Origin of the sequence: Paenibacillus antri, assembly GCF_005765165.1 — a bacterium.
GTDB classification, from domain to species: domain Bacteria; phylum Bacillota; class Bacilli; order Paenibacillales; family YIM-B00363; genus Paenibacillus_AE; species Paenibacillus_AE antri.
The window spans coordinates 1-56,543 of the sequence record NZ_VCIW01000003.1; the positions used below are offsets into that span (position 1 = coordinate 1).

At 62.2% G+C, this 56,543-nt stretch carries 51 protein-coding genes, 1 pseudogene and 1 other annotated feature (1 of these 53 running past the window's edge); of the genes and pseudogenes, 31 read left to right on the top strand and 21 right to left on the bottom strand.

All coding sequences use genetic code 11. From position 1 onward, the window contains the following. Together FE782_RS05655 and uxaC are read left to right on the top strand one after the other, a co-directional pair. Positions 1-159 (top strand): annotated as a pseudogene (locus FE782_RS05655) (NADP-dependent phosphogluconate dehydrogenase); the annotation flags it as partial. A 15-nt stretch (positions 160-174) separates the two neighbouring features. After that, on the top strand, positions 175-1,587 hold the full coding sequence (gene uxaC, locus FE782_RS05660) for a glucuronate isomerase (protein ID WP_138193101.1): 1,413 nt from the start codon (positions 175-177) through the stop codon (positions 1,585-1,587). A gap of 106 nt (positions 1,588-1,693) precedes the next feature. Here uxaC and FE782_RS05665 read toward each other — a convergent pair whose 3' ends face one another. Next, positions 1,694-2,218: a hypothetical protein gene (locus FE782_RS05665; protein ID WP_138193102.1), complete on the bottom strand. Its 525-nt coding sequence runs from the start codon at positions 2,216-2,218 to the stop codon at positions 1,694-1,696. A 260-nt stretch (positions 2,219-2,478) separates the two neighbouring features. Further along, positions 2,479-3,048 carry a CBO0543 family protein gene (locus tag FE782_RS05670; protein ID WP_238392360.1) on the bottom strand — a complete coding sequence of 190 codons (570 nt, stop codon included), beginning with the start codon at positions 3,046-3,048 and terminating at the stop codon, positions 2,479-2,481. A 190-nt stretch (positions 3,049-3,238) separates the two neighbouring features. Between FE782_RS05670 and FE782_RS05675 the strand changes: the two genes are divergently transcribed. Then, positions 3,239-3,556: a hypothetical protein gene (locus FE782_RS05675; protein ID WP_138193104.1), complete on the top strand. Its 318-nt coding sequence runs from the start codon at positions 3,239-3,241 to the stop codon at positions 3,554-3,556. A 65-nt stretch (positions 3,557-3,621) separates the two neighbouring features. Here FE782_RS05675 and betC read toward each other — a convergent pair whose 3' ends face one another. Further along, positions 3,622-5,097: a choline-sulfatase gene (betC, locus tag FE782_RS05680; RefSeq protein WP_138193105.1), complete on the bottom strand. Its 1,476-nt coding sequence runs from the start codon at positions 5,095-5,097 to the stop codon at positions 3,622-3,624. Between the two features lie 160 nt (positions 5,098-5,257). Continuing rightward, entirely contained in the window at positions 5,258-6,490 is a 1,233-nt protein-coding gene (locus FE782_RS05685; protein WP_238392377.1) for an MFS transporter, read from the bottom strand. 254 nt (positions 6,491-6,744) lie between these two features. Between FE782_RS05685 and FE782_RS05690 the strand changes: the two genes are divergently transcribed. Further along, entirely contained in the window at positions 6,745-7,269 is a 525-nt protein-coding gene (locus FE782_RS05690; protein WP_138193107.1) for an RDD family protein, read from the top strand. 21 nt (positions 7,270-7,290) lie between these two features. Here the strand turns inward: FE782_RS05690 and FE782_RS05695 are convergent, their stop codons facing one another. After that, the gene (locus FE782_RS05695; RefSeq protein ID WP_138193108.1) at positions 7,291-8,247 is read right to left on the bottom strand and encodes a C40 family peptidase; all 957 of its coding nucleotides are present in this window, start codon (positions 8,245-8,247) and stop codon (positions 7,291-7,293) included. Between the two features lie 145 nt (positions 8,248-8,392). On the opposite strand from FE782_RS05695, the gene FE782_RS05700 reads away from it, so the two are divergent. After that, entirely contained in the window at positions 8,393-10,159 is a 1,767-nt protein-coding gene (locus FE782_RS05700) for a glycerophosphodiester phosphodiesterase family protein (protein WP_138193109.1), read from the top strand. A 67-nt stretch (positions 10,160-10,226) separates the two neighbouring features. Further along, positions 10,227-10,468 (top strand) — a binding site (T-box leader). Between the two features lie 60 nt (positions 10,469-10,528). Beyond that, on the top strand, positions 10,529-11,818 hold the full coding sequence (tyrS, locus tag FE782_RS05705; RefSeq protein WP_138193110.1) for a tyrosine--tRNA ligase: 1,290 nt from the start codon (positions 10,529-10,531) through the stop codon (positions 11,816-11,818). A gap of 54 nt (positions 11,819-11,872) precedes the next feature. Here the strand turns inward: tyrS and FE782_RS05710 are convergent, their stop codons facing one another. After that, positions 11,873-13,564, bottom strand: a complete 1,692-nt coding sequence (locus tag FE782_RS05710) for a M3 family oligoendopeptidase (protein WP_138193111.1) — start codon at positions 13,562-13,564, stop codon at positions 11,873-11,875. 79 nt (positions 13,565-13,643) lie between these two features. Beyond that, positions 13,644-14,438, bottom strand: coding sequence for a helix-turn-helix domain-containing protein (locus FE782_RS05715; RefSeq protein ID WP_138193112.1), 795 nt, complete (start codon positions 14,436-14,438; stop codon positions 13,644-13,646). 103 nt (positions 14,439-14,541) lie between these two features. On the opposite strand from FE782_RS05715, the gene FE782_RS05720 reads away from it, so the two are divergent. Next, entirely contained in the window at positions 14,542-15,333 is a 792-nt protein-coding gene (locus tag FE782_RS05720) for a phytanoyl-CoA dioxygenase family protein (RefSeq protein WP_238392361.1), read from the top strand. Positions 15,334-15,424: 91 nt separating this feature from the next. After that, on the top strand, positions 15,425-15,622 hold the full coding sequence (locus FE782_RS05725) for a hypothetical protein (protein ID WP_138193113.1): 198 nt from the start codon (positions 15,425-15,427) through the stop codon (positions 15,620-15,622). 6 nt (positions 15,623-15,628) lie between these two features. Here FE782_RS05725 and yxiS read toward each other — a convergent pair whose 3' ends face one another. Further along, positions 15,629-15,925: a protein YxiS gene (gene yxiS, locus FE782_RS05730; protein WP_138193114.1), complete on the bottom strand. Its 297-nt coding sequence runs from the start codon at positions 15,923-15,925 to the stop codon at positions 15,629-15,631. Positions 15,926-15,993: 68 nt separating this feature from the next. Between yxiS and infC the strand changes: the two genes are divergently transcribed. The 6 genes from infC to FE782_RS05760 all read left to right on the top strand — a co-directional run bounded on the left by infC (position 15,994) and on the right by FE782_RS05760 (position 21,073). Next, positions 15,994-16,476: a translation initiation factor IF-3 gene (infC, locus tag FE782_RS05735; RefSeq protein ID WP_138193115.1), complete on the top strand. Its 483-nt coding sequence runs from the start codon at positions 15,994-15,996 to the stop codon at positions 16,474-16,476. Positions 16,477-16,510: 34 nt separating this feature from the next. After that, positions 16,511-16,942 (top strand): DUF6157 family protein, encoded by a 432-nt coding sequence (locus tag FE782_RS05740; protein WP_138193116.1) that lies wholly within the window; start codon positions 16,511-16,513, stop codon positions 16,940-16,942. Further along, positions 16,942-17,907 carry an AAA family ATPase gene (locus FE782_RS05745; protein ID WP_138193117.1) on the top strand — a complete coding sequence of 322 codons (966 nt, stop codon included), beginning with the start codon at positions 16,942-16,944 and terminating at the stop codon, positions 17,905-17,907. The genes FE782_RS05740 and FE782_RS05745 overlap by 1 nt, the downstream gene beginning before the upstream one ends. 6 nt (positions 17,908-17,913) lie before the next feature. Then, a complete protein-coding gene (locus FE782_RS05750; RefSeq protein WP_138193118.1) occupies positions 17,914-19,005 on the top strand; it encodes a DUF58 domain-containing protein in 1,092 nt (363 codons plus the stop codon). After that, entirely contained in the window at positions 19,002-20,330 is a 1,329-nt protein-coding gene (locus tag FE782_RS05755; protein ID WP_138193119.1) for a DUF4129 domain-containing protein, read from the top strand. Before FE782_RS05750 ends, FE782_RS05755 begins: the two co-directional genes overlap by 4 nt. Positions 20,331-20,644: 314 nt before the next feature. Next, positions 20,645-21,073, top strand: a complete 429-nt coding sequence (locus tag FE782_RS05760; RefSeq protein ID WP_138193120.1) for an SRPBCC family protein — start codon at positions 20,645-20,647, stop codon at positions 21,071-21,073. A 71-nt stretch (positions 21,074-21,144) separates the two neighbouring features. On the opposite strand, the gene FE782_RS05765 is transcribed toward FE782_RS05760, so the two are convergent. Continuing rightward, positions 21,145-22,899: a methyl-accepting chemotaxis protein gene (locus FE782_RS05765; protein ID WP_138193121.1), complete on the bottom strand. Its 1,755-nt coding sequence runs from the start codon at positions 22,897-22,899 to the stop codon at positions 21,145-21,147. A gap of 127 nt (positions 22,900-23,026) precedes the next feature. Between FE782_RS05765 and FE782_RS05770 the strand changes: the two genes are divergently transcribed. From FE782_RS05770 to FE782_RS05785, 4 genes are read left to right on the top strand one after another with little or no spacing between them, the layout of a single operon-like run. Beyond that, positions 23,027-24,106 carry a LacI family DNA-binding transcriptional regulator gene (locus FE782_RS05770; protein ID WP_238392362.1) on the top strand — a complete coding sequence of 360 codons (1,080 nt, stop codon included), beginning with the start codon at positions 23,027-23,029 and terminating at the stop codon, positions 24,104-24,106. A gap of 31 nt (positions 24,107-24,137) precedes the next feature. Further along, positions 24,138-25,298 carry a Gfo/Idh/MocA family protein gene (locus FE782_RS05775; protein ID WP_138193122.1) on the top strand — a complete coding sequence of 387 codons (1,161 nt, stop codon included), beginning with the start codon at positions 24,138-24,140 and terminating at the stop codon, positions 25,296-25,298. Positions 25,299-25,342: 44 nt separating this feature from the next. Then, positions 25,343-26,071: a ThuA domain-containing protein gene (locus tag FE782_RS05780; RefSeq protein WP_138193123.1), complete on the top strand. Its 729-nt coding sequence runs from the start codon at positions 25,343-25,345 to the stop codon at positions 26,069-26,071. A gap of 19 nt (positions 26,072-26,090) precedes the next feature. Continuing rightward, the gene (locus FE782_RS05785) at positions 26,091-27,170 is read left to right on the top strand and encodes a Gfo/Idh/MocA family protein (protein WP_138193124.1); all 1,080 of its coding nucleotides are present in this window, start codon (positions 26,091-26,093) and stop codon (positions 27,168-27,170) included. A 72-nt stretch (positions 27,171-27,242) separates the two neighbouring features. Here the strand turns inward: FE782_RS05785 and FE782_RS05790 are convergent, their stop codons facing one another. Both FE782_RS05790 and FE782_RS05795 read right to left on the bottom strand, forming a co-directional pair. Beyond that, positions 27,243-28,478 (bottom strand): MFS transporter, encoded by a 1,236-nt coding sequence (locus FE782_RS05790; RefSeq protein ID WP_138193125.1) that lies wholly within the window; start codon positions 28,476-28,478, stop codon positions 27,243-27,245. Positions 28,479-28,657: 179 nt separating this feature from the next. Further along, positions 28,658-30,610 (bottom strand): glycoside hydrolase family 127 protein, encoded by a 1,953-nt coding sequence (locus tag FE782_RS05795; RefSeq protein WP_138193126.1) that lies wholly within the window; start codon positions 30,608-30,610, stop codon positions 28,658-28,660. A gap of 136 nt (positions 30,611-30,746) precedes the next feature. Between FE782_RS05795 and FE782_RS05800 the strand changes: the two genes are divergently transcribed. From FE782_RS05800 to FE782_RS05810, 3 genes are all read left to right on the top strand, one after another. Beyond that, positions 30,747-31,640 carry a helix-turn-helix transcriptional regulator gene (locus FE782_RS05800; RefSeq protein ID WP_138193127.1) on the top strand — a complete coding sequence of 298 codons (894 nt, stop codon included), beginning with the start codon at positions 30,747-30,749 and terminating at the stop codon, positions 31,638-31,640. A 117-nt stretch (positions 31,641-31,757) separates the two neighbouring features. Continuing rightward, positions 31,758-33,062 carry a hypothetical protein gene (locus FE782_RS05805; protein ID WP_138193128.1) on the top strand — a complete coding sequence of 435 codons (1,305 nt, stop codon included), beginning with the start codon at positions 31,758-31,760 and terminating at the stop codon, positions 33,060-33,062. A gap of 131 nt (positions 33,063-33,193) precedes the next feature. After that, the gene (locus tag FE782_RS05810; RefSeq protein ID WP_138193129.1) at positions 33,194-34,039 is read left to right on the top strand and encodes an undecaprenyl-diphosphate phosphatase; all 846 of its coding nucleotides are present in this window, start codon (positions 33,194-33,196) and stop codon (positions 34,037-34,039) included. 137 nt (positions 34,040-34,176) lie between these two features. Here FE782_RS05810 and FE782_RS05815 read toward each other — a convergent pair whose 3' ends face one another. From FE782_RS05815 to FE782_RS05825, 3 genes are all read right to left on the bottom strand, one after another. After that, entirely contained in the window at positions 34,177-34,710 is a 534-nt protein-coding gene (locus FE782_RS05815; RefSeq protein WP_138193130.1) for a hypothetical protein, read from the bottom strand. 93 nt (positions 34,711-34,803) lie between these two features. Then, entirely contained in the window at positions 34,804-36,042 is a 1,239-nt protein-coding gene (locus FE782_RS05820) for an MFS transporter (protein ID WP_138193131.1), read from the bottom strand. Positions 36,043-36,148: 106 nt separating this feature from the next. Beyond that, on the bottom strand, positions 36,149-37,285 hold the full coding sequence (locus FE782_RS05825; protein ID WP_138193132.1) for a winged helix-turn-helix domain-containing protein: 1,137 nt from the start codon (positions 37,283-37,285) through the stop codon (positions 36,149-36,151). A gap of 121 nt (positions 37,286-37,406) precedes the next feature. Here FE782_RS05825 and spoVB point away from each other — a divergent pair, with 121 nt between their 5' ends. Next, positions 37,407-38,963 carry a stage V sporulation protein B gene (gene spoVB / locus FE782_RS05830; RefSeq protein ID WP_138193133.1) on the top strand — a complete coding sequence of 519 codons (1,557 nt, stop codon included), beginning with the start codon at positions 37,407-37,409 and terminating at the stop codon, positions 38,961-38,963. An 80-nt stretch (positions 38,964-39,043) separates the two neighbouring features. On the opposite strand, the gene FE782_RS05835 is transcribed toward spoVB, so the two are convergent. The 5 genes from FE782_RS05835 to FE782_RS05855 all read right to left on the bottom strand — a co-directional run bounded on the left by FE782_RS05835 (position 39,044) and on the right by FE782_RS05855 (position 45,637). After that, entirely contained in the window at positions 39,044-40,405 is a 1,362-nt protein-coding gene (locus FE782_RS05835; RefSeq protein ID WP_138193134.1) for an MATE family efflux transporter, read from the bottom strand. 147 nt (positions 40,406-40,552) lie between these two features. Beyond that, positions 40,553-42,043: an L-arabinose isomerase gene (gene araA / locus FE782_RS05840; protein WP_138193135.1), complete on the bottom strand. Its 1,491-nt coding sequence runs from the start codon at positions 42,041-42,043 to the stop codon at positions 40,553-40,555. Between the two features lie 31 nt (positions 42,044-42,074). Further along, complete coding sequence (locus FE782_RS05845; protein WP_138193136.1) at positions 42,075-43,751, bottom strand: ribulokinase; 1,677 nt, start codon at positions 43,749-43,751, stop codon at positions 42,075-42,077. Positions 43,752-43,757: 6 nt separating this feature from the next. Next, positions 43,758-44,462, bottom strand: coding sequence for an L-ribulose-5-phosphate 4-epimerase (araD, locus tag FE782_RS05850; RefSeq protein WP_138193137.1), 705 nt, complete (start codon positions 44,460-44,462; stop codon positions 43,758-43,760). Between the two features lie 71 nt (positions 44,463-44,533). Continuing rightward, complete coding sequence (locus tag FE782_RS05855; protein ID WP_138193138.1) at positions 44,534-45,637, bottom strand: GntR family transcriptional regulator; 1,104 nt, start codon at positions 45,635-45,637, stop codon at positions 44,534-44,536. 172 nt (positions 45,638-45,809) lie between these two features. Between FE782_RS05855 and FE782_RS05860 the strand changes: the two genes are divergently transcribed. The 3 genes from FE782_RS05860 (at position 45,810) to FE782_RS05870 (ending at position 48,886) form a co-directional block, all read left to right on the top strand. Further along, a complete protein-coding gene (locus tag FE782_RS05860) occupies positions 45,810-46,748 on the top strand; it encodes a TRM11 family SAM-dependent methyltransferase (RefSeq protein WP_138193139.1) in 939 nt (312 codons plus the stop codon). Next, on the top strand, positions 46,745-47,818 hold the full coding sequence (locus tag FE782_RS05865) for an AbrB family transcriptional regulator (protein ID WP_138193140.1): 1,074 nt from the start codon (positions 46,745-46,747) through the stop codon (positions 47,816-47,818). Before FE782_RS05860 ends, FE782_RS05865 begins: the two co-directional genes overlap by 4 nt. Positions 47,819-47,953: 135 nt before the next feature. Next, positions 47,954-48,886, top strand: coding sequence for a manganese-dependent inorganic pyrophosphatase (locus FE782_RS05870; RefSeq protein ID WP_138193141.1), 933 nt, complete (start codon positions 47,954-47,956; stop codon positions 48,884-48,886). A gap of 326 nt (positions 48,887-49,212) precedes the next feature. Here FE782_RS05870 and FE782_RS05875 read toward each other — a convergent pair whose 3' ends face one another. After that, positions 49,213-50,013, bottom strand: coding sequence for a divergent polysaccharide deacetylase family protein (locus tag FE782_RS05875; RefSeq protein ID WP_138193142.1), 801 nt, complete (start codon positions 50,011-50,013; stop codon positions 49,213-49,215). A 156-nt stretch (positions 50,014-50,169) separates the two neighbouring features. On the opposite strand from FE782_RS05875, the gene FE782_RS05880 reads away from it, so the two are divergent. The 3 genes from FE782_RS05880 (at position 50,170) to FE782_RS05890 (ending at position 53,534) form a co-directional block, all read left to right on the top strand. Continuing rightward, positions 50,170-51,876, top strand: coding sequence for an ABC transporter permease family protein (locus tag FE782_RS05880; protein ID WP_138193143.1), 1,707 nt, complete (start codon positions 50,170-50,172; stop codon positions 51,874-51,876). A 65-nt stretch (positions 51,877-51,941) separates the two neighbouring features. Then, positions 51,942-52,775 carry an amidohydrolase family protein gene (locus FE782_RS05885; protein WP_238392363.1) on the top strand — a complete coding sequence of 278 codons (834 nt, stop codon included), beginning with the start codon at positions 51,942-51,944 and terminating at the stop codon, positions 52,773-52,775. An 18-nt stretch (positions 52,776-52,793) separates the two neighbouring features. Beyond that, positions 52,794-53,534 carry a class I SAM-dependent methyltransferase gene (locus tag FE782_RS05890; RefSeq protein WP_138193145.1) on the top strand — a complete coding sequence of 247 codons (741 nt, stop codon included), beginning with the start codon at positions 52,794-52,796 and terminating at the stop codon, positions 53,532-53,534. 7 nt (positions 53,535-53,541) lie between these two features. Here FE782_RS05890 and FE782_RS05895 read toward each other — a convergent pair whose 3' ends face one another. Beyond that, entirely contained in the window at positions 53,542-54,555 is a 1,014-nt protein-coding gene (locus tag FE782_RS05895) for a LacI family DNA-binding transcriptional regulator (protein WP_138193146.1), read from the bottom strand. A 129-nt stretch (positions 54,556-54,684) separates the two neighbouring features. Between FE782_RS05895 and FE782_RS05900 the strand changes: the two genes are divergently transcribed. The 3 genes in view from FE782_RS05900 to FE782_RS05910 are tightly spaced (at most 17 nt apart) and all read left to right on the top strand, a layout consistent with a single transcriptional unit that may run on beyond the window. Beyond that, a complete protein-coding gene (locus FE782_RS05900; protein WP_138193147.1) occupies positions 54,685-55,011 on the top strand; it encodes a UxaA family hydrolase in 327 nt (108 codons plus the stop codon). Then, a complete protein-coding gene (locus FE782_RS05905) occupies positions 55,008-56,180 on the top strand; it encodes a UxaA family hydrolase (protein ID WP_138193148.1) in 1,173 nt (390 codons plus the stop codon). The genes FE782_RS05900 and FE782_RS05905 overlap by 4 nt, the downstream gene beginning before the upstream one ends. Positions 56,181-56,197: 17 nt before the next feature. Next, positions 56,198-56,543 carry the start of an SDR family NAD(P)-dependent oxidoreductase gene (locus tag FE782_RS05910; protein ID WP_138193149.1) on the top strand. The gene runs 452 nt beyond the window's last position, so 346 of the gene's 798 nt are visible here — the first part of the coding sequence; its start codon is at positions 56,198-56,200; its stop codon lies beyond the right edge, outside the window.

Genomic DNA, 56,543 nt, shown 5'->3' on the forward strand with positions numbered 1-56,543 from the left:
ACGCCGTCGTTCTCGTCGGCGCTGGCGTACTACGATTCGTACCGGACGGAGCGGCTGCCGGCGAACCTGCTGCAGGCGCAGCGCGACTACTTCGGGGCGCACACGTTCGAGCGCGTGGACAAGGACGGGACGTTCCACTTCGAGTGGATGGCCGAATAAGGGGAGGTACGGGAGATGGCGAAGCCTTTTCTGGATAACAACTTCATGCTGCACAACCCGACGGCGGAGGCGCTGTATCACGAATACGCGGCGTCGATGCCGATCATCGATTACCACTGCCACTTGAGCCCGCAGGAAATTTGGGAAAACAAGCGATATAAGAACATCACCGAGCTATGGCTGTACGGCGATCATTATAAGTGGCGCGCGATGCGAGCGAACGGCTACGACGAATCGTTCGTTACGGGCGATGCGAGCGATTACGATAAGTTCCTCGCGTATGCGAAGACGGTGCCGATGACGCTCGGCAACCCGCTGTACCACTGGACGCACCTCGAGCTGAAGCGCTACTTCGGCGTCGACGAGCTGCTGAACGAGAAGACGGCCCCGGCGATTTGGGAGAAGGTGAACGCCCTCCTCGCGGGCGAAGGCTATCGCGCGCGCGATTATATCGTGAAGTCGGACGTGAAGGTTGTCTGCACGACGGACGATCCGATCGATTCCCTCGAATACCATCGGTTGATCAAGGCCGACCCGACGTTCGACGTCGCGGTGTTCCCGGCGTTCCGTCCGGATAAGGCGTTCGGCATCGATAAGCCGACGTACGTCGACTACGTCGGCAAGCTGTCGGCCGCGAGCGGCATCGACATTCGATCGTACGACGATCTTCTGGCGGCGCTCGAATCCCGCATCGACTTTTTCCATGCGAACGATTGCCGCGTCTCCGACCACGGACTCGATTACTTGCCGTATGCGACGGCGACGAAGGAGGACGCTTCGGCGATCTTCGCGAAGGCGATGGCGGGCCAGCCGGTTTCGTTCCAAGAGGAGCAGCAGTTCAAGACGGTTACGTTGGTGTTCCTGGGCAAGCAATACGCGGCGCGCGGCTGGGTCATGCAGTATCATATCAACGCGCTTCGCAACAACAACACGCGCATGTTCGAGGCGCTCGGGCCGGATACCGGCTTCGACTCCATCAACGATTCGCAACTTGCTGCACCGCTTTCCCGACTGCTCGACGCGATTCATAGCGACGGCGGCTTGCCGAAGACGATTCTGTATTCGCTCAATCCGGTGCAGAACCATATTATCGGGACGATGATCGGCAACTTCCAAGGCGGCGGCGTCGCGGGCAAAATTCAGTTCGGCTCCGGCTGGTGGTTCAACGATACGAAGGAAGGCATGATCGCCCAGATGAAGGCGCTCGCGGAGCTCGGATTGCTCAGCCGCTTCGTCGGCATGCTGACCGATTCGCGCAGCTTCTTGTCGTACACGCGGCATGAATATTTCCGCCGCATCCTGTGCAATTTGCTCGGCGAGTGGGTCGAGGCGGGCGAGTTCCCGGACGATCGCGAGCTGCTCGGCGAGATCGTGCAGAACATCTGCTACAACAACGCGAAGAACTACTTCCCGTTCCCGACGGCCTAATCGGATTGCATAACCAACAAAAAAACGGCGCCGCGGAGGAATCCGCGGGACGCCGTTTTTTTTCTGGGGGACGCTTACGTTCGCGTTCGAACCGGCTGCGCCGCGGTTATTTCGCTCCCTGCTTTCCGCGGAACGGATTGCGGAATCCGACCTCCATCGCGCGAGGCGGGAATCGATCTTTCGCGAAGATGCCTTCCTGCCACTTCTGATACGCGAAGATGATCAAGGAGATGCCCACCATCAGCAAGAACACATGGACGTCGTTCAAACGGACGAGACGATAGACGCGGCCTTCGAACAAATCGTCGAAGACGAACGCCTGCAGCGCGTCGACGGCGACGTTCGTAGCCAGATACAACCAGAAGTTTCGGTACGTGAAAAAGAAGATCCATATCGTTCCGACGGCGAAGATGCCGTAGACGAAAGACACGTTCGTGATATACCCCCAAGGCACGATCCACTCAAGCATCTTCCACCAGTCCAACGCGTGAGCGATTTCGAACACGACGGTCACGATCAAGACGGTGAACACGGTGACGGGCATATACCGCTTGATGACGTCCTTCTTCAGGAAAAACAAGGAAAACCAAGGAACGATGAACGCGATCCAGAGCAGGAATTTATCGGTCATGGCAAATACCCTTCTTGTAGCGTCATAGGTTTTTGCGATATAGGTTTTCCATGGAATGTAAGTTTCATTCGCGGAAGGAAAGATCGCATGACCGACGGCCTTCCTGCTGCGTACTCGGGTTTATCGCTCGGTCAAGCAGACAATCCGCGTCGGCCCAGTCGGCATGATCCCAGTCGCCGCCGGGTGCTTGGAGCCGGCGGACGCCCGCCGGAGGGCCGACCGAGCAGGACGTCGCGCCCTTCTCACGAGTCTCGATGCGCCTACGGTCCGGAGCTCTTCTGCGCGTACTGGAACAGGTCGGCCAGCCACTTGCAGACGAATCCGCCGACCAAGTAGAAGAGGAATAGTTGGAAATAGTTGGATTCCAAAAAGACGAACAAATCCAACGCGGACAAGAGCGGCTTGAACAGGAAGGAGAAGGCGGCCGACAGCAAGCCGATGTACAAGTAGTAATTTTTCTTGCGATTCAGCGTCCATTGATACGTAAGCATGTACGCGACGGGAATCAAGGAAGCGTCTATACCGATGCCGGCAGGGAACAACACCGTGATTTTGTACGGATATTCCCACAAGCGATGGGACGTCGCAAACAAGTCGCAGTAAACGGCGATCATATGCGCCGACAAACCGAAGAAACCGATCCGGAACGCTTGCTTGCGATCCACGAAGCGCGCCAGCGCGATCAACGGCAGTACGAATATCGCGACAATCAGCCAAAACTGCCACGTATCGTATCCGGAGTAGGCTTTCCAATACGCGAACCAATCGTTCGTTAACGCGGAGGCTCGATTCGTCAATTCTCTAAATAGCTGATCCTGTTTATCCGACATAAGCTTCGTTCCTTCTTGGTATGTATTGAGGAGCTGCGTTATTGCGGCCCTGCCATGCATCCGGAGGTAAGCATGTACGCTTAGCTTTTACAGTGATTCAATTTATATCCAAAATTTATCAGCCGGATTTGCGAATCGCAGTCGCGGAGAGGTAGTATTAGGCTATATAAAGCGAGCGGAGGTCCGGACCATGAGTCGACGTTATCGCATTACGAGAGAATTTCAACAAGACGTTCCGTCGCCGCGAACGATCTCCCTGGAGGAGTGCAAGGCGTATTTCGCCTCGAAGCCCGACTTTACGTATTCGCCGGTGTATACCGTGACGGGCACCGGCGGCGCCGCGACGATGTCCATCGAAGGAGATTTCTTCCTCTGGAGCTTCGGCGACGCGTCGATACCGTTCCGTCATTACGACGGGGATCTTTACGTGTCGGGCGCCAACGACGCGGTCATCCCGAAGATGCTGGAGGTCGCGAGCGAGCTGAAAGCGGACGTATCGGACGGGTAGGAAACGAGAAAGCGGCAATCCGGGACGGGACGTCCGGGGATTGCCGCTTTTTTTTTCGCAACTACCTACCATTCTCTAGACAGCCCCGCGATCGGGGGATGCCACTTCGCGGTCGTGCCGGTCGCGAGCGCTTCCCCGATCAGCCTCCGCTCTCGCTGACTGCGAAGGACGTCCGCTTCGATCCGGTCGAAGTCGATAAGGCCGTGCAGCCGCTCGCGAAGCCGCGCCGCCGTACCCTGCAGCTCGGGGTCGTCGATCGCGTTCCTGCGCTCGTCGGGGTCGAGCTCCAGATCGAACAGCAGCGGCTCGTGCCCCTGCACGTGCACGTATTTATACCGCCCTTGGCGCACGAACGCCATCGGCCGGAGCGCGCCTTCCCCGTAATATTCGCAGACGACCTCGTCCTTCCATTCCGCGCCTTCGCGAGTGAGCACCGGAAGAAAGCTGCGGCCGTCGGTTTCTCCGATTCGTTCCGCCGCATCCGGCACCCCTGCCAGGTCTAAGATCGTAGCGGTCAGGTCGACGAGCGATACGGCTTCCCGCGCGACCGCGCCGGCGCGGAACCGTCCCGGGCAGGACAGCACCAACGGCACCTTCGCGGAAGGATCGAAGTAGGTCCGCTTAAACCACATGCCTCGCTCTCCGAGCATCTCGCCGTGATCGCTCGTCAGCATGACGACGGTGTCGTCGAGGAGTTGCAGCCGCGCCAGCTCGTCGACGAGCTGGCCGACTTTGTCGTCGACGTACGTCACCATCCCGTAATACGCCCTGCGATTCGCGATCAGCTCCTCCTCCGTCAGCGGGAACGCGTCCGCCTCGTGATGCGTCTGAATCCATCGGTCGAACGGGTGCATCCGCTCCGGAGCCGCCGCCGGGACGCGCGGCGCGGGGACGGCCGCGTCCTTGTACATGTTCCAATACTTCTCCGTTATGACGAACGGATCGTGCGGGTGGAAGAAGGAGGCGCACAGGAAGAACGGCCTCCGTTCCTCCGCGGGCACTCGGCCGAGGTCGCGGATTTTCTCCAGCGCGCGGCTCGCGACTTTCTCGTCGTACGCAAGATGATTGTTCCACGTTTCGAGTCCCGCGTGCGCCTTCAGCCGGCGAACCCCGGTGCCCGGATTCGGGTATGTCCCCCGCGACCAGTCGGGCGTCAGCTCGAAGCCGGTCGCGTGGATATCGCGCGTGAGCCGATGTTCGAAGCCGTGGAGCTGATCCGGACCGACGAAATGCATCTTGCCGGAGAGGATCGTCTCGTAGCCGGCTCTTCGCAGCGCATGGAGGAACGTCGGCGTCGACGCCGGCAGCTCCGATCCGTTGTCGTACGCGGCGATGCGGCTCGGCAGCTTCCCGGTGACGAACGAAGCGCGGGACGGCGCGCACAGCGGCGAATTGCAATAAGCGTTCGCGAAGGCGACGCCTTCGCGAACGAGCTTATCGATGTTCGGCGTCTTCACGATCGGATGGCCTAGCGCGCCGATGCAGTCGTACGCCATCTGATCGACCATGATCATAACGATATTAGGGGAACGTAGGGACATAGGAGAGCCTCCTCAAGGAACGGATCTTTGGATCTGTACCCCGATCATACCACAAGAAGTCGCATATTCGCGACAAGAATCCCACAACATCACACAATCGATCCCTCTCGTGGCAACAGAAAACCCCGGGCTCACTTTGCCCGGGGGTCCGTCCTTACGCTTATACCGTTGCGCCCGTCGCTTTCGGTTCGCCGGTCGGCGAGCCGGAGCCGCCTCCATGCTTGAAAAGCGGAACGAGCAGCATCGTGCCGAAGGCGAACAAGATACCGCCGAATGCGTACACCGCGAACAGCGATACCGCGTCCATGATGACGCCGGCCGCCGACATGCCGACGACCATCATCCCCATGAACATCGGGTTGAGCACGCCGTTGACGCGTCCGACGAAAGATTCCTCCGTGTTTTGCAAGATCATCGTGTTGATCCCGATGTGAATGCAAGGGAAGAACAGCCCGTTCAACACCTGGAAGCCTATCGTCAGCGGGACGCTCGTAGACCAGCCGATGCCGACGGTGCATAACGCGCCGGCGATCATGCCGAGCGCGAGCAGCTTCGGAGCGGAAATTTTCTTCGAGAGGGCGAAGATAAAGCCCCCGCCGACAAGCATCGCGGCGCCGTTCGCCGCCAGCAGCCACTGCAGGAACCCCTTATCCATGCCGAGATTGTCGGTCGTCACGAACAGCATCAGCGGTTGGATGAGACCGACGGCGAGGCCGGCGAGCGCGAACGTGCCGCCGAGCGTCTTTAGCGCCTTACGCTGGAAGACGTAACCGAAGCCTTCCTTGAATTCGCGTTTGAAATTTTTGTCGGTCGCCGCTTCGGCAGAAACGACGACGTCCTTCGGCAGGAACGACAAGGCTAACGCGGACAAGAGGAACATCGTGCCCATGACGCCGATCGAGACGAAGATGCCGTAGTTTTGGTATACGAACGTTCCGATCATCGGGCCGATGACCATAAATATGGCCATAAGCGTCTGGAACATCGCCATGACCGGCTGCAGCTGAGATTCCGGTACGTGGCGCTTCAGCAGCTTCATCGCGGACGGCATCGAGAACTGGGACAGGATGGCCGAGACGAGCGTGGCGAAGAAGATCGTCTGCCAGGAGCCGAACATGAGCGTCAGCAGCACGACGAAGACGGACACGGCCGAAAGCAGGTCGCACCAGACCATCGTGCGCTTCGGACGCCACCGGTCGGCGAACGTGCCGCCGATGAACGAGAACAGGAAGATCGGGGCGAATTCGGCGACGGAGATGAGCGAGACGTACTTCGGGTTGTCGTGCGTGATGTCCGTGACGTAAAGCAAAATCGCGAAGTTGCGCACCCAAATGCCAAGCTGCAGCAGCAGGTTGGAGGCGATGATCGCCTGGACGTACGGGTTGCGGAACATCGAGCTCGCCGGCTTCGAAGCCGACGGCCCGCCCGAAGCTGGGAGCTCCGGTTGTTGGGGGGTATGCATGGTTTCACTCCTTGAAATATTGTGTTTCTGCGTCATGCGCGAGATGCGGTGTTCCTATTGTAATGAATGACGGTAGGGGAAGGTCAAGTAGAAAGTTAAATATAACGATTTTTTCTGCGGTGGAGCTTCGCCGGGTCTCGTGGTATGTTGGAAGAGCGAAGGATTCCATTCGAAGGGGGTGCTGTATGAACGCTTCGTTTCAGCACCGATCGAAGGCCTTCCTCCTTGATTACGTCCTCATTCTTGCCTATCTCGTCATCCTCGTTCTCGCGAACGTCATATTCGCTCCGAATTTGCAAGGCTTGTTCGAAGGGTCGCCGGCCGTCGCTCAATTGTCGGGGTTCGTTATGGTCACTTTGCCGGTGTCGTTGTATTTTATCGTCTGCGATTCCGCGTTCGGCGGCAGGTCGTTCGGAAAGAGGAAGACGGGGATCCGTGTCGTCGCCGCGGACGGAGCTTCTCTATCCGTGCCTCGCGCCGCGTTCCGAACGATGCTGAAGTTTCTCCCATGGGAGCTGTCGCATTATGTCGTGCATCGACTCGTGCGTCTCGGAGACGAAGAGCTGCCGCTGCAATACGCGATCGTCGGCGGATTCGTCTATGTACTTATGTTCTCCTATATTCTTACAGCCCTCTTTACGAAAAGGAAGCAGTCTCTCTACGACATCCTAGCGAAGACGCAAGTCGTCAAAGAAAGCGGCGAAGCGTAATCGCTTCGCCGCAAGCCTTCGTCAAATCACTCGTTTCGCCGAGATGAAGCGGTCCATCCAATTCTTATCGAGCTGCGTCACGGTGACGCCGATGCCGACGCGGAACGTGTGCAGCACCTTGCCGCCGCCGACGTAAATGGCCACGTGCCCGACGCGGTCGACGCCTTCCTTGTTCGCGCGCTTCGGCGTCGTGAAAAACAGCAAATCCCCCTTGCGCAAATCCTCGAACGCGACGGTCTTTCCAAGCCCGCTCTGCTGCCGCGAATTGCGGGGCATGTCCATGCCGTGCATCTCGTACAAGTAGTTTACGAACGAAGAACAGTCGAACGTAGCCGTCTGCCCGAGGTTTGCGTCGAACTCGTACGGCGTGCCGAGGTAGGCGAGACCGGCCTCGATGATCGAATCGGCGGTCCGTTCCCATGCGGGACGCTGGGCGAACGGCACGTAATCGGTGACGTTCGTTCGGGCGTACCCGATCCGACCGTCGGCGACGACCTTCAGCCAGCCGCCGGCTTCGGACAACACGACGACCGATTGCCCGGCTTTGAGTCCGCTGCCGACGACGGCGCCCTTCTCGTCCATGTTTCGGTATAACGCCGCGCTCTTGACGAGCTTCGCAGACACCGTGTAGGAAGCGTTCGGGTACTTGCCCGGCACGTCCGACACGGGATCGTCGTCGTTCTCCGAATCGACGAGCGTCGCGGTGGACGTCTTCGCGTCCCATTGCACCGTCAAGCCGAGCGCCTCGGCGGCCATGCGAATCGGTATGTAGGTCGTTCCTTTATAGTTCATGCTGCCCGGTACGCTCTCCGTGCCGTTATGGAACGTCGCGCTAGCCGAGAACGACTTCCCGTTCGCCGACCATCGGAACGGTGCGAGCACCGCTTCGACCGCGGCAGGGGCGGCCGAGGCGACGAAGCTCGTTCCGCCGACCGCGACGACCAGGATCGCCGCGGCGCCTGTCATCCATTTCCTCATTCTGCATCATCTCCCACACTCCTAGACTGCTATCGATAGGGAAAAGTTTCGCCGAAAAGGGTGGGAATTGTTCCCAAAACGGGCGATGTCGCCGCGATCCGTGCTATGATGAAGGAGCGAAACCTCGAATTTATGGAGCGTAGAGATGAAAGTATTCATTCGCCATAGCGCAAGAGATTTACAGCGCGTCTGGAAGCAGATCCTCGTGTTCGAGTCGATCTATATGGCGGCGACCAGCTTGTTGTTCGTGCCGGCGCTCGCCTTCCTCTTCAACCGATTTCTGCTCGCCTTCGGAGGCAACCTGCTGCTGAACGGCGACGTGTACCGATTGGCGCTCAGTCTGAAGGGAGGAACCGTGCTCGCCCTCGTCGGCTTCGCGGCCGGGCTGATCGTGTTTCTCGAATTCGGCACGGTCATCGTCGTCGCGCAGCAACGCTTATTCGGCCGCGACACGTTCATCTCCGACGCCTTCGCCACGGCGGCTCGCGCCTTGCCCCGACTGCTCGGACTCGGCTTCATTCAGTGGGTGCTGCTGTTATTCACCTTCTCGCCGTGGGTCGATACGCCGCTCGCGGGCCTGTTGCTCGGCAACGTGAACGTGCCGATCGTGCTCGTGAACCATCTCTACGAGTCTAAGTTTCTCTTATTCTTGTATTCCATCGTACTGGCCGCCGCGGCATACTTGTTCCTGCGCTGCATCTTCGCGATGCATTATATTTTGATCGAAGGTCAGTCGACTGCGCGCGCGATTCGGAACAGCTTCGCGTTGACTCGCCGGAACATGGGCACCTTGATCGTACATATCGCGCTGTTGAATGCGATCCTGTACGCGGCCGCGGCGATGGCCGTGTACGGGGCTACGTTCGCGATCGAGCGATGGGAGTCGCCGCTCCGTTTCGTCGTCGCCGACTGGTACGTTCCCGTCGCGAGCTTGCTGGCGCTCTTATTCGCCATGTTGACCGTTCCGGTCAATCTCGTCGTGCTGACGAGGCTGTTTTACGTTATGCGCCGCGCGGCGGGGGTTCCGTTCGAGAACCGCCTCCGGCTCGTCCGCAGCCGCTTGCTGCGGCATCTCGAATTCGCGCTCAAGCGGTACTTCCGCACGCGGACCGTGCGATACGGGATCGCGCTCTTCGCGCTCGTTTACGCAGCGGGCGTGCTCGCGCTGCATCAATCGTACGCCGAGAGGCTCATCTATTTGGATTGGCACGTGAAGGTGATCGCGCATCGCGGCGACATCCACGCCGCGCCGGAAAATACGATCGCGAGCATACGCGCCGCCATCGAAAGCGGCGTCGACGCGGTGGAGATCGACGTGCAGCTGTCGAAGGACGGCGTCGTCGTCCTGAACCACGACTATACGCTCGAGCGGGCGGCGGGCGTGCCGCTCGGCGTCCACGAGCTGACGTACCCGGAGTTGGTCGCGCTGGAAGTGAGGGGCGCATGGACGGGCATGCCGACGGAGCGCATCGCGACGCTGGAGGAGGCGCTGCAGGAAGCGAAGGGACGGACGAAGCTCGTCATCGAGCTCAAGCCCTACGGCGACGCGGACGCCTTGGCGCGAACGACGGCGGAGCTCGTCGCGTCGGCGGAGATGGTTCCCGAGGTGTATCTTCAATCGTTCGATTACGGGGTGCTGCAGACCGCCAAGAGCGTCGTTCCGGAGCTGAAGACGGGGCAAATCTTGTTCGCGGCCGCAGGAGACGTCTCGTCCCTCGATGTAGATTTCTACACGATCAGCCAGACGATGCTCTCCGAACGATTCATCGAACGGGCGCATCGTCTCGATCGGGAAGTATGGGTGTGGACGGTGAATATCGAACGCAACATGCGCGAGGTGCTGAAATACGACGTGGACGGCGTGATCACGGACTTTCCGGATAAGCTGCAGCGCATCGTCGGCGTCGAATAAGCCCGAATCGACGCGGGGGGTTGCATTCCTGCTCGATTATCGTATAGAATAGGTCAAAGTAAAATCGTTCATCGCGATGATCGGAAGCAGTAGCGTGCAAGCAGTCGGAGCAGAGAGTCGGCGGGTGGTGCAAGCCGAACCGAAGCTTACGCGCGAATTACGTCCGGGAGCATCTCGCCGCGAAACCGCCGAAGGCGGAAGGGCGAGACGGGGGTCGCCGTTATCCGACATGAGAGTGGAAGACGAAGGCGGCTTTACGACGGCGCGTCGTCTTCAAGCAGGGTGGTAACGCGATGACTCGTCCCTTGATAGGGGGGCGGGTCTTTTTTGCGTATCAACATATCATGTAACGACAAGGGAGTGAGTGTCATGGCGAACGACATCGCGAACAGACAGACGACGGATTTATTGGTGGACTTGGAGTACCGCGGACTGATTCAACAATCGACGAATCGCGAAGCGCTGGACGAAAAGCTGAAGAAGGAGCGGGTCGCCTTGTACAGCGGCTTCGATCCGACGGCGGACAGCCTCCATATCGGACACTTGCTTCCGGTCTTGACGTTGGTTCGCTTCCAGAAAGCCGGTCACTTGCCGATCGCGTTGGTCGGCGGCGGCACAGGTCTCATCGGCGATCCGAGCGGCAGATCGACGGAACGGTCGCTCAATACCGACGACATCGTCGCGCAATGGACGGAGAGCTTGAAGGGGCAGCTGTCGCGGTTCCTCGATTTCGAATCGAAGGACAATCCGGCGAAGCTGGTAAGCAATTACGAATGGTTGAAGCCGCTTGACGCGATCTCGTTCCTGCGGGACGTCGGCAAGTACTTTACCGTGAACTACATGCTGGCGAAGGATTCGGTTCAATCGCGCCTCGCGAACGGCATCTCCTTCACGGAATTCAGCTACATGATCCTGCAGGCGTACGATTTCTATAAGCTGCAGCAGGACCACGGCTGCTCGCTCCAAATCGGCGGCAGCGACCAGTGGGGCAACATTACGGCGGGCCTCGACCTCATCGGCAAGCTCGGCGGCGGCGACGCGTACGGCCTTACGCTTCCGCTCGTCACGAAGAGCGACGGCAAGAAGTTCGGCAAGTCCGAGTCGGGCGCGGTCTGGCTCGATCGCGCGAAGACGCCGGTGTACCAGTTCTACCAGTTCTGGATCAATACGGACGACGCGGACGTGGTGAAGTTCCTGAAGTACTTCACGTTCTTGTCTCCGGAACAGATCGCGGCGCTCGAGGAAGACGTGAAGACGCGTCCGGAGCAGCGGAACGCGCAGCGCGCGCTGGCGCAAGAGGTGACGCGCCTCGTGCACGGGCAGGAAGCGCTCGACAGCGCGGAGAACATTACGCGGGCGCTGTTCTCGGGCGACTTCGCGTCGCTCAGCGAAGCGGACCTCGTCGAGGCGCTCGCCGAGATGCCGACGACGACGTTCGAGGGTCAGGCGGAGACGAGCCTGATCGATCTGGTCGTCGCGGTCGGCGCGGCGCCGTCTCGCCGTCAGGCGAAGCAGGACATCGAGAGCGGCGCGGTGCACGTCAACGGGACGAAGCAGACGGCGATCGACTTCGTCGTCGGCCCGGAGCAGCGGTTGTACGGCACGTACGTCGTGCTGCGGCGCGGGAAGAAGAACTACTACCTGGCGAAGTTTCAATAAGACGAAGAAGCGAGCGGCCCGAGGCGGGTCGCTCGCTTTTTTTGGCCGTCTAGATTACAACGCCTTGTCGTCGATGCCGCGCAGCCAGCCGTCGATGTCGCCGATGATCGACGAGACGCAGCCGTCCTCGAACGGCGAACGCAGGCCCGCGAGCCGCACGAGCGAAGTGAACGATTCGCTGCCGCCGGCGCGGCACAGCTTGACGTAACTCGCCCACGCTTCGCCTCGGTCGTCGTTCGCGCGCTTCCAATACTGCAGGGCGCAAATTTGCGCCAGTGTATAATCGATATAGTAGAACGGGCTCTTGAAAATGTGCTGCTGCTGATGCCAAAACCCGCCGCGCGAGAGGAACGGCATATCGTCGTAGTCGCGATTCGGCAAGTATTTCCGCTCGATGTCCCGCCATGCCGCTTTCCGCTCCGCCGGCGTCATCTCCGGATTCGCGTACACGACATGCTGGAATTCGTCGACCGCAACGCCGTACGGGATGAACGTAATCGCGCCGGCCAGATGCGAGAACTTGTATTTCGCCGTATCCTCAAGGAAGAACGACTCCATCCACGGCCACGCGAAAAATTCCATGCTCATGGAGTGAATTTCGCAGGCGTCGAGCGTCGGATGAATGTACTCCGGCACGGCGAAGTCCCGGCTTAAGTACGCCTGGAAAGCGTGCCCCGCTTCGTGCGTGAGCACGTCGACGTCGTGCGCGGTGCCGTTGAAGTTCGAGAAGATGAACGGCGCCTTATGCGTTCCGATGAATGAGCAGTAGCCTCCGACGCGCTTCCCCTTCTTGCTTTCCAAATCCATCAGGCCGCCTTCGAGCATAAACTCGAAAAATTCGTTCGTCTCCGGGGACATGTCGGCGTACATCGCCTTGGCTCGCTCCACGATCCAGGCCGGGTCGCCCTTCGGCTTCGGATCGCCGCTGAGGAACGAGATGCCGTCGTAGTACCGCAGCTTGTCGAGCCCGAGCCGTACCCGGCGGCGTTCGTGCAGAGCGGAGGCGACCGGCACGATATGCTCCAGCACCTGCTTGCGGAACGCCGCGACCTGCTCGGGACCGTAGTCGGTGCGGTCCATGCGCGCGTACGCGAGCGCCGTGAAGTCGCGATAGCCGAGCTTGCGAGCGATGTTCGTGCGCAGCTTCACGAGGTCGTCGTAGATCGCGTCGACCGTCTCCTCGTTCGCCTCGAAGAAGGCGTACCGGGCGTCGGCGGCGCGCTTCCGCGTCGCTCGGTCCGTCGACTGGAGGAACGGGGCGAGCTGCGACAGCGTCCGCTCCTCGCCGTCGAATTCGATGCGGGCCGAGGCGACGAGCTTGATATACTCGCTGACCTTCTTGTTTTCTTCCTTCAACTCCTCGACGATCGACGGATCGAACGTCTTCAGCGCCAGCTCGGCGGCATCGAACAGCTGACGTCCCCATTGCGCCTCCAACTGCGGCCGGTAGGTCGACGCGATGAGCGCCTTATAGAAGTCGGTAATAAGTCCTTGATAGACGGGAGACTGCTCGTCGATGAATTCCTGCTCTCCCTTATAATACGGATCCGTCGTATCGATCGTATGCCGGATGCGCGCGATCGCGAACATCGAGGACACCTCCACGCGGGCGTCGTTGATCGCCTCGAAGGCTGCGGCCGCCGATTCAAGACTTTCGGCGCGCTCGAACGCGTCGAGCAGCGCACGGAATCGGCTCTCGAATGCGGCGAGATCGGGGCGGACGTACGGATACTCTTGAAATTTCATGAACGTTCCTCGCTTCCCTGGGAAAGAATGTAAGGCGAAAACGACGCATCTGCGTATAAGTATACCGATTTCTCCTCCGCTAGACCAACCCTTGCCAAGATTCCTTGCGGACTTGCGACGGCGATTTGCCCATTCGCTGCTTGAACATTCTGGCGAAATGGTACGACGTCTTGAACCCGCACCGCGCCGCGATTTCCCCGACGGAGAGCCCCGTGTGGACGAGCATGTCGTGCGCGGCGAGCACGCGGTACTGCCACACGTACCGCATCGGCGTCGTGTTTTCGTGCCGCTTGAACAATCGGACGAGATGCTCGGGCGAGACGCCGGCTTCCTTCGCCAGCTCGTCGAGCGTCAAGTCCTCGCCGAATCGCCGATGCGCGGCCGCCTTCGCCGCCGTCACCGATTCGTGCGCGGCGGTCGTCTTCGGCGAGCGCGACGCCATCTCGGCGTATAGACGGACCGCCGCGAGCCCGAGCGCCTTCGCGACGCCGTCGGCCAGCCGCTCCTTATCCCGGAGCGACAGCAGCAGGTCCGCGAGCCGATTGAATTCCTCCGTCAGCGGTTGGACGCGGGGGAGCGGCTCGAGCAGGCGCGCGGCCGCCGCGGCGTCGTTCACCTCGACGGCGATCCACCGGTGCCACGTCGGCATCGTTCGGTGGAACGCGAACGTCTCCGTCCGGCCGGGCAGCAGCATCGCGACGCGGCCCGGCGGGCAATCGAGCGGAACGCCGTCGATCTCGACCCGCATCGCCCCGGTATGGAGCAGAACGAACTGCACGTCGAGCTGGAGGCGCGGGCCGAATGCGCCGCCGGGGTTGTAGATGACGGTGCCGGGGGAGGCGCCGCGGACATATTCCATAGGGAACGGCTCCATTCGCACCCTCTCCTTGTCGCCGATGATCAATTATAGACACAATCATATCAGATGCAGCCATTGTTCGTCTGCGGGGATTTTCTTATGATGGATGCAAACGTTCATGGCGAGAGGGGCAGCGTTCATGCAGAAAGAGGCGGTTTTTCCGGCTAGATTAACGCCGTTGACCGAAGAACAGGTAGAGTTCTTTCACGAGCATGGGTACGTTCTGGTGAAGGGAGGCTGCAGCGCGGATTTGATCGATGCCTTCAACGGACACATCCGAGACATCCGCTCCGGAGACGACATCCCCGAGTGGGCGCTGCCGCGGAAGGGGGGCGGACCGGTGCAGGAGAAGGATCGGTTCTCGGTACGTCTCTTCAACCCGCATATCCACGACGGCTTCTCCCGTCAGGTCATGAAGCTTCCGATCGTCCGCGGCGCGCTGGCGCAGGTGATGGGGGACGAAGCGGTTTGCGTTCAGAGCATGTACTTCTACAAGGAGCCGGGGTCCCCGGGTCAGGCGGCGCATCAGGACTACTATTATATTAAGGACGACCCGAAGTCGATGGTGGCGGCTTGGATCGCGATGGAGGAACTGGTGGACGAGGAGAACGGCTGCCTCTGGGTCATCCCGGGGACGCATCGTCTCGGACTGCTGCCTCACGGAAGCGTGACGAACCTGGAAGAGCACGAAGCGTGGACGCACCAAACCGAAGGGGTCGACTTGCGTAACCAGATTCCGGTCGTGATGGAAAAGGGGGACATTCTCTTTTTCCATGAACTGCTTATTCATTCTTCCAACAAAAACCGGAGTAAAGACCGCTGGCGCCGCTCGTACGTATGCCACTACATCCGTCACGATTCCACCGTGCTGCACCGGGAGGATTTGCGGGTGAAGTATCCGTTGTATTAACGTCGCGGCGCACGAAAGAAGCCCGCTCGGAGCGATTCGCTCTGGGCGGGCTTTCCTTATTATGGTATCCTCTTTCCAAGGAGGTTGGCTCATGACATTGCATTCGTTGCTCGTGAAGGACGCCATTCAGATCGTGTACGACGACGCGAAGCGTCACGTCCTGTTGGAGCTGTCGTCGGGCGGCTACCGGGAACGGTACGTGGCGACGCATATCGACGATCCGGGCGAGATCGACGACATCGTGGCCGCGCTGCTCGAAGCGAAGCGGCGGCTGTCCGAGAACGCGTAACCGGTATTATTTTCGGCTGCGGATCGCCTCCGACACGACGAACGCCAGGTCGTCGTTGCCGAATACGGAGAGCATGTTCAGCACCGTCTCGTCCGCGACATCGCCTGCTTCCTCCTTGGGGACGGTCAACTCGAGCGCCGCGAGCAGCTCGGGGTTGTGTTTCTGTCCGGGGTACGCCCGCTCGTACAACTCCTGAGGGTCGAGGCCGCGGTTGATGCTCCATTGCGCGAACGCCAGAATCATCATTCGCTCGTCTTTGCGGTAATTTTCTATAATTTGATCTTCCAGGTCTTTGCGATTCATTGATACGGACTCCTTCGTCGCGGTAATATAGGTTCATATATTATAGACACGCGATTGGAGTTAACACAATGATCAAGAACGAAAAAATCAAGGCGTCGGAAGTGGCGCTGACCGGCGTCGACGGAGAAAACCTCGGCGTCATGAAGACGACGGAGGCGCTCGCGCTGGCGAAGAAGCTGAAGGTCGACCTCGTCTGCGAATCGCTGTTCAGCAGTCCGCCGCCGTGCCGGTTGATCGGCGCGGGCGCGGCCCGGGACGCGAAGCAGCAGGAGAAGCGGAAGGAACGCGCGCCGAAGGTGAAGGAGATTCGCCTCACGCCTACGATCGAAGCGCATGATTTCGATACGAAGAAGACGCAGGCCGAACGCATCTTGAAGGGCGGAGACGCCGCGCTGTTCGTCGTGAAGCTGTCGGGCGCGAAAGAGGGCGAGGCGGCGAAGCGGTTGCTGGAGGATTTGATCAAGGAGCTCGCGCCGTTCGGCGCGAAGAAGACGGGCATCCAGCTGAGCGGCAAGCAGGCCGCGGTGCAGCTGGACCCGAAGGCGGATTGACTTACGTACCAAGAAAGCGAGGCGTTCGTTGCGCATGACGAATAAAATCGTAAATACGTTCGTGAAGGTGTCGGCCGACTGTCCGGCGGAGCGCGGGATCGTGCCCGCGTCCAAGAAGGAAACGAAGACCGCGCACGAGGTGCAATACGAGATTCTGACGGAGCATCCGTATACGTACGACCTTGACGGGCTGATCGTCGAGACGTACATCCGCCATAAGCTCGCCGGCGAAGCCGTCGACGAGGCGAGGCGGGCCCAGGTGCGGGGCGAGCTCCTGTCGAAAGGACAGCCGTGCATGCGGGCGTCGATGCTGCCGAAGAAGTTCGGCTGGGGCGTCCATTACGACGAAGCCGGCCGCATCGCGATCGTTCCGATGGAATCGGAGGAATACCAGCGGTTTTTGGAACGCACGGATTTGAAGCAAGAGTTCGCGATGCGAAACAAGAAAGCGGGGAGCGCGAAATGATGAACGCGGAAAGATTAGGCCGCATGATCGAGGCGATTCGCCGGAACGTCGGCGCCGTCGTCGTCGGGAAGACGGAGACGGTAGACTTATTGCTTACGGCGCTGCTCGCGAACGGGCATGCGCTCTTGGAGGACGTGCCGGGCACGGGGAAGACGCTGCTCGCGAAGACGCTCGCCCGCTCGCTCGGCTGCGACTTCAAGCGCATCCAGTTTACGCCCGATTTGCTTCCGTCCGATGTAAGCGGAATCAATTTTTATAACCAAAAGAGCGGGGAATTCGAGTTTCGTCCCGGACCGCTGTTTACGAACATCCTGCTCGCGGACGAGATCAACCGCGCGACGCCGCGGACGCAGTCGAGCCTCTTGGAGTGTATGGAGGAGAGGCAGATTACGATCGACGGCGTGACGCATCGGCTTACGGCGCCGTTCCTCGTCATCGCGACGCAAAACCCCGTCGACAACCAGGGCACGTTCCCGCTGCCGGAGGCGCAGCTCGACCGGTTTCTGATGCGCATTCCCGTCGGGTACCCATCGCATGCGGAGTCGCTGTCGATGCTGCACCGATTCCGCGAGGACAACCCGCTCGAGACGCTCGAGCCGGTCGCTTCCGCCGCCGACGTCATCGATGCGCAGCGGTTCTCGCGTTCCGTCGCCATCCGGGAGGAGCTGCTCGATTACATCGTGCGCCTCGCGGAGGCGACGCGAGCCGACGCGGACGTCCTGCTCGGCGTCAGCCCTCGCGGCTGCCAAGCGTTGATGCGGGCGTCGCAGGCGCACGCGGCCGTCAAGGGGCGGGACTACGTCTCGCCGGACGACGTCAAGGCGGTCGCGGCGCCGGTGCTCGCGCACCGCATCTTGACCCGCAGCGCGGCGAGAACGCGCGATTCGGGAGGCGCCGACGTCGTACGGAAGTTGTTGAACGGCCTGGAAGTGCCGTCCGAGCCGGCGCCGTCGGCCCGAGGGTAGCGGGCGATGCTCGCCTGGATGTTGGTCAACGCGGCCGTCCTCCTCGGGCTGATCGCTTGGGTGTACGGGAAGTTCTCTTTAAATCATGTCGGGTACGCGCGTTTTTTTTCCAAGCACGCGGTGTTCGCGGGCGAAGAGATCGAGATGGTCGAGCGCATCGTCAACCGGAAGCTGCTGCCGTTGCCTTGGGTGCGGCTCGAGTCGATGATGGCGCAAGGGCTCGTCTTCGGCGAACAGCAAAATCTCGACATTCGCGGCGGGGAGAAGTTCCAGAACCATATCAGCCTCTTCAGCCTGCGTTCGTATCGCCAGATCGTCAGGCGCCACCGCGTCGTCGCCGCGAAGCGCGGATATTACATGCTCGATTCCGCGACGATGACGGCGGGCGACCCGGTCGGCTTGACGCGGCCGTCGCGCCGGTTCCCGCTGTCGCTTACGCTGACCGTCTATCCGGAGGTCGTTCCGATGCGCGAGGTGCCGCTGCCCGCCCATAGCTGGCTCGGCGACGTGACGGTGCGGCGATGGATCGTCGAGGATCCGTTCCTGACCGCCGGCACGCGCGAATACCGGTCGGGCGACGCCCTTCGGTCCGTCAACTGGAAGGCGACGGCGCGAACGGGGCGGATGCAGGTGCATCGGAACGATTACACGGCGGACCATCGGCTCATGATCTGCATCAACCTGGAGACGCACGACCGGATGTGGAGCGCCGTGCTCGAGCCGGAGCGCATCGAACGGGCGATCAGCTATGCGGCCTCCGTCGCCGTCTACGCGATGCGGCAAGGCGTCGAGACGGGGCTGCTCTCGAACGGGTGGACGTTCGGCGGACCGAAGCTTCCGGTGCGCCTCGATCCGGGCGGCGGCGAAGCGCAGCTGACCGCGCTGCTCGAGACGATGGCGAAGCTGCAGCTCGAGACGGCGGTGACGATGCACGCGCAACTCGACGACGAGCTGTCGGGCGACCCGTCGGACACGGACTACTTAATCATCTCTTGCCATCGCGGAGCCGAGCTCGAGGAGCGCGTCGACGCGCTGCGCCGCCGAGGCAACGGCGTAGAGTGGCTCTACGTCGAAGGAGAGGGGGACCGCCGTCGATGAATGCGATCTTGCGTCTGCGAACGTTATGGATCTCCTCCTCTATTGAGCTGCTGCTGCTGCTGCCTGTTTGGCTAGCATTATACGCATGGCTTCGTCCGTCCGGGGTCGTAGGGGCTGCGATCGGGATCGCGGCGGCGTCCTTCGCGGGCGCGGCGGCGAGTCTGCGCTGGAATCGCCGCTGGCAGCAGCTCGGGCTCGGGCTGTTGATCGGAGCGGCCTTCTTCGGAGCGCTGCTGCTCGCGCGCGCCGACGAATTGCTCGCCGCCGTCATGGCGGGCGCAGGCTTCGTCGCGGCGCTGCAGGGGGTAACCGTCTCGGAGCGGATCGAAGCTCCGCAATGGCTGTGGTACGGCTTGGCTCTGTATTTCGTCGCCGCGATCGTGTATCCGCGCCTCGACGCGCTGCGGGATACGGTGACGGCGCTCACGATCGGCGGCGCCGTCAGCCTCGCGATCGCGTTGTTCGCGTCGAACGGCACGTTCCTGCGCGGCGCGTCGCTCGCGGCGAGCCGCACGCGAAGCGTGCCGGCGTCGCTGCGGCGGCATAACCGCGCGATGATGGCCGCCGTGCTGCTGGTCGTCGTCGCGCTGACGGCCGCCTTCGGGAATGCGTTCGGCAAGCTGTTATTCGCGTTCTTCCGTTGGCTGTTCGGCCTATTGCCGAACGAAGCGCCGGCGGAAGAGGCGCCCGCGCCCGAGCCGCCGCCGCAGACGATGCCGGAAGGGCTGCCGGCGGCCGAGGGGGAGCCCGGGTTATGGGCGCAAATTCTCGACATCATCGGGTACGCGATCGGCATCGCGGCGGCGCTTGCGCTTCTCTTCTTGCTCGGGAGATGGGTGTACCGCAACGCCGGCGGACTTCTTCGCGAGTGGCTGCGCAGGCTGGCGGCGTTCCTGACCCGTTCGGGCCGAACGCCGGAAGATGCCGCTTACGTGGACGAAGAGACGACCGTCTTCTCCTGGGAGTCCGTCGGCAGGCGCGTCCGCGAATCGTGGCTCGGCCGCCTCGTCGCGCGCAGCCGCGCCGAACGGTGGGAGGATCAGCGCACGAACGCGGAGCGGGTGCGGTATTTGTACCGCCGCTGGCTGCGGGCGGCGGTCGACGCCGGATACGAGTCGCGCCGCCATCTGACGCCCCGAGAGACGGAGGCGGACGTGATCGCCTGGGCGGCTACTCGGCCTGCCGGTCGAGGCGGAACGCCGACGAGCGACGGGGGCAAGCAATCGGCGCTCGTCGAGCTGTACGATCGCGTGCGCTACGGCGACGCCGTCCCGAGCGACGAGGACGTCGAACGAACGCGCCGCATGCTCGAGTCGAAAAAGTAGGGATTTAAGCTTTCCCTCGGTAAGGCGGCGGCAGGTACATCTTTTCCTTTTGTCTTTAACTCAGGAACGATTCGTTACCGATTCTACAATGTTGTAAAGGGAAAACGACTTTTTCTACTTCCTGAGTTAAAGCAAAACGAAAAAAAGGGCGACGGCCGGAGGATGGAGGAAGGTCGGCGCGCGGGCAGGACTTTCGCGAGCCGAGAGTTACTTTAATCAGATATATTCCTTGACAGGAATATTCCTTTCGGTGTATATTGTAAGCATGAGGAACGTAAGTAAAATCTATTATTCTTGAGAGGCGGCTAATGGATATGGAAACAGAAAAAAAAGTAACGATCACCGTAGAAACCACAGTACATACCCCGGTCGAAGAAGCGTGGAAATACTGGACGGAGCCGCAGCATATCACGAAGTGGTCTTTCGCTTCCGAGGACTGGCACGCGCCTAGAGCCGAGAACGATGTCAGGGTCGGCGGAAGCTTCGTTACAAGAATGGAAGCGAAGGACGGCAGTTTCGGATTCGATTTCGGCGGCGTGTATGACGACGTAAGAGTCAACGAGCATCTTGCTTACACGCTTGGGGACGGAAGAAAGGTCACGATCGATTTCATTCGCCAAGGAGACGATACAAGAATCGTGGAAACGTTCGAAGCGGAAGGCACCAATTCCGTTGAAATGCAACAGGCAGGCTGGCAGGCGTTCATGGACAATTTCAAAAAATACAGCGAATCCTCAAAATAAGCATGGATATGAAACGGGACCGCCCGCAAGTCGTTTCGACTTGGGGCGGTCCCGTTCCGCGTCCGCGGCGATTACAAGCGGAAGCGGGAGGAGGCGTCCTTCAGCTGCCGCGCCAGTTCGGCCAGCGAGCGGGCCGACTGCTCCATCGACTCCATGACGGCGAGCTGCTCCTGCGAGGCGGTGGATATTTCCTGCGTCGCGGCGGCGGATTTGGAAGAGATGTCCGCGATCTCCTGGATCGACGCGGCGATTTCCTCGGAGCCTGCCGACATCTGCTCCGACGCGGCCGTCGTCTCCTCGACTTGGCCGAGCGCGCGCCGCGCCGCGGCGTCGATCGTGCGGAACGCTTCGCCCGTCCGGACGACGAGCTCCGCGCTCTCCTGCACCTCGCGCTCGCTCGCCGTCATCGACGCGACGCAGTACTGGATGTCGCCGCGGATTTTCTCGATCACCTGGCGAATGTCGTCGGTCGAGCGGTCGGACTGCTCGGCCAGCTTCTTGATCTCGCCGGCGACGACGCCGAAGCCGCGGCCGTGTTCGCCGGCTCTCGCGGCTTCGATGCTCGCGTTGAGCGAAAGCAGGTTCGTCTGGCGCGCGATGTCCGAGATCAGCTCCAAAATCGTCGCGATCTCCTCCGAGCGCCGCTCGAGTCCGTGGATCGTCGACGAAAGCTCGCGCACCGCGCCGACCGCTTGCTCGATCTGCCGCACGGCTCGTTCGACGGCCTCGACGCCGCTTGAGGCGGAAGACGTCGCTTGAACGGATGAGTCGTACGCGACGGCCGACGTCTCGGCGATGCGCTGGATGCCCGAGGTCATCTCCTCCATGGCGCGTGCGCTTTGTGCCGCGGCGGCGGACTGGGAGTCGACGCCGTGCGCGATATTTGCGATCGACTGCGTAACGCCTCGCGTCGCCTGCGCCGACTGACCGGCGGACGCGGCCAGCTGATGTGAGGCGTCAAGAACGCTCGCGGCGCCGCTCGACACCTCCGACACAAGCGTCCGAAGGTGGGCCGCCATCGTGTTCGTATCCTCCGCGAGCAGGCCGGATTCGTCGCGCCGCTTCACCCGAAGCGGCGGGGCGTTCAGCTCGCCTTGGGCGATGCGGCGCAGCCGCGCGGAGACGAGCGAGATCGGGCTCGTGACGTAATAGGCGAACGCGACGGTCGCAACGAGACCGACGACGAGCGCGACGGCGACGGTGACGGCGATCGCTTTTTCGATCCGTTGCTGCCCTTCGTTAAAATCCTGGATATACGAGCCGGCGCTGACGATCCACCCCCAGTACGGATCCTTCTCCGCGTAGGTAATCTTCATCGCTTCCTCGGTTACGCCTTCGCCCGGCAGCGGCCATGCGTATTCGGTAAATCCGCCGCCGTTCTGCGCCTTGGCGATCAAGTCTTGGATAAAGAAGAAGCCGTCCGAAGATCGCTCCTCCCATAGGCTTTGCCCTTCGCGCTTCGGATGGGCGACCGCCGTGCCGTCGTCGGCGAGCACGAAGAAGTACCCGTTCGCCCCGAGATCGATGTTCTTGTTGATCGGACGCGTGCCGTCCGTCCGGTAGGCCCCAAGGAGCATATCCTTCAGCTGGGATTGCGCCTGCTCGAGCGGCAGCAATCCGGATTTCGCTTGAGTATCTAAAAGCCCGATCGTTTCGACGACGAGACGAACGTTGTTCTTCAGGCTGTCTTCCAGCATGGCGTCCGTTTCCGTCGTCGAGGTTCGGAAGACGATCGTGCCTAACATGAGCGTAGGTACGGCCATGAGCAGGAAGGAGACGATCAATAATTTCCAGCGAAGCGAAAAGCGGGGACGTAAGGCTTGCATACAAAGTTTCTCTCCCTTAGATTGGATACATTTTCCTATCAGTATAATAGATCGATAGCACTAAGAGGAAGAGGGAGCGTATTAATAATTTATTGCGTTAACGATCTAACAAAGGGATTGACAGGCGATGGAAGCGAATGCGAAAATGTACACGTGTACATTCGATCGTCGGGAGGGATGGCTTACGTCGAAACGCAAACAAGTGGCGGAGCTCGCCGGCGTGTCCGAAGCGACCGTGTCTCGCGTCATGAGCGGCGTCGGCCCGATTCGCGAGGAGACGAAGCGACGCGTCCTCGAAGCCGCGGACCGGCTCGGGTATACGCCCAGCGCGATCGCCCGCAGCTTCGTGACGCAGCGCAGCGGCAACGTCGGCGTGATGCTCCCGGTCGTGCCGAAGGTGCACTTGTTTTCCGCATACTATTTTTCCGAAATCTTATCCGGGATCGGCCATGCCGTGGAGAAGCGCGGTTACCATCTTCTCCTTCAGTTCCGGCAAGCGGACGCGGCGCCCGACTATGAAAGCGCCTTCCGTATGCGGAAGGTAGACGGCTGCCTCATCCTCGGCGCCAAGTCGGACGTATCCGAAGCCCGCGCGCTGCGTACGCTTCACGAGCAAGGCTGGCCGTTCTGCGTCGTCGGCCAACGGTTCGACGAGCCGTACGATCAGGTCGATGCGGACCACAGGGAAGGCGGCCGGCTCGTCGCCGAGCATCTGCTCGACTCCGGACGGAAGCGCATCGCGCTCGTGAACGGGCCTGCGTCGTTCTCGAACAGCGTCGACCGGCGGGACGGCTTCGTCGACCGGCTGCGATCCGGCGGCGTCAAGTTCGACGAATCGCTCGAGTTCACGGGCAATTACAGCCGCAAGAGCGGATACGCGCTAGCCGAGACCTTGTACGAACGCAGGGGGGAATTCGACGCGGTGTTCGCGGCGAACGACCGGATGGCGATCGGCTTGATGCAGGGGTTGAAGGAGAGAGGCCTGCGGGCGGGAGCGGACTACGCCTTGGTCGGCTACGACGACTCGGACGCGTCCCGGACGACCGATCCGCCGCTGTCGACGGTGCATGTGCCCTTCTTCGAGATGGGCGTTCGCGCGGCCGAGCGTCTGCTCGACGGTATCGCGGGAGACACTGAAGAGGCCGGGCCGAGCGCGCAGCGTCTCGAGACGAGGTTTGTGACGCGGGAATCTTCCCGCTTGTCATAAAGGAATCATTTTCCCAAGGGAGGAATACGTTGTGGGCGAAATTCGCGTAGGCATGATCGGGTATAAGTTTATGGGGAAGGCGCATAGTCACGCGTACCGGGATTTGCCGATGTTTTTCCCGGAGACGACGAAGCCGGTCATGGCCGCCTTGTGCGGCCGCGACGAAGCCGGGGTAAGCGCGGCGGCGAAGCAGTTCGGCTGGGACGGCTATACGACGGACTGGCGGGAGCTCGTGAAGCGCGACGATATCGACTTGATCGACATCAACGCGCCGAGCGACGCGCACAAGGACATCGCCATCGCGGCGGCGGCGGCCGGGAAGCATCTGTTCTGCGAGAAGCCGCTCGCGCTGACGCTGGCCGATTCCCGCGAGATGCTGCAGGCGGCGGAGCAAGCGGGCGTGAAGCATATGGTCGGCTTCAACTACCGATTCGCGCCGGCGGTGCAGCTCGCGAAGAAGCTGGTGGACGAAGGGCGGCTCGGGCGCATCTTCCACTTCCGCGCGTGGTTCCTTCAGGATTGGATCATCGATCCGGACTTCCCGCTCGTCTGGCGGCTGCAGAAGGAAGTGGCGGGCTCGGGCTCGCACGGCGATCTCGGGGCGCACCTCATCGATCTCGCGCACTACCTCGTCGGCGATATGAACGAGGTGATCGGCATGAACGAGACGTTCATTAAGGAACGTCCGATGCCGTCCTCGATGACGGGACTCAGCGCTAAGGGCAGCAAGGACGCCCCGCGCGGCCAAGTCACCGTCGACGACGCGACGCTGTTTATGACGAAGTTCGCGAACGGCGCCCTCGGCAGCTTCGAAGCGACGCGCTTCGCCGCGGGACATCGCTGCACGAACTCGTTCGAGATCAACGGCAGCAAGGGCAGCGTCAAGTTCGACTTCGAGCGGATGAACGAACTTCAAGTATATTTCACGGACGACGCCGAAGACGTACAAGGCTTCCGCCGCGTCCTGGCGACGGATCCGTCCCATGCGTACGCCGCGGCGTGGTGGCCTCCGGGTCACACGATCGGCTACGAGCATACGTTCATCCACGAGGTGCACGAGCTGATGGAAGCGTTCCGCGAAGATCGCCAGCCGGCGCCGAACTTCCATGACGGCGTGAAGTGCCAGGCGGTGCTGGAAGCGGTGGACCGGTCCATCGACGAACGTCGTTGGGTAGCGATCGAAGAGATGTAATCCGGCGTTCGGCGTTTTCGACAATACGGAGGAGGAACCATACTATGAGCACAAAGAAAGCGTTAATCGTCTGGGGCGGCTGGCTCGGACACCAACCGGAGGAAGTCGCAGGCTTGTACAAGGGGATTCTCGAGCCGGAAGGCTTCGAGGTCGAAGTGTCGGATACGCTCGACGCGTTCGCCGACGTCGACAAGCTTAAAAGCTTGGATTTGATCGTGCCGAACTGGACGATGGGACAAATCGAGGGCAAGCTCGCGGGTAACGTGCTGGCGGCCGTTCAATCGGGCGTCGGCATCGCGGGCACGCACGGCGGCATGTGCGACGCGTTCCGGACGAACGTCGATTGGCAGTTCATGACGGGCGGCCAGTGGGTCGCGCATCCGGGCAACGACGGCGTCGAGTACACGGTCAGCGTGAAGTACAGCTCCAGCCCGCTGCTCGAGGGCATCGAAGACTTCGAGGTGAAGAGCGAGCAATATTATATGCACGTCGATCCGGCGGTCGAGGTGCTCGCGACGACGCGTTTCCCGAACCCGAACGTGCCGGGGCCGCATTCGCCGAACAAGGCGGTCGACATGCCGGTCGTCTGGACGAAGCGTTGGGGCGCAGGGCGCGTATTCTACTGCACGCTGGGGCATCAAGCGAACATTATCGCGATGCCGCAGGTGACGGAAATCATGCGCCGCGGCTTCCTGTGGGCCGCGGAAGGCAAGGCGAAGGCGACGGCCGCGGCGGCGGGATCGTATACCGGCATGCAGGATAATATTTTGTAAGAGGAGCCCTAGACGAGACATGACAACGATTCGGGTAGGCATTATCGGAACCGGCAATATCAGCGGGATTTATTTTAAAAATTTGCAGGCGTTCGAAGGCGTCGAGGTCGTCGCCTGCGCCGATCTCGACGTCGAGCGGGCGAAGGCGAAGGCGGCCGAGCACGGCGTGGCGAGAGGCTGCTCCGTCGACGAGCTGCTGGCCAGCCCGGACGTCGACCTTGTCGTCAACCTGACGATCCCGGCGGCGCACGCGGAAGTATGCATTCGCGCGCTGGAAGCCGGCAAGCACGTGTACGTCGAGAAGCCGCTCGCGGTGTCCCGCGAGGACGGTCGGCGCATCGTCGAGCTCGCGGCCGCCAAGGGGCTGCGCGCGGGCGCCGCGCCGGATACGTTCCTCGGCGCGGGCATTCAGACGTGCAAGCGGCTGATCGACGAAGGCGCGATCGGCGAGCCGCTGTCGGCCGTCGCGTTCATGATGAGCCGCGGCCACGAGCATTGGCATCCGGCGCCGGAATTTTACTATCAAGCCGGCGGCGGCCCGATGTTCGACATGGGCCCGTACTACTTGACGGCGCTCGTCGCGCTGCTCGGGCCGATCGCGGAAATTTCCGGCATGACGCGCATCACGCATAAGGAGCGCACGATTCTGAGCGAGCCGAAGCGCGGACAGACGATTCAAGTCGAAGTGCCGACGCACGTCACGGGGACGCTCCGCTTCGCGAGCGGCGCGATCGCGACGATGATCACGTCGTTCGACATTCCGGCGGGCAGCTCGCTGCGAAACATTGAGATCTACGGTACGAAGGGGACGCTCGCGGTGCCGGATCCGAATACGTTCGGCGGTCCGGTGCGGCTGCGCCGCTTCGGCGAGACCGAGTGGGAGGACGTTCCGGTCGCGCTGCCGTACGACGGCAACTCCCGCGGCGTCGGCGTTCTCGACATGGCGAACGCGATCCGCGAAGGACGCCCGCATCGCGCGAACGACGCCCTCGCGTTCCACGTGCTCGAAGCGATGCACGGCTTCCACGACAGCAGCGACCAAGGTGCGGTGTACCGGATGAGCAGCTCCTGCGCGTCCCCGGCGCCGCTGCATCCGTAACGAATAAAACCCCGGCCGGGCCGGCGAGCGGATCGATTCCGCCGCCGGCTCGCGGCCGGGGTTTCTCTTTGTTTACCCTTCCGAGGCAAGTCCGTCGTCCCGCTCCTGGTTTCCCCTCGTTCTCGTCAGCGACAGCCGGAGCGCGAACATGACCGCGAAGCCGATCACGGTGAGGCCCGAACAGAGCAGGTACAACGTATGCGGTCCGAGCCGCTCGTACAAGTAGCCGCCGAGCGACCCGGCGATCGCCATCGACAGCGCCCCCTGCACGAGCGCGTACATCGTCTGGCCGCTGGCGCGGAACGACCGCTCGGTCAAGTACTCGACGAGCTGCGCCGCCGTGTAAATGTAAAAGCCGAACGACAAGCTGTGCATGCATTGAATGAGCACAATGTGCAACGGGGTCGTCGCGAAGCCCATGAGCAGCCAGCGGACGACGTACATGACCGTGGCGAACAGCAGCAAATTGAGCATCGAGCGAGCGTTCGGCTTGGACCAGCGGTCCAGCAGCAAGAACAACGGCACCTCCAGCACCGCGGCCGCGAACATCGACCAGCCGATGCTCGACGCCGTGCCGCCGAGCTCCTCGATGAATAACGACAAATAGAGCGCGGTCACCCCGTTCGGGATGAAGATGAGCAGGCTGGCCGCCAGAAACAAGGCGAACCGGCCTTGCAGCAGCGATCGGATCGTCTCGCGGAACGTAATCGTCCGCCGGGCGGACCGGCCTTTGGGGGACGCGGGACGATGCAGCGCCAGGGCGAACAAGATCGCGACCGCCATCGCCGCGCCGTATACCCATCCGAGCTGCCAGATGCCGAGCGCCTCCATGACCGGACCGGCGGCGAGCACGATGACCGCGTAGCCGAGCGAACCCCAGATTCGGAAGCTGCCGAATCGCAGCGGCGTGTTCTCGATCGTCTGGAACACCTGCGTCGTGTTGATCGGGTTGATCGACGTATTAAAGAAGTAAAACAGCATCATCGCGGCGAACACCGCCCAGAACGGCCGGAGATGGAACAAAAACTGGCTTGCCGCGAGCGAGCCGAGCATCAGGATCAGCAGTACGAGCTTCACGTTCTGCAGCCGGTCGCTCACGAATCCCCACACCGGATTGGCGAGCATGGCGACGACCGGTCCGATCGTCAGCAGCCACCCGATTTCTGCGGGCGTGAACCCGTAATGCTGCAAATATAACGGCAAGTAAGGCAGGAACAAAGCCACCGGGCCGAACATGAAAAACATGAACGCCCGGAGGCGCAGGTAAATCATCCGATCCGACCGCCACAACGTACTCCACTTCGACATGAATGCGCACCTACTCCAGCTGTTAAAAAAGGATACTACTGGTCTATCATATTTCGGTGCGGAAAGGAACCCTTATTTTCTGTATGTCGATGGAAAATACGTTACATTCCGTAGCGAAGACGATCCGATCGGCGCCTTGACGCATCGATTGACGGCGTACGGCATCGACATCTGGGACGTCAAGCGCGCGGAGACGCCGCGACGCGCAGCCACACCGCCATCTCCCCCACGCCTCGGTTGCCCCATACCGCGTAGGGCACCGCCCGAAGCGCGGCCGGCCGGACCGCGCGGCGGAACGGACGGTACGGCTCGTCGTCCCAGTCCTCGGCGGCGTCGCGGAAGCCGTCGCCCTCGAGAACGACGACCCCGCCGAGCAGGTCGGGATCGTACCGCGGCGTCCAGACCGCGCCTTCGCGGATCGACAGCGCCGACACCGGCGCACCGTTGTCCGCTTCTTCGAAGCAGTACACGAGCGGACCGCGCTGCAGCGCGGCCTTGCCCGCGTTCGCCCGCACGTCCGGGCGCGCTTCCAGCAGCAGGACGGGCGTCGCGAGCGTCCATTCGACCGTATCGCCGTCCTGCCAAGCGCGCTCGACGACGGCATAGCCGTCGCGCGCTTCGTACGCGACGGCGGAGCCGTTCACGCGCAGCGCCGCGTCCCTGCCGCACCAGGACGGCACGCGAAGCGCCAGCGCGAACCGCCGCCCCGGCGCTTCCGGCGACACGACGAAGCGGACGTCGCCCGACCGCGGCAACGAGGCCGTCTGTCGCAGCGTCACGCGGCCGCCGCCGACCTCGAACGACGCCTCGCTTCCGATGAAGAGGTGAACGTAAACGGTATCCTCCGTCGATGTGTAGATGTAGCGGTCCAACGAGCCGAGCAGGCGCGCGACGTTCGGCGGGCAGCAGGAGCAGCCGAACCACGGCTGCCGCACCGGCTTTACGTGCCGCTTGCCGGGATTTCGCTCGCATGCTTCCGGCCATACCTCGAGCGGGTTCACGTAAAAGTAATGCTTGCCGTCCAACGCCATGCTGCCGACGATCGTGTTGTACAGCGCTCTCTCCATCGCGTCGGCGTATTCGCCGCGCGCCTCGAGCCGCAGCATGCGCGAGGCGAAGAAGACGAGACCGATCGATGCGCAAGTTTCCGCGTAGGCGGTATCGTTCGGCAGGTCGTAGTCGAACGTGAACGCTTCGCCATGGTGCGTGGAGCCGATCGCGCCGGTCACGTACATCTGCTTGCGCGTCATGTTGGCCCAGAGCGTACGGCAAGCGGAAGCGAGCGACGCGTCCTCCGTCTCCCGCGCGACGTCCGCCATGGCGGCGTACATATACACCGCGCGCACCGCATGGCCCGTCGCGACCCGCTGCTCGCGAACGGGGAGATGCGCCTGGTGATATTCGGGGTTCGGTCGAGCGTGGTTTCCCGGCCAATGGGACACGCGCCCCCGCCGCTCCCATTCCTCCGCGAAGAAGTTCGGCGATCGTCCGCGCTCATCGAGAAAATAGCGGCTGAGCCGAAGATAGGCTTCGTTCTCCGTGACGCGATACAGCTTCACGAGGGCGAGCTCGATTTCTTGGTGGCCGTCGTAACCGCGCAGCTTGCCTTCTTCGACTCCGAACGTGCGGTCGATATAATCGGCGAAGCGACAGCACACGTCCAACAGCTTGCGCCGTCCCGTCGCTTCGTAATAGGCGACGCCCGCTTCGATGAGATGGCCCGCGCAGTACAGCTCGTGGCAGTCCGTCAAGTTCGTCCACCGCCCCTCCGGCTCCTTGACGGTAAAATAAGTGTTTAGATATCCGTCCGGGCGCTGCGCGAGGGCGATGAGGTCGATCGCCTCCTCCGCCCATCGTTCGAGCGAGGCGTCCGGCGCTTCGATGAGCGCGTAAGCGACTCCTTCCAACCACTTGTAAAGGTCGGTGTCTTGGAATACGAACCCTCCGAACTCTCCCTCCTTAAGACCCGCCGCGACGTTGAAATTGTTGATCGCATAGCTAGGCTCGGCGCCGGGGACTCGATCGTTCAGCGCCTCCCACTGGTACGGGAGCACCGTCTCTCTCACTAGCTTTCGATACGTCGTCCAATAGTCGTCTTGAATCGTAATTTTACTCGATCGCACCTGCGCCATCCGAATTCCTCCGCTGCGGAAATATTATGGAAAACCGTTTGTCATCTTGCATTGTACCGTTTACGATAGATGGGGAGAACGTACGCTTCTAACTTCTTTTTTATAATATTTCACACAAAAAAAGGGGGAGGGGTCGATGGAAGAGACGGGGTACGTATCGATGGAGGTGCCGCCGCTTCCTTATTTTTTGGAATGCGGGCGCACGGTGTTCGAGCCCGGCGGACAGCACCCGGCCCGCAGCGGCGTCGCCGTCTTCGATCTGCTCGTCGTCGACGAGGGAGTGCTTTACATGGGCGAGGAAGGCCGGCAATGGACCGTCGGACGCGGGCAATCGCTTCTGTTGCTGCCCGGACGGCACCATTATCCCTTCAAGCCCTGCGAGGTCCCGACGTCGTTCTATTGGATTCACTTCGATGCCCCCGGCGCATACGCCGAGATGCGGAACGGAGAAGTCGCTTGGGCGGACCCGCGCCGCGTGGAAAAACCGGGCTGGCACGATTGGTTCGCCCCGCGCGCGCTGCGCCTTCCGAAGAGCGGTCCGGTCCCGTTTCCGGAGGAGACGTTCCGAGTACTCAAGGAACTGTACGACGCCTCCGCCCAAGGACGATTCGCGTCGTTCTGGAACGATCAACGGCGGTTCCACGACTTGCTGCGGCTGCTGGAGCTCGGGCGACCGCCCCAGACCGGCGCGAACGCTTGGCGGGTGGCGGAGCGCATCGAAGCCTACATCAAGCGGCATTATGCGGAGAACGTCACGAACGGGACGCTCGCCGAGACGCTGCACTTCCACCCGAACTACTTGCTGCGCTGCATGAAGGAGACGTTCGGCTGCACGCCGCTCGCATACCTGCAGCGTTACCGAATCGAACAGGCGAAGCTGCTGCTCGCGACGACGGACCTCCGCATCGCGGAGGTGGCCGAGCGGGTCGGATTCGCGAACGCGCCGTACTTTACGAATGGCTTCAAACGGGAGACGGGAGAGACGCCGATCCGGTTCCGAAGCCGCTTCCGCGAGCGGGAGCGGGGGTAGCGTGCACGGAATGGTTCCGGTTCCAAAATTCGGCCGTTCCCAGGAAGGCGAGCAGGCGGTACGCTTAGAAGAGAGCGTTTATTTTCTAAAGCTTGTCCGCAAGGAGGGGAGCGCAATATGGAGACGACTCGGTTTTACGATCGACTCCCGCGAGACGTGAAGGCTTTCGTCGACCGTCAATACCGCGACGCGTACGCCTTGATCGACGCCTGCCGCAACCCGCGCACCGGATTGTACGGCGACGCGTACATGACGATGGGCGTTAACCCGGAGTCGCGTTGTTCCGTCGCGGCGACCGGCGTCGGGCTGATCGCGCTGTGCGTCGCCGATCTGGAGGGATGGGACGACGAGGCGATGGCGAAGGCGATCGTCACGTTGAACGGCGCGACGGGCCGCATCGAAGGCTGCCGTCCGGCGAGAGATGCGGCGACCGGATTTTTCGCGCACTTCGTCGATATGGAGACCGGCGCAAACTTACATTCCGAAATATCGACCATCGATACGTCGTTGCTCGTGGCCGGGGCGCTGTTCGCCGGGCGGCATTTCCAAGACCGGACGCCGGTCGTCGCCGAGATGGCGGACGCGCTGCTCCGGTCGATCGACTGGCGCGTCGTCGTCGCCGACAAGAACGCGGGCTCGATCCACATGATCGTAAGGGACGGCCGCGGTACGGCGCCGCTTCCGGCGTATAACGAATACGTGCTCGTCTCGTACCTCGCGCTGCTCGGCCGACCGGACGACGCCGACATTCGGGAGCTGTGGGAGCGCAGCTTCGCCGAGCACCGCATCTCTCAGCTGCCTCAGGCGCGTTACCGCGATATTCCGGTCTTGACGGACACGACGCGCGAAGGCGCGTTCCTGTCGTCTTTCGTGCATCAATTTCCCTTCTATCTAGTAGGGGATTACGCGAAGAGCCCGAAGTATCGGGAATTTTTCGAAAATGCTTGCATGGCCGACCGGTTGAAGTGGAAGGAAGCCAGCGACGTTCCTTCGTACGTGTGGGGATACGGCGCCGGGGCGAACGACGGGCTGTATCCGACGTATCATGCGGACAAAATCAACGACGCGCCGGGCGACATCGCATCGGCTTATATCGTCGCGGGATTTCTGCCGGTATATCCGGCGGGCGTGTTCGACTTGTATGCGCTATATAAGCTTCATATCCCGTACGACTCGTACGCGAACCCCGAACGGCCGCAGGACGAAGCCGACTTTCGGGCGTCTTACAAGTACGGCCTGCATCGGTATTCATGGCGGCATCTAGAGCTGCCGAACCGGTGGTATCCGGAGAAGGTGACCGTGATCGATTGGAGCTCCATGCTGTACGGATTCGCCGCGTTCAAGCGAGGGATGGCGTTCTTTACGGAGCGGCTGCCGGAAGCGGCTTCGATCGCCGCCGGCTTCGACGAGAAGGCGGGGTAAGCCGGCCGGCGCTCTCGAACGCGACTTCGCGCGGGCGGCGGCCCCGTCTAAGGTCGCTTGCTTTTTCCGGTGCGAGGGCGTTATCATTAACCGGTCAACCTCGTACATAGGGAAGGAGCAATCTAGAACCAATGGACTTTATTACGTTCTTAAAAGCGATCATTCTCGGACTGGTCGAAGGGATGACGGAATTCGCGCCCGTCTCGTCCACCGGACATATGGTGCTCGTCGACGACTTGTGGCTTCGATCCGACGAGTTCCTGGGCAAATACGCGGCGAACACGTTCAAGGTCGTCATTCAGCTCGGCTCGATCTTGGCCGTCGTCGTCATGTTCCGCAATCGGTTCATCGACCTGCTCGGGCTTCGGCGATTCGTCGGGGGGAAGTCGGCGTCCTCCGCGCCGGCCGGCGAGCGGCTGAAGCTGGCGCAGGTCATCGTCGGCTTGATCCCGGCCGGCGTGCTCGGCGTATTGACCGAGGATTACATCGACGAGCACTTGTTCAGCGCGGAGACGGTGCTCATCGGCCTCGTGCTCGGCGCCGTGCTCATGATTATCGCCGACCGCTTCCGACCGAAGCGGCCGAAGACGGAGACGCTCGACCAAATCACGTACAAGCAGGCGCTCGCCGTCGGCTTGATCCAGTGCTTCTCGCTCTGGCCGGGCTTCTCCCGTTCGGGCGCGACGATCTCCGGCGGCGTGCTGATCGGCATGAACCATCGAACGGCGGCCGACTTCACGTTCATCATGGCGGTGCCGATCATGGCCGGCGCGAGCCTTATCTCGCTCGTGAAAAACCTCGAGTACTTCACGGTCGACGCGATCCCGTTCTTCATCGCGGGCTTCGTTAGCGCGTTCTTCTTCGCCATGATTTCGATTCGCTTCTTCTTGAAGCTCATCAACCGCGTCAAGCTCGTGCCGTTCGCGATTTATCGGCTCGTGCTGGCGGCCGTCATCTATTTCGTGTTTTTCTTCTAAGCTTCATCTTCCGGGAACGGAGAAGCCGCCTCGTCCATTGCGACGGGGCGGCCTTTTTTCGGCCGGCCGGCTCGGCCGCTCCGCGCGAACGAAAGAAGCCTCCCGCAGCGATTGCGGGAGGCTATAAGCATTGGCTTTCAGCAGGAATGGCTGTACGCCGCCAACGGTCCTTCGTACACGGGGCGAAGCCCCTGCGCCGCCATGAAATCGTGCGGAGCCGTTGCGTTCGGCGGCTTCTTCAGCAGGTCGATTCCGCCGTTCCGCAGCACCGTCGCCACGAACTCCGAGCAGAAATACGAATCCCGATTGCGAAGCTCGGTAGGAAACAAGAAATTAAGCAATCCGAGAAAATTATATCCGTATCGGTCCGCTTCGCGTTCGAATCGCTCGATCTCCCGTACGACCCGTTCGTAGCGCTCGTCGTCGAGACGAAGCTCGTAGACGACGCAGGTCGTCCGCTTCAGCACGACGTAGATGCCGCCGTCCCGCCGCTCTCTGACGAAACCCGCGTTCCACGGCAGCCGCAAGCTCTTGCGGCCGAAGCTGTAGATGTCCGCGAGTTCTCCGTCGAGCGCGATCGACGCGTGGTTGTACGGCGCCTTCGTGAATCGCTTGATCATTCGCGTGAACAACGTGCCCGTATCCGTTAATACGATGTATACCGCCTTCATTGCCGTTCCTCCAACCGATTGAATCTGATGTATTCATTGTATGAGGTTGGAGCGAACGAATCTAGGGCTTTCCGATGGGAACCGAAGCCCGACTTAAGTCTGGGTTTCCAAGCCGGACGTGCGGGCGTCCCGCGCGGACAGCTTGACTAGAATCGTCGCGGCGAACAAGATCATGCCGAGACCGACGGCAAGGAACACGCCGCCGACGCCGATCCAGGACGCGAGCGCGGCGCCGAGCAGCGGGGCGACGAGCATGGAGCCCGTCTGGAGCGCGTTCGCCATCGCCGACACCGGCGCGATCGTCGCATCGGTCGTCTCCGTCTGAAGCACGTATCCGTACGGCACGGCGTCGAACCCGCCGAGGAAGCCCAGGATAACGAACACGGCGCACCACAGCCACAGCGACGCCGGCAGCCAGCCGAACGCGCCGAGGCCGACGACGGCGATGAACGCCCCGGAGACGATGCCGAGCCGGCTCATCAGCTTCAGCGGATATGCCTTCCAGAACGTCCACTTCCCGGCGGCGAGCGAGCCGAGCACGCTGCCGATCCCGACGCCGCTCATGAGCACGCCGAGCGACGCTTCTCCGAGCCCGAGCCGCTCGGTGAACAAGACGAACAGCGCATCGTACAAGAAGACGAAGAACATCCATACCGACAGGTACATAATCGCGTACAGCAGAACGGGCCGTCTCCGCACGAACCGCAGGGCGTCTCGCATGTCGTCCGCGAAACGCGACTTCGCCCGTCCGGCGGCCTCGCCGATCAAGCGCGGCAGACCCGCCAGAATGACCGCGGACAGGAGGTACAGCCCCGCGCCGAGCCAAAACGGGGAGAAGGCGCCCCATACGGCGATGCAGACGCCGCCGACCATCGGCGCGATAATTTTCGTTCCGTTGACCAACACTTGACTGAGCGAGCTCGCCTCGGCGATGCGCTCCTCCGGCACGAGGCGCTTGATCGACGCCTGCCGGATTGGATCGAAGATCGAGGTGGCGCACATCTTAATAAACACGAGCGCGAAGAGCGCGGACAGCGACTCCGTCCACAGCATGGCGAGCACGGCCGCGAACCGAACGACGTCGCAGAAGACCAGTACCGCGCGCGCGTCGAGACGCCCGATCTTCAAGCTGACGAACGGGCCGACGACGACGTAGGGAAGGCCGATGCATACCGAGAGCAAAGCGAGCTCGGGCGCGCCGTATCCCCAGACGTATACGACGACTGTGCTTAACGCCAGAAAGTCGGACCAATTCGCGAAGTCGGACAGCGCTTGCCCCGCGAACAGCCGCCGGAAGCCCGGGAGGCGAAGGGGAGACCATAAAGTAGACATGAAAAATCCTCCTGATACGTTTCTCTATTGCGTTCATTTGCGTTCATCGTACCGCGCGAATGTCAGAGAAAGATCAGAAGGCTTTCTTTTCGAAAATTCTGAGCTCTTATAGCAGCTTACGAAGCTCCGCCTCGACGGCAGGCAATATGTCGAGCATGCCCGTATCCGACAGAAGCCGCTCCCACTCCGGGCGGTACCGGTTCGCGAGAGCGGTCTTGCCTTCGGCCGCCGCGTACCGCAGCACGACGTCGAGCGCGCCGGCCAGATGCGGAACGAAGCGCGTGCGGCGCAGCGTCGCGAGCCCGCCGTCGATGCGTTCGAGGCCGGCTTCTGGCCGTTCGCGGTACAGCGCGAGGCCCGAAAGCACCGCGAACCGGCCTTCTTCCCGTTGGAACGGGTATTTTTGCATCAATCGCTCGATCCGTTCGATCTCGCGTTCCGCTCCGTCCCAACGCTTGCGAGAGATACACGACTCCAACCGAAGATTCGCGAGATACGGCACCAAATTTCCGTACTCTCCGTCCAGCGCCTCCGGCCAAAGCTTCTCCAGCTTCGCCGCCGCCGCTTCCCACTCGCCCCAATCCATGAGCATGAAGATGATATTGTACAGCTCCACTTCTTTGTGCCAGATGTCCGGCATGACGCGCTGCCGCAGCGCCGCTTCGACATAGGGTTTGCTTTCCCGAGGCTTCATGAGATGGAACAGGTGGAGCAGGAAGAAGACGCGGTCGCCGAACGACATGCGGTCTTCGACGAATTCGCGGAACCGTCCTTCCAGGAACGGAACGAACGATCGCAGCGGCGCGTCGAGCTCGAAGCCGAACACGTCGGGGCGGGTCGCCAGCGCCAACAGCGCGTCCCCGTTCCCGTAGAGCAGATTCGTATCGAGCAGCTTGCGCATCCGTTCGGCATGGACCGGGTCCGCGAGCAGCGGGTTCGAGCGGCGTTCGACGGCCGCAGTCTTCGCCTCGAGCCGGTACCCCGCGCCGCGTATCGTGCGAATCTCGTACGCGTCCCGCCATGCCGCGAGCTTCTTGCGCAGCCGATAGACGTGATCGTCCACCGTTCGATCGGTCGGCGATTCGAGCGCCCATACCGCGTCGAGCAGCTGCTCGCGGGATAACGTCTTGCCGACGTGGCGGTGAAGCGTCTCCAGTAGTTGAAATTCTTTGGGCAGCAGCTGCACGGCGATTGCTAGGCAGGTCGCCGTCCATGTGCCGCGGTCGAGCTCGATCGGGTGCATCGGGATGTTCCTCTCCGTCTCAAACAAGTGCGATGACGATATTATAACAGGCGGAAGGACATGTTCGCATGCTTTTCCGATTCATGAATACAATGAAGTATTCTGGAACGGAGAGGTGCGCATGGCACAGCAATCATTCATACGCGGGACGTTCGTCTTGTCGGCCGCCGCTTTCGTCAATCGGATTCTCGGATTCGTCAGCGGCATGTTTCTCGCGCGAATTCTGGGGGCGGAAGGAATCGGGCTGCTCATGATGGCGCATCCGCTCGTGCCGCTCGTCATCACGGTCACGGAGCTCGGGCTGCCGGTGGCGATTTCCAAATTCGTCGCGGAGGCGGACGTGAAAGGCGATCAGACGAGAATCAAGCGGATTTTGTTCATATCGGTACTCGTCACGGGGACGCTCAGCGTCATCCTGACGGCCGTCTCCTTGCTCGGCGCGGAGTGGATCGCGTCGATCCTGCTGACCGATCAGCGAGCTTACTACGCGATGCTCGCGATCACGCCGATCGCTCCGATCGTCGCCGTCTCCGCCGTGCTGAAGGGGTATTTCCGCGGGAAGCAGCGGATGACCACGATCGCTTTCTCCGATATCCTGGACAACACGGTGCAGCTCGCCTGCGTCTTGGCGCTCGTCCATCTGCTGATGCCGTACGGCATCGCCTACGCGGCGGCCGGCGCGATGCTCGCCTCGGTCGCGGGCGAAGCGACGCAGCTGCTCTTCCTGTCCGCGAGCTACAAGGCGTTCCGGGAGAAGGGAATCGTCGGGGAGTCGTTCGCGGACCGTCTCCGGCACGGCAAGAGCACGTTGCGCGAGCTGCTGCAGATGGGGCTGCCGACGACCGGTCACGGCGTCATTCATTCGATCTACGGCGCGTTCCAACCGATGCTCATCACCAAGAGCCTGGCGCTCGCCGGCATCGGCACCGCGCTCGCGACGCAGCAGTTCGGGATGCTGGCGGGGTATGCGTTCCCGCTGCTGTTTTTGCCGAGCTTCGTGACGCATTCCCTGTCGACGGCGCTCATCCCGGCGATCAGCGAGGCGAACGCGAACAAGAACGGACTGCTTATGCACGAGAGGATGGATCAAGCGATGCGCCTCGCGCTCTTGATCGGAGCGCCGAGCACGGTCATCTTGTTCGAGTGGGCGACGCCGCTCACCACGTTGATTTACAACTCGCCGGAGGCGGGGCCGCTGTTGAAAATTCTTGCGCCGATGTTTTTCCTGCACTACTTCGATGCGCCGCTGCACGCGATCTTGCTCGGCCTCGGCAAGGCGAATGCGTCCATGTGGAACTATATCGTGGCCACGGCGTTCAAGGCGCTGGCTTTGTTCGTGCTCGGCAGCGAGTTCGGCATCGTCGGCATCGCGTACGGTCTCGGCATCGGCATGATTATTTTGACGATGCTTAACTTTATGTCGATTTCGAGCGTGATCGGATTTTACATGGACATCCGAAAATATGTGAAGGTCGGCATCTGCATGGTGCTGATGGGGATCACCGGGCAGCTGCTGTACGCGAGCTTGATCGAGTCGGGCTTTACGATGCTGTGGGCGATGGTCGGCTCGATGGCTGCGGCGCTCGCCGTCTATTTCGGGGCACTGGCGCTCAGCGACACCGTGGGACCGCGGCAAATTCGAAACCTGGCGCTGACGATCGGCGCGCGGCTGCGGTAGCGATAAATAAACGAGCGAAGAAAAGGCATCCTACACTGTATATTCACAGTATAGGATGCCATTGTTTTGCGAGACGGCGATTACGCGCCGCCCGAGGAGAGACCCGCGCGCCGCTGCACGTGACGAAGCCGGATCGCGAAGCCGACCGCCGCGCAGGTGAGGCCGGCGATGATGCCGACCCAGTAGCCGTACGGACCGAGCGCCGTCCACGACAAGGCGTAGCCGGCCGGGATGCCGATCGCCCAATAGGCGATCAACGCGGTGACGAACGGCACGGTGACGTCCTTATACCCTCGCAGCGCCCCTTGCAGCGACGCTTGGGAGGCGTCGGACAACTGGAAGACAAGCGCGTAGATAAGGAAATGCTGCGTCATCGCGGCGACCTCGGGCGCTTCCGTATACCAGGAGGCGATGAAGCCGCGGTTGAAATACACGACGACCGCCATGGCGGCGACGACGCCGACGGCGGCGGTCACGCCGATGATGCTGTACTGCCGCGCGTCGGCGCTTCGGCCGGCGCCGATCTCGTAGCCGACCATGATGGTGAGCGCCATGGAGATGCTGAGCGGCATCATGAACAGGAGGGCCGCGAAGCTGATCGCCGCCTGGTGCGAAGCGATCGTCACCGTATCGAACGACGTGCCCATGAGCAAGGTGACGACCGAGAAGATGCTCGCTTCGAAGAAGACGGATAAGCCGATCGGCACGCCGATCGCAAGCAGTTCCTTGAAGGCGCGCAGGGAAGGCGCCGGCCAGCGGCGGAACAAGCCTTGAAGCCGGGGCGCTTCCAAGCGGAAGCACAGCCAGACGCTGATCAGGAAAATAAGCCAATACGTCGCGGCGGTGGCGTAGCCGGCCCCGACGCCGCCCATGGCGGGGAAGCCGAGCTTGCCGAAGATGAGTACATAGTTCAGGACGATATTGCAAGGCACGGCGAACAGCACGATGGCCATCGTGATGCGCGTATACCCTTGCGCGTCGAAGTAATTCCGGATCACGCCCGACAGAAACAACGGCAGGATGCCGTAGGACAACCCGATCAAATACCGCTTCGCGATGTCGTGCACGTCGGCGTCGAGCTTCATGAACGACAATATCGGGTCGAGGGCGAGCGCGCCCGCGGCGTATACGAACGCGGCGATGACGGCCGACAGATAGATCGCTTGCGTGACCGAAGGCGCGATCCGATCCGTCCGGCCCGCCCCTACGAGCTGGGAGACGGTCGGGGTGACCGCGATCAACACGCCGGTTAAGGCGACGTAGGCGGGCATCCAGAGGCTCGAACCGATGGCGACGCCCGCCAAGTCGGCGGTGCCGGCGCGGCCGGACATGATCGTATCGAATAAGGTCATGGCGTTATAGCCGACCTGCGTAACGAGGATCGGCCACATGATGGTTAGAAATAAGCGCAGTTTGTCTTTGGCGGATTTCGCGTGGTACATGAGATTCCGTTCCCTCCGAATGATATAGACAACGGTTCCCGCGGGGCTTTCGCTTCGACCGCGGAACCGGAACCGAACGCGAAGGACCGGCAGGCGCGGATGCGCGCCTGCCGGTCTCCGGGTTCGAATCTATATCATACAACAGGTTTACTTCAATTTCCACGCCATGTCGCTGAGGCGCAGCTCGTTCCGGAACGCGAGCGGCCGCGTATCCGCGTCGATGACGACGGATTCGATGCCGGCCATCTCGGCCCAATCGATCAGCTGCTCCGGCGCGATGTTGTAGGAGAACACCGTATGGTGCGCGCCGCCCGCGAGAATCCAAGCTTCCGCGGATTCGTTCAGCGACGGCTGCGGCTTCCACAGCACGCGCGCGACCGGCAGCTTCGGCATCGCCCGCTCCGGCTGGACCGCGTCGACGACGTTGATCAGGAGGCGGAAGCGGCCGCCGAGGTCGATGACGGTCGCGTTCAGCGCGCGGCCGCCGCGTCCGTCGAAGACGAGGCGCGCCGGGTCGGCTTTGCCGCCGATGCCGAGCGGATGCACCTCGATTCGCGGCTTCGTCGCCGCGATCGTCGGGCAAATCTCCAGCATATGCGAGCCGAGGACGAGCTCGTTGCCCGGCTCCATATGGTAAGTGTAGTCTTCCATGAACGACGTGCCGACGTTGCCGGCCATCAGCTTGGAGACGCGGAGCAGCGCGGCCGTCTTCCAATCGCCTTCGCCGGCGAAGCCGTAGCCTTGCTCCATCAGGCGCTGGCAGGCGAGGCCCGGCAGCTGCTCGAGGCCGTGCAAATCTTCGAACGTCGTCGTGAAGGCGGTGAAGCCGCCTTCCGTCAAGAACGCCTTCATGCCGAGCTCGATGCGGGCCTGATAGCGGATCGCGTCGCGAATCGGACCCGGCGCGCGGCCGGCTTCGACGATCGAATACAACGCGTCGTATTCGTCCATCAGCGCGTTCACGTCCGCTTCGGAGACGTCGTTCACGCGTTGCGCGAGATCGCCGACGCCGTACGTGTTCACCGACCAGCCGAATTGAATTTGCGCGCTGACCTTGTTGCCTTCGGTAACTGCGACTTGACGCATGTTGTCGCCGAAGCGGGCGACCTTCAGCCGACGCCCCTCGAGGAACGCGGCCGCGGTGCGCATCCAGCCGCCGATCCGATGTCGAACGCCCGCTTCGCTCCAGTGGCCGACGACGACTTTACGCGAGATCCCCATTCGCGTATTAATGAAGCCGTACTCGCGGTCGCCGTGCGCCGCCTGATTCGTATTCATGAAGTCCATGTCGATCGTGTCCCACGGAATATCGCGGTTGTATTGCGTATGCAGGTGGAGCAGCGGCTTGTTCAGCTGCGACAGGCCGCCGATCCACATCTTGGCGGGCGAGAACGTATGCATCCATGTGATGACGCCCGAGCACGAATCGTCCGCCGACGCCTCGAGGCAAAACTTCAGGATGTCCTCCGGCGTCGTCAGAACGGCCTTGAACTCGATCGTGCCGGATACGGCGGCGTCGCGGTTCAAGCTGTCGACGATGTCGCGGGAGTGAGCTTCGACTTCCAGTAAAGTTTCCGGACCGTATAAGTGCTGACTGCCGGTAACGAACCAGAACCGGTATTCCTTCATCGTTTTCATTCCGTGTGCGTCCTCCTGTTTGGAAAAAGTATTAATGAAGCGCCGCGTTGCGGATCGCTTTCAGCCGCTTCATGACGTCGTTCGCGCCGCGCCCGAAGTAGTCGTGCAAGGCGTTGTATTCTTGGTACAGCTTCTCGTAGACGGCGACGTTCTCCGGGATCGGCTTGAACGTCTCCTCGCGCACGCGGGCCATCTTCCGCGCGGCGTCGACGATATTGTCGTAGCCGCCGTTCGCCGCGCCCGCCGCCACGGCGCCGAACATCGCCGCGCCGAGCGCCGGCGTCTGCTTCGAATCCGCGATTTTGATTTCGCGGTTCGTCACGTCGGCGTAGATTTGCATCAGCAGCCGGTTTTTTTGCGGCAGTCCGCCGCACGCGTACAGCTCGTCGACCGGCACGCCGTTCGAATGGAACGCTTCGACGATTTTCCGCGTGCCGAACGCGGTCGCTTCCAGCAGCGCGCGATACATCTCTTCGGGCTTCGTCGAGAGCGTCAAGCCGAGAAACAGGCCGCTCAGCTCCGTATCGACGAGCACCGAGCGGTTCCCGTTCCACCAGTCGAGCGCGACGAGGCCGATCTCGCCGGGCTTGTAGGCGGAAGCCTTCCGTTCGAGATAGGCGTGGATGTTCTCGCCTTCCGCCTTCGCGGCTTCGTGCGCGTACGCCGGCACGCTATTGTCGACGAACCAAGCGAAGATGTCGCCGACGGCGGATTGCCCGGCCTCGTAGCCCAAATAGCCCGGGATGATGCCGTCTTCGACGACGCCGCACATGCCTTCGACCTCGCGTTCTTCCGTGCCGAGCAGCATATGGCAGATCGACGTGCCCATCGCCATGACGAGCTTGCCCGGCGTGACGACGCCGACGCCCGGAACGGCCGCGTGCGCGTCCACGTTGCCGACGGCGACGGCGATGCCGGCCTTGAGGCCCATCGCTTGCGCCATAGCCTCCGTCAGCTCGCCCGCCTTCGTGCCGAGCGGAACGACGTCGCCGCGCAGCTTCGTCTCGGCGAGATGCTCGAGGCGAGGATCGAGCGCCTTGAAGAAGTCTTTGCTCGGGTAGCCTTCCTTCTTATGCCAAATCGCCTTGTAGCCGGCGGTGCAGCTGTTGCGCGCGAAGCTGCCGGTCATTTGGTTGACGACCCAGTCGGCGGCTTCCATGAATCGGTCGGCGCGGTCGTAGACGTCCGGCGCCTCGTCGAGAATTTGCCAAGCTTTCGCGATCATCCACTCGGACGATATTTTGCCGCCGTAACGCGGCAGGAACGCTTCGCCTCGTTGCGCGGCGATCGCGTTGATTTTGTTGGCTTCGTCCTGCGCGGCGTGATGCTTCCACAGCTTCACCCAACTATGGGGATTCGCCTTCAGCTCCGGCTTGAAGCAGAGCGGTTCGCCGGAGGCGTCCACCGGCAGCATCGTGCATGCCGTGAAGTCGATGCCGAGGCCGATGACGTCGGCCGGATCGACGCCGGACGCCCGCATGACGGCCGGGACCGACCGCTTCAACACCTCGAGATAATCGTTCGGGTGCTGCAGCGCCCATTCGTGGCCGAGGCGGACGCCGGATTCCGGCAGCGCTTCGTCGATGACGCCGTGCGGGTACGGCGTCACGTGATCGGCGATCTCCGCGCCGTCGTTCAAGTCGACCAATACGGCGCGCCCGGATTCGGTGCCGTAGTCGACGCCGATCGCATACTTTTTGGAACTCATCTGTGGTTAGCCCCTTTCGGCGGTGGATTGTCCATAATAGGCGTTCGCCCCGTGTTTCCGCAGGAAATGCTTATCGAGCAGCGCTTGGTCCATCGGCTGCGCCGCCGGATTCAGGGCATACGTATGAAGCGCCATCTTCGCGCATTCCTCCAGCACGACCGCATTGTGAACCGCGTCGTGCGGATCCTTGCCCCAGTTGAACGGCGCATGGCTGTATACCAGCACGCCTGGAATTTGCATCGGGTCCATGTCGCGGAACGTCTCGACGATGACGTTGCCCGTCTCGCGTTCGTAACCGTTCCGGATTTCCGCCTCGGTCATCGGGCGGGTGCAAGGGATGGCGCCGTAATAATAGTCGGCATGCGTCGTGCCGAGCGCGGGCAGCGCCCTGCCGGCCTGCGCCCAACTCGTCGCCCAAGGCGCGTGCGTGTGCACGATGCCTCCGATGCGAGGGAAGGCTTGGTACAACACGAGATGGGTGGGCGTATCCGAGGACGGCTTATAGCGGCCTTCGACGACCCGGCCGTCCGGAGCCACGACGACCATGTCGTCGCGCTTCAGCTCTTCGTAAGGAACGCCGCTCGGCTTGATGACCATGAGGCCGCTCTCTCGATCGATTCCGCTGACATTGCCCCAAGTGAACGTGACGAGTCCATGCTTCGGAAGATCCAAATTCGCTTCCAGGACGGACTGCTTCAAAGCTTCTAACACGATTGGCGACACTCCTTCCGGTACATTCGCATAAGGTTTGCTTCAGTATATCACTTGTACGTACAACAGGGCTACAAATTGTTTACCGACGTCCGTTCGATGAGCACCGGTTCGTACAATTTGCCGGCTTTCGCGGCGATCGCGCCGCCTTCGTCCCTCTGGCCGATCATGCGGAGCAGCGCGTTCGCCGCATCGGAGCCGAGCTGCGCCTTCGGATGCGCGATCGTCGTCAGCTTCACCTCGGTCGCCGTCGCGAGCGGCGAATCGTCGAAGCCGACGAGCGAGACGTCGTCCGGCACGCGCAGCCCGGCTTGCCGAATCGTCTCGAGCAGTACAATCGCAAGCTCGTCGTTATAGCAGACGAACGCCGTCGGCCGATCGGCGCGTTCGAGCAGGGCGGCGGCCGCTTCCCGAGGCTTGGTCGCCTTATCCTCGGAGACGTAACGCACGAGATACTCCGGGGGGACCGGCAGGCCGCGGTCCCCGAACGCCTTCAAAAACCCGCGCAGCCGGTTCACCCCTTGACGATCGTCGGTCTTGAAGAAGCCGGCGACCCGGACGTGACCGCGATCCGTCAGATGCGTCGCCGCCAAGTAGGCGCCGCCTTCGTCGTCGGTCTTAAACGTCGGACACGTCAGCTCCGGGTACGACTCGTTGATCGTGACGAAGGGCAGACGCCGGTTTTGCAGCGCGAGGAAGCAGTCGACGTTCGGATTGCCCTCGGCGCTCTTCGTCGGCTCGACGATCAATCCGCTTAAGGGCTGACTCAGCATGGCGGTCAACGCTTCGCGTTCCTTGCCCTTGTCGTTGTCCGTGCTCGAGAGCACGAGACGAAAGCCGTTGTCGCGCAGCGTCGACTCGATGCCTCGCACGATGTGAGGGAAGATGTAATCCGAAATATACGTCGTGACGACGCCGATCGTCGGCACGGCGTCCTCGCCCGAGGGGGGCAAGCGGTCGGCGACGAACGTGCCCTTGCCTTGCACGCGGTAGATGCGGCCTTCGCGCTCGAGCTCGCCTACCGTCTGCCGAATCGTCTGCCGGCTGACTCCGAATCGCTCGGCGAGCTCGTGCTCGGACGGAAGCCGCTCCCCGGGAGCGAACGCTCCGGCTTCGAGCCCTTGCAGCAGCTCCCGCTTGACTTGTAAGTACTTCGGGACGTTCTTGTCGTTCATGCCGGCTTTCCTCTCTTTCGAAATGCGCTCGAAATTTCGCTGTTCCCAGTATATCACCGACTCGACTTGTATGTACAACGCTGGGCTCGAACGGGTCTGCGGAACGGTCGGCGATATGGTAAAGTAAGGAGACCGAAACGGGAAAGAACGATGGAGCGAGGCTGATCCAGTCATGTATATCTACGCATTCGCGGTTCACGAGGACGAGCGAGACGTCTTCGAGATGGAGCGCCGCGCGTTGTTCGGTACCGTCGCCGCCGCGGGGGCGTCGGCGTTCGCGGCGGCGCGCGCCGTCGATCCGAGCCGCAGTCCGTTCCTTAAGAGCCGGATCGACGCGCGCTTCGAGGCGGATACGCCGGAAGCGTTGGCGGAACGGATTCGCGAGGCGGGGACGTCGGCGGCTTCGTTCAAGACGGTCTATGTGAAGACGGGAGAGGACGACGCCTCCTACGCGGATCGCCGCGGCATCGAACGCGTCGTCGGCGCCGCCGTTCGCGGGACGGCCGACATGCGGACGCCCGCAGAGCGGTTCGGGGTCGCCTCGCTCGGCGGGCGCTGGCGCTTCGGGCCGCTGCTCGAGAACGACGGCTCGTGGATGAAGCACGCGGAGAAGCCGCGGAACTATTCCACGGCGCTGAGCGCCCGCCTGGCGCGGAGCGTCGTCAATCTCGCCGCGCCCGAGCCGGCGGGCGTCCGCGCGATCGACCCGTGCTGCGGCATCGGCACGGTGCTGCTCGAGGCGTTGTCCATGGGCGTCGACATCGTCGGCTCGGACGTCAACCCGCTGGCGGTGATCGGCGCCAGGGAAAACCTTGCTAACTTCGGATATCCGGACGTCGTACGGGTCGCGGACGCGCGAAGCCTCGAGGGGGCGTACGACGTCGCCGTCGTGGATCTGCCGTATAATCTGTGCTCGGTGCTGCCCGAGCGGGAGCTCGGCGAGCTGCTCGCCGCCGTGCGCCGTCTGGCGCCTCGGGCGGTGCTGCTCGCGACGACGCCGATCGACGCCGCCGTCCGCCGGGCGGGCTTCGACGTGCGCGATCGGTGCGAGGCGCGCAAGGGCTCGTTCCGGCGGGAAATTGTGGCGGTCGAAGGGGGGAGGCGGCGATGAAGCGATCCTTGTCGTCGACGGTACGCCTCTTGCCGACGTTCCTTGCCGCCGTCGTCGGCGGTTTGCTGTTCGACGCGCTGTCGTTCCCCCTTCCTTGGGTGCTGGGATCGATGGCGGCCGTCCTGCTGCTGAAGGCGGTTCGTCCTCCCGCGGCCCGGCTGCCGGCGACGTTGAAGAACGGGGCGCTCGTCGTGCTCGGCATCGTGTTCGGTTTGCAATTTTCGCTGGATACGATCCGGCAGGTCGCCCCGTTCCTGCTTCCGTATATGGCGGTTACGGTTTCGATGATCGCATGCTGCGTCGGTCTCGGCGCTTGGTTCGCCCGTTGGACGAAGACCGACGCCGTCTCCAGCGTCTTCGGGTTCATCCCGGGAGGACTGACCGAGATGGTCGTCACGGGCCAAGCGGTCGGCGCCAAGCCCGGTACGGTCGTGTTTCTTCAGACGCTGCGGCTGTTGTCCGTGCTCTCCGTCGTACCGTTCCTCGTCGCGTGGTGGTTTCGCGCGGGGAGCGCCCCGCCGCTCGCCGCCGCGCCGATCGGCGCGCCGTTGTCCGCTTCGCCGACCGCGGCGCTCTGGTACGCGCTGCCGATCGCGCTGGCTTACCTGCTGCGGAAGGCCGTCCCGGCCTCGTACGTGCTCGTTACGATGCTGCTGACGGCGGCGCTGCATATCGCGGGCGCGACGCTGTACGCCGTCCCGTCCGTCGCGCTCGTCGCCGCCCAGCTCGTCGTCGGCGCGGGACTCGGCGAATCGGTCGCGTTCGACGAGCTGCGGGCGGTCGGGAAGCAATGGTTGCGGGCGCTCGCGCTCGTCGCCGCCATGCTGGCGATCGCCATGGGGCTGGGCGGCGCGCTGCATTTGGCGACCGGCATGGACTTGCCGGAGGCGCTGCTGAGCGTAGCCCCCGGCGGACTGATCGAGATGGCGCTGACCGCCTCTTCGATCGGAGCCGACGCCGCCGTCGTCACGTCGCTGCAGATGGTGCGGCTGTACACGATTCTCGGCGCGGTGCCTTTTCTATTGAAATGGTGGTTCGAGAAACGACGGAGGAGAGAGACGCGGCGGTGACGAAGTTTTGAAATTTGTTTAATCCCTATCGAAACAGTAGGAATTATTTCGGATTCGTTGTATACTGTTGCTTGAGCGTTTCTTCCTGCGCTATAATTTTTTCCAATCCCATTCCTCACGACAAAGGAGTACATAATGGACAAGAAGCTTATTTTCGGTCACAAGAACCCGGATACGGACACGATTTGCTCGGCGATCGCTTATGCGGACCTGAAGACGCAGCTCGGCGAGAACGTCGAGGCCGTCCGCCTCGGCGCCGTCAGCGGCGAAACGCAATTCGCGCTCGACAAGTTCGGCTTCGACGCGCCGCGCCTCGTCGAAACCGTCGCGAACGAAGTCAAAGGCGTCATCCTCGTCGACCATAACGAGCGACAGCAGAGCGCTTCGGACATCGAGCAGGTGCAAGTGCTCGAGGTTATCGACCATCACCGCATCGCCAACTTCGAGACGAGCGGACCGTTGTACTACCGCGCGGAGCCGGTCGGCTGCACGGCGACGATCCTCTTGAAGCTGTACAAGGAGAACGGCAAGTCCGTTCCGAAGAACGTCGCGGGCCTCATGTTGTCCGCCATCATCTCCGACTCGCTGCTGTTCAAGTCGCCGACGTGCACGTCGCAGGACGTCGCCGCGGCGAAGGAGCTCGCGGAGATCGCCGGCGTGGACGCCGAGGCATACGGCCTCGACATGCTGAAGGCGGGCGCGGACCTGTCCGACAAGACGATCGCGCAGCTGATCTCGCTCGACTCCAAGGAGTTCACGATGGGCGGCTCCAAGGTCGAGATCGCGCAAGTGAACGCGGTCGACGTGAACGACGTGCTCTCGCGCCAAGCGGAAGTCGAAGCGGCGCTGTCGCAAATGATCGCCGATAAGGGTTTGGACCTGTTCTTGTTCGTCGTGACGGACATTCTCAACAACGACTCCGTCGGTCTTGCGCTCGGCAAGAAGGCGAACGCGGTGGAGAAGGCGTACAACGTAACGCTGTCGAACAACACGGCCGTGCTGAAGGGCGTCGTGTCCCGCAAGTCGCAAATCGTGCCGGTGCTGACGGATACGTTCAACCAGATGTAATCAGGATAAATCATGGGAAAAGGGCAGAGGGTCGATTCGTCGACCTTCTGCCCTTTCTTCGTTTATGCCCAGCAGAATAATACAATTCCGTTGGAAATTCCTTCGCGTAGAGGAAATCCTCCCTTTCATGAGTCTGGCCGAGGCGGCAACCGCTTGTGGACGGGAAAACCTCCTTCTTATTGGCGGGAAACTAACGGAACCGGCCGGATATTGCGAAATAAGACGGAGAATTTCCCGTTCGAGGCCGGTTTCAGACGCCTGGAGCGAGGTTGGGCGGGAGGATTTCCCGTTCGCATTCCTCCGGCGATGGAGGAACTGTTCGTATCTCACCGCCAGAGCGGCACGGGCTCCGGCAGCGGCAGCAGCTCGGACACGCGAACGAACGCCGCCTCGTCCTGCAGCCGGTCCATCGCGCCGCGCAGGGCCGAGGCCGTAATGCGTCCCGGCGGCCCGACATGGCCGATCGCGATCGTATCGGACTGCTCGTCGATCAACCGAAGCAGCTTGCGCAGCTGCTTATGGACGTGCGAAGCCGTGTAGATTTCGTCCAGGAACAGGTCGTTCGCGACGAGCGGCACCCCGACGTCGCCGGCCGTCGTCTCCGCCTTGCTCTTGCCCGTCGTGCGGCTGTCGAGGAAATACAGCCCCCGCTCCCGGCACACCTCCATGACGAGCCGCATGACGCGCGGGTCGGCCGTCGCTTTGGAGCCCATATGATTGTTCATGCCCCGGGCATGCGGCACGTCGTCGATCGCGGCGGCGACGCGATTCCTGATTTCCCGGTCGGACAGGTCGGTCGTAATCGCGCCGGGTCCGAGCCAGCTCCGCTTGCCCCGCATCGGCTCCATCGGCAGATGCACGATGACCTCGTGCCCGCGGCGGTGCGCTTCCTCCGCGTCGCGCTTCGTCGTCGGAAGGAACGGCATGACGGCGACCGTAATCGGCGCCGGGAGCGCGAACATCTCCTCGGTGCCGTCCATGGCGTTGCCGAAATCGTCGATGACGATCGCGACGCGGCGCGGCTCCGCGCCGTCGGAAGCGGGCGTTGCGGCGGCGCCGGCGTCGGCCGCGACGGAGAATGCGATCAAACCGGCCAAAAACAGCGAAAGAGCCGGACGTCGAAGCATAGAACCCACGTCCTTCCATATAGAATAGGGGTAATCTATACTTTCCCACGGGAAGAGTCTCCTTATGCGAGAGGATTTCGCGCCGGAGGGAGGGATATTCTGGAATGCGTCGAATTGGGACTTATAACCAATCCTATCGTCCCGAAAGGAGCCGCTATGAACGTTCGTTCGAGCTTGTCCGCCCGCATCTGGAAATACCGGTTGCATTATGTCATCGTGCTGCCGGCTCTGCTGTTGCTATTTCTCCTCAAGGGAATCCCGTTTCTGATCGGGATCTACCTCCCGTTCGTAGACTTTAACGTATTCAAGGGCGTATCCGGCAGTCCGTGGGTGGGGATGGGCAACTTCCGGACGCTGTTTCAGCTTCCGGAATTTCGCCAAGTATTGACGAATACATTCGCGCTCAATCTCGGGTACGTCGTCGTTTCGGGCGCGGCGGGCTTGCTCGCGGCGCTCGCGATGGCCTCGATTCGTCGGGAGCGGCTTCGGACCGTCTTTTCGACGTTATTCCTGCTGCCCTACTTCGTACCGTCCGTCGCGTTCGCGTACGCGTTCGCGGTCATGATGTCGCCGGACCGATCGCCGTTGTTCGCCTGGGACGCGTTCTTCCTCGGCGAAGCCGGACGGTTTCGCTTCGCGGCGATCGCCGCGGAGGCGCTAAAGACCGTCGGCATTCCCGCCCTAATCGCGCTGACGGCGGTCGCGTCCAGGCACGAGGCGGAATCCCGCGAGGGCGACCGCGAGGCCGCCGTCTTCCGGCGGCGAGGATACCTGCACGACACTGTGATCCCGGCGGCGAGAGCCGTCTTCGCCTTCGCGCTGCTGCGTATGGCGATGCCGCTGACGTCCGACTTCGATCTGATGAATTCGCTCGTCAACCCGTTGGTATATCATACCGGGGACACCCTCGCCACGTTCGGCTTTCGCGTCGGCTTCGTTCAGGCGCAGTTCAGCTTGGCATCCGCCGCCTGGCTGTTCCAATTCGTCGTGCAGCTGCTCTTCGCATGCGCGGCGTACGCGCTTCTTCGGGGCGCCTTCGCGGACGACCTGTTCGGCCGCTTCGAACGTCCTCGGATTCGAGCGGGGAGCGCGGGCGCGAACGGGCTCGGCATCGCAGCCTCGCTCGCGATCGGGATCGTCGCCCTTCTTCCGCTCTACGTCTTGTTCGTCGTGCCGCTGACGACCCGGAGCGAGGCTTCGGCATCGGCGTGGGACCTCCTATCCGTTCCGAACGCGCTCGCTTACGGTTTCCTGTTCTTGGCCGCGACCGTCGTCCATATGCTGATGACCGTCACGCTCGCCTTCCCGATGACCGCTAAGCGGCTCCCGGGTCGGCAGCTGTACAAGCTTCTTCTGATTTTCGCCGCGCTCATCGGAACCGGTACGATCCACGAATACTTGTTTTTCCGTCATCTCGGTCTCGTCGACACGAGGTTCGCGGCGCCGCTCGCGGGCATCGTCTCCGTCGTCCCGGCGTTCGTGCTGAAGAGCGTCTTCAACGCGAAGTACGGTCGGCTGAAGGAGCAAGCGGAAGAGGAGGGCAAGGGGGAGCTGCATGCGTTCGCGACGCTATTTCTCCCGAACATATGGAAGCCGTGGGTCGCGCTCGGCGTATTGCAGCTCGTCGCGCTCGCAAGCGCCTATCAGCCGTCGTTGCTGTACGTAGCGAATCCGGAAGCCTTCCCGCCCGTCCTGCAATTCATGAACCTGTCGATGGGAATGTCTCCGGAGCTGGCGCCGCCGGGCGATCCGCTGCTGCTGGCCCTAGGCGCGATCATCAGCCTGCCGGGCGTCGCGCTGTTGCTGTTGTTCCGGCCTTGGCTCACCTCGGAGGCGCTCGTCAGCCAAGTCCGCAGAGGGTAGGCAGGAGAGCGTCGTCATGATAAGATGTGGGGAAGGTTACCGATAACCCATCGCAGGAGGGACGAATGGTGAGAATCGATTCGCATCAACATTTCTGGGTATACGATCCCGAAGAATACGCCTGGACGGGCGGGCCGGAGAGCCCGATCAGCAACAGCTTCGCGCCGGAGCAACTCTCGCCGCTGCTCGCGGCGAACGGCTTCGGGGGCGCGGTGGCGGTGCAGGCGAGGTCGTCGCTCGTCGAGAACGATTACTTGCTCGGCCTTGCGGACGAGCACGATTTCATCCGCGCCGTCGTCGGTTGGGTCGATCTGACGTCGCCCGACGTCTCCGAGCAGCTGGCGAAATACGCCAAGCACCCGAAGTTTAAGGGCGTGCGCCATATCGCGCAGGCGGAGCCGGACGACGCGTTCTTGACGAGGGAAGACTTCGCGCGGGGCATCGCCGCGTTAGGCGAATTCGGCCTCGCTTACGATATCCTCATCTATCACCGGCAGCTGCCGGCCGCGATCGAGCTCGTGCGCCGCTTCCCGAAGCAGAAGTTCGTGCTCGATCATATCGCGAAGCCCGACATTCGAGGCGGGCGCCTGGAGCCATGGAGGAAGCGAATCGAAGACATCGCGTCGTTCGACAACGTCATGTGCAAGGTGTCGGGAATGGTGACGGAAGCGGACGTCGCCGCGTGGAAGGACGCCGATTTCGCGCCGTACCTCGAGACGGTGTTCGAAGCGTTCGGGCCGAAGCGGCTCATGTACGGCTCGGATTGGCCCGTATGTCTGCTCGGCGCCGACTACGCCGGCGCCCTCGGCATCGTGGAACGCGCGACTGAGGGGTGGAGCGAAGCGGATCGAGAGCTCTTGTTCGGCGGCAACTGCGCGGCGTTCTATGGAATCGAGTAGGGGAAGGGGCTCGTCTTCATGAAGCAGAACAAATACGACGATCCCGAATTTTTCGCGAAGTACAGCCGGATGCCTCGCTCCGTCGAAGGGCTGGGCGCCGCCGGAGAGTGGACGGCGTTCCGCTCGCTGCTCCCGGAGCTTCGCGGCAAGCGGGTGCTGGATCTCGGCTGCGGATACGGCTGGCATTGCCGGTACGCTCGCGAGCGAGGGGCGGGTTCGGTCGTTGGAATCGACCTCTCGGCCAAGATGCTGGAGCGCGCCCGAGCGGCGACCATTGACCCCGGGATCGAATATCGACGAGGCGCCATCGAGGACGCCGTCTTCGCCGAAGGGGAATTCGACGTCGCGATCAGCTCGTTGGCGCTCCATTACGTCGATCGGTTCGATCTCGCATGCCGGAGCGTGCATCGTTGGCTCGCCCCGGGCGGGAGCTTCGTCCTGTCGGTCGAACACCCGATCTACACGGCGCGCGCGGCGCAGGATTGGCATTACGGAGCGAACGGGGAGAAGCTGCATTGGCCGGTCGACGACTACCATCGCGAGGGACCCCGAACGGCGAGGTTTCTGGACGACGACGTCGTCAAGTACCACAGAACCGTCGCCTCCTACCTGAACGCGTTAGCGGCGGCCGGCTTCGAAATCGACGAGGTGTCGGAGCTGACGCCGACCCCCGAGATGCTGGAGGCCGATCCCGCATGGCAGGAGGAAATGCGCCGACCGATGTTTCTCTTGATCGGCTGCGCCAAGCGGGCCGAATAACGAGCCGTCAAACGCCCGTAAGGGCGGACGACGACTGTCGGACGACGAGCTCGGACGGCAATACGATTTTGCGAGGCGCGGCGCCGGCCGCGCCTTGAATGCGTTCGATGAGCAGCTGCATGCCGAGCGAACCGAATTCGTAGGCGGGCTGACGGGCGACGGTCAGGAACGGGTCCAGGACGATCGATTCGCCGAAGTCGTCGAAGCAGACGACCGACAGATCTTCGGGCACGCGTACGCCTCGTTCTCGCAGCGCGCGGATGACCGCGAGCGCGAGGAAGTTGTTCGCGGCGAACACGGCGGTCGGCGGCGCTTCGGCCGACAAGAGCGCGTCGACGAAGGCGAAGCCTTCCACGGCCGTGTATCCGACGTCGTGCACGAGCGCCGAATCGAACGGGACGTCGGCCAGCTTCAGCGCCTCGAGATATCCGGCGTACCGAAGCCGCGCGGTGGAGACGTCCTGCCGCCCGCCCACCATGGCGATCCGTCGATGGCCGAGGGCGAGCAGATGCTCCACCAGCCGGCGGGCGCCTTCCCGGCTGTCCCCGAGCACATGGTCGGCTTCGATGCCGGGAACCTCCCGATCGAGGATGACGAACGGCACGTTACGCCGCTGCAGCATCCGCAGATGCTCCGCGGAGCCGTCGCCCGCCGGAGCGAACAGCACCCCGTCGGCGCGCGTGGACAACACCATGTCCACGTAATCGCGCTCCTTCGCGTAGTCCTCGTCGCTGTTGCCGAACAGCAGCTTATAGCCGTTGCGCATGGCCGTATCCTCGGCGCCGCGCGCCAGCGTCGTATAAAACGGGTTCGTAATATCCGTAATGAGCAGTGACAGCATCTTCGTCTCTTGCTTGACGAGGCTGCGCGCCATCGAATTCGGAACGTAGTTCAGCTCCTGCATCACCTGTTTGACGCGGGCGCGCGTCGACTCGCTGATCCGTCCCGTGTTATTGATAACTCTGGAGACGGTCATCGCCGAGACGTTGGCCAGCTTTGCGATATCGTAGATCGTAACGATGAGGGCTCACCCTTTTCCATATATGGCTTGACTTTATTGTAATGGAACAATTGGATTGACAGCAAGGTGAAACCTTGGTAGTTTAGGGTTATCGGTAACATATTTTTCGAAAACGAGGCGATTTGACGGATGGCTGGACAAGTGCAAGCCGGAGCGGACGCGATTCGCATGCACGCGGACGATCATGTAGCGACCGCGCTCAGGGATTTGAAGGCGGGCGAGACGATTTCGTTCACGTTCGCGGGAGAACGCTTTCAAGTAGCGATGTCTGAGGATGTGGCGTTCGGGCATAAGGTCGCGATCGTCGACATTCCGGAAGGGACGCATGTCAAGAAATACGGAGAGACGATCGGCCGCGCGACGACGGACATCGCCGTCGGCCGGCACGTGCACGTGCACAACATCGAAGGCATTCGCGGCCGCGGCGATCAAGCGGGGAAGGGAGCAAGCGCATGACAACCAGCACTGCTACGATCATGGGTTACGAACGCCCGAACGGAGACATCGGCATCCGCAATCATCTGTTGATCATTCCGACCGTCATCTGCTCGAATCAGGTGTGCAGCCGCATCGCGCAGCTCGTGCCGGACGCGGTGGCGATTCCGCATCAGCACGGCTGCAGCCAGATCGGCTCCGATAAGGACCGTACGTTCGACGTGCTCGCCGGCACCGGCAAAAATCCGAACGTCGGCGCCGTCCTCATCGTCAGCCTCGGCTGCGAGGTCGTCGATCCGGTCGCGCTCGCGGAAGAGATCAAGAAGACGGGCAAGCCGGTCGAGTGGTTCGACATTCAATCCGTCGGCGGCTCGGTGAAGGCGATCCAGCACGGGGCCGACATCGCGCGGAGGCTGAAGTCGCAGCTCGACGCGGAGAAGAAGGTGCCGGTGCCGCTCTCGAAGCTGAAGGTCGGCGTGAAGTGCGGCGGCTCCGACGCGACGAGCGGCCTCGCCTCGAACCCGGCGCTCGGGGGCGCGGCGGACGCGCTCATCGCGCACGGCGGCGGCATCGTCATCGGCGAGACGACGGAGATCATCGGCGCGGAGCATGTGCTCGCCGAGCGCTGCGCGACGCCGGAGACGAAGGAGAAGCTGTACGAGATCGTGGACCGGTTCGAAAAGGAAGTCGAGCGCATGGGCGCCGACATGCGCGGCGGCAACCCGAGCCCCGGCAACATCGCGGGCGGGCTGTCGACGATCGAGGAGAAGTCGCTCGGCTGCATCAGCAAGTGCGGCACGGCGCCGATCCGCGGCGTCATCGAATATGCCGAAGACATTCCGGAAGGCGGCCTGTACTTCATGGATTCGCCGGGCAACGACATCGAATGCGTCTCCGGCATGGCGGCGGGCGGCGCGCATATCGTCTGCTTTACGACGGGGCGCGGCACGCCGACGGGCTCCGCGGTCGTGCCGGTCATTAAGATCACCGGCAACCGCCGCATGTTCGAGCGGATGAGCGACAACATGGACGTCGACGTCAGCGGCATGCTGACGGGCGAGATAAGCCTCGAGGAAGCCGGCGACGCGATCTGGAAGGAGATCGTCGAGGTGGCGGACGGGAAGCTGACGAAAGCGGAAATTCTCGGCCACCAAGAGTTCAGCATCAACCGCATCGGACCGAGTTTGTAAAGGGAGGACATACACAAATGGCAAACAGATTGCAAGACCGCGTAGCGCTCGTCACGGGCGGCAGCCGCGGCATCGGAGAAGCGATCGTGTATCGGCTCGCCGAGGAGGGCGCTCACGTCGCGGTCAATTTCGCGTCGCCGTCCTCGAAGCCGCTCGCGGAAGAGGTCGTCCGCAAGGTCGAGGCGATGGGACGCAAGGCGATCGCCGTGCAAGCGGACGTCGGCAGCAAGGCGCAGGTCGCCGCCATGTTCGAGCAGGTGGAGCGCGCGATCGGCGACGTCGAAATCTTGGTCAACAACGCCGGCATCGCGCCGTTCGAATCGTTCCTGAAGGTTACGGAAGAAACGTGGGACCGCACGTATA

Excerpts from the sequence above, each read along its gene's own strand:
- uxaC (WP_138193101.1), top strand. The coding sequence starts at position 175 with ATGGCGAAGCCTTTTCTGGATAACAACTTCATGCTGCACAACCCGACG.
- FE782_RS05725 (WP_138193113.1), top strand. The coding sequence starts at position 15,425 with ATGACATTGCATTCGTTGCTCGTGAAGGACGCCATTCAGATCGTGTAC.
- FE782_RS05815 (WP_138193130.1), bottom strand. The coding sequence starts at position 34,710 with ATGAAGGCGGTATACATCGTATTAACGGATACGGGCACGTTGTTCACG.
- FE782_RS05780 (WP_138193123.1), top strand. The coding sequence starts at position 25,343 with ATGAGCACAAAGAAAGCGTTAATCGTCTGGGGCGGCTGGCTCGGACAC.
- betC (WP_138193105.1), bottom strand. The coding sequence starts at position 5,097 with ATGTCCCTACGTTCCCCTAATATCGTTATGATCATGGTCGATCAGATG.
- yxiS (WP_138193114.1), bottom strand. The coding sequence starts at position 15,925 with ATGAATCGCAAAGACCTGGAAGATCAAATTATAGAAAATTACCGCAAA.
- FE782_RS05685 (WP_238392377.1), bottom strand. The coding sequence starts at position 6,490 with ATGTTCCGCAACCCGTACGTCCAGGCGATCATCGCCTCCAACCTGCTG.
- FE782_RS05770 (WP_238392362.1), top strand. The coding sequence starts at position 23,027 with ATGGAAGCGAATGCGAAAATGTACACGTGTACATTCGATCGTCGGGAG.
- FE782_RS05665 (WP_138193102.1), bottom strand. The coding sequence starts at position 2,218 with ATGACCGATAAATTCCTGCTCTGGATCGCGTTCATCGTTCCTTGGTTT.
- FE782_RS05760 (WP_138193120.1), top strand. The coding sequence starts at position 20,645 with ATGGAAACAGAAAAAAAAGTAACGATCACCGTAGAAACCACAGTACAT.
- FE782_RS05820 (WP_138193131.1), bottom strand. The coding sequence starts at position 36,042 with ATGTCTACTTTATGGTCTCCCCTTCGCCTCCCGGGCTTCCGGCGGCTG.
- FE782_RS05690 (WP_138193107.1), top strand. The coding sequence starts at position 6,745 with ATGAACGCTTCGTTTCAGCACCGATCGAAGGCCTTCCTCCTTGATTAC.
- FE782_RS05885 (WP_238392363.1), top strand. The coding sequence starts at position 51,942 with ATGGTGAGAATCGATTCGCATCAACATTTCTGGGTATACGATCCCGAA.
- FE782_RS05755 (WP_138193119.1), top strand. The coding sequence starts at position 19,002 with ATGAATGCGATCTTGCGTCTGCGAACGTTATGGATCTCCTCCTCTATT.
- FE782_RS05670 (WP_238392360.1), bottom strand. The coding sequence starts at position 3,048 with ATGTCGGATAAACAGGATCAGCTATTTAGAGAATTGACGAATCGAGCC.
- FE782_RS05795 (WP_138193126.1), bottom strand. The coding sequence starts at position 30,610 with ATGGCGCAGGTGCGATCGAGTAAAATTACGATTCAAGACGACTATTGG.
- FE782_RS05745 (WP_138193117.1), top strand. The coding sequence starts at position 16,942 with ATGAACGCGGAAAGATTAGGCCGCATGATCGAGGCGATTCGCCGGAAC.
- FE782_RS05905 (WP_138193148.1), top strand. The coding sequence starts at position 55,008 with ATGACAACCAGCACTGCTACGATCATGGGTTACGAACGCCCGAACGGA.
- FE782_RS05845 (WP_138193136.1), bottom strand. The coding sequence starts at position 43,751 with ATGAGTTCCAAAAAGTATGCGATCGGCGTCGACTACGGCACCGAATCC.
- FE782_RS05710 (WP_138193111.1), bottom strand. The coding sequence starts at position 13,564 with ATGAAATTTCAAGAGTATCCGTACGTCCGCCCCGATCTCGCCGCATTC.
- FE782_RS05695 (WP_138193108.1), bottom strand. The coding sequence starts at position 8,247 with ATGAGGAAATGGATGACAGGCGCCGCGGCGATCCTGGTCGTCGCGGTC.
- FE782_RS05750 (WP_138193118.1), top strand. The coding sequence starts at position 17,914 with ATGCTCGCCTGGATGTTGGTCAACGCGGCCGTCCTCCTCGGGCTGATC.
- FE782_RS05765 (WP_138193121.1), bottom strand. The coding sequence starts at position 22,899 with ATGCAAGCCTTACGTCCCCGCTTTTCGCTTCGCTGGAAATTATTGATC.
- FE782_RS05785 (WP_138193124.1), top strand. The coding sequence starts at position 26,091 with ATGACAACGATTCGGGTAGGCATTATCGGAACCGGCAATATCAGCGGG.
- tyrS (WP_138193110.1), top strand. The coding sequence starts at position 10,529 with ATGGCGAACGACATCGCGAACAGACAGACGACGGATTTATTGGTGGAC.
- FE782_RS05865 (WP_138193140.1), top strand. The coding sequence starts at position 46,745 with ATGAAGCGATCCTTGTCGTCGACGGTACGCCTCTTGCCGACGTTCCTT.
- FE782_RS05715 (WP_138193112.1), bottom strand. The coding sequence starts at position 14,438 with ATGGAGCCGTTCCCTATGGAATATGTCCGCGGCGCCTCCCCCGGCACC.
- FE782_RS05740 (WP_138193116.1), top strand. The coding sequence starts at position 16,511 with ATGACGAATAAAATCGTAAATACGTTCGTGAAGGTGTCGGCCGACTGT.
- FE782_RS05870 (WP_138193141.1), top strand. The coding sequence starts at position 47,954 with ATGGACAAGAAGCTTATTTTCGGTCACAAGAACCCGGATACGGACACG.
- FE782_RS05875 (WP_138193142.1), bottom strand. The coding sequence starts at position 50,013 with ATGCTTCGACGTCCGGCTCTTTCGCTGTTTTTGGCCGGTTTGATCGCA.
- FE782_RS05805 (WP_138193128.1), top strand. The coding sequence starts at position 31,758 with ATGGAGACGACTCGGTTTTACGATCGACTCCCGCGAGACGTGAAGGCT.
- FE782_RS05790 (WP_138193125.1), bottom strand. The coding sequence starts at position 28,478 with ATGTCGAAGTGGAGTACGTTGTGGCGGTCGGATCGGATGATTTACCTG.
- FE782_RS05810 (WP_138193129.1), top strand. The coding sequence starts at position 33,194 with ATGGACTTTATTACGTTCTTAAAAGCGATCATTCTCGGACTGGTCGAA.
- FE782_RS05720 (WP_238392361.1), top strand. The coding sequence starts at position 14,542 with ATGGCGAGAGGGGCAGCGTTCATGCAGAAAGAGGCGGTTTTTCCGGCT.
- FE782_RS05800 (WP_138193127.1), top strand. The coding sequence starts at position 30,747 with ATGGAAGAGACGGGGTACGTATCGATGGAGGTGCCGCCGCTTCCTTAT.
- FE782_RS05700 (WP_138193109.1), top strand. The coding sequence starts at position 8,393 with ATGAAAGTATTCATTCGCCATAGCGCAAGAGATTTACAGCGCGTCTGG.
- FE782_RS05835 (WP_138193134.1), bottom strand. The coding sequence starts at position 40,405 with ATGTACCACGCGAAATCCGCCAAAGACAAACTGCGCTTATTTCTAACC.
- FE782_RS05855 (WP_138193138.1), bottom strand. The coding sequence starts at position 45,637 with ATGAACGACAAGAACGTCCCGAAGTACTTACAAGTCAAGCGGGAGCTG.
- FE782_RS05675 (WP_138193104.1), top strand. The coding sequence starts at position 3,239 with ATGAGTCGACGTTATCGCATTACGAGAGAATTTCAACAAGACGTTCCG.
- spoVB (WP_138193133.1), top strand. The coding sequence starts at position 37,407 with ATGGCACAGCAATCATTCATACGCGGGACGTTCGTCTTGTCGGCCGCC.
- FE782_RS05880 (WP_138193143.1), top strand. The coding sequence starts at position 50,170 with ATGAACGTTCGTTCGAGCTTGTCCGCCCGCATCTGGAAATACCGGTTG.
- FE782_RS05860 (WP_138193139.1), top strand. The coding sequence starts at position 45,810 with ATGTATATCTACGCATTCGCGGTTCACGAGGACGAGCGAGACGTCTTC.
- araA (WP_138193135.1), bottom strand. The coding sequence starts at position 42,043 with ATGAAAACGATGAAGGAATACCGGTTCTGGTTCGTTACCGGCAGTCAG.
- FE782_RS05825 (WP_138193132.1), bottom strand. The coding sequence starts at position 37,285 with ATGCACCCGATCGAGCTCGACCGCGGCACATGGACGGCGACCTGCCTA.
- FE782_RS05890 (WP_138193145.1), top strand. The coding sequence starts at position 52,794 with ATGAAGCAGAACAAATACGACGATCCCGAATTTTTCGCGAAGTACAGC.
- infC (WP_138193115.1), top strand. The coding sequence starts at position 15,994 with ATGATCAAGAACGAAAAAATCAAGGCGTCGGAAGTGGCGCTGACCGGC.
- FE782_RS05900 (WP_138193147.1), top strand. The coding sequence starts at position 54,685 with ATGGCTGGACAAGTGCAAGCCGGAGCGGACGCGATTCGCATGCACGCG.